Raw genomic sequence first — 55,834 nt, forward strand, 5'->3', positions numbered from 1 at the left:
GAGGCGCCGCGCGACCGACGCGAGCGTTTCGTGGTGGGCGTCGGCGAGGGATCCGGCCATCTCGCCGGTCGGGCCGACGGCGGCGTGACTGGCTTCTGCGGCCCGCTGGACCTTGTCCAGGGTGGCGGCGGCGGGCGCTTCCGCGGACGCGAACAGTGAGTCGGCGCGCTGCAACACGTCGACGACGCGTTCGATGGTGTCTCGCGGCGACATAGCAGCAGTGTCCCCCTAGTGCTGATCAGTGTGCAACTAGAGCGTTCACCTGCAGTTTTACATCACGGCGCATCACGCCAGTTACCTGTAACTATGGCCAAATTGTGGCCACAGTGTGGCCACGCACGTCAGTTTCGTCGACCGTCGCGGATCTGGTAGACGCGGGAGAGCGATAGGCCCGCTGCTGCGGCCAGCTGCTCGCCAGAGAGCCCCTGGTCGAATCCCTCACGGATGAGTCGGCGCAGCTCCGTGTCGGCCGTATCGAACGCGACGCGTCGAGACTCGCGCTGCTTCGCTGCTCGCTTGATCAGCGCGAGGTGGTCCATAAGCAGCGGAGTCTAGCCACAAAGACACGGGAGGCCATTCTCCTTCACATGACATTTCCAGCGCGCTACAGTCCAGAGTTACAGCGCGCTGGAATTAGAGCGCACCAGTCGAGCTGACGAGTCGAGGGGGGTGATGGAAGCTAGGGCGAAAAACACAACTGGGAGCATTTGAGCCCCAACGCATTTCATCGGGCCAATTTTGAGGCTGAGAAATATCGAAGGCGGCTTCCCTGCCAGGAAACCGCCTCCACAAGCCCCCTGCCAGGGGCTCAGTACCGAAACCAAAAGGAGCGTACCTCCATGCACGAAAGCAGCGCAACCGTTCTCGCCGGAGCCGCGAACCCCCTAACGCCCGCGGACGTCCAACCGCCAGTGGGTGCCGAATGGATTAGTGAATGGGTTCATGAAGACCCGCCCTACCAGAGGTATCGATTGATTCGCGGGCGAGTCCGTTCCGTCGGCGAGACCATCACTCACTACGACGGCCACACGACTGGGCTGGCCGAGGTGGAGACGTCGGCAACTCAGCTGGTCGACGGCAACCTGGGCCCGTCTGATCCACCTCAGATTCAGATCAACGTCTATACGGATACCGGCTTGAAACCCGGGGAGGCTCGTGAAATCGCCACCAGTCTCTTCCAGGCCGCAAACGAGGTGGAGCGTTGGATGGTGCCGGTGAGCACTGCCCAGGTGGCCATGACGGGACACGCAGGACAGCCGGTTGTGGAGTGTCAACCTTGGTGCGACACCGGAGACGGTCATCCTGATTACTACGCGCGACGCGACCAAGCCTGCTGGTCACCGTGTGAATACCTCGGAATGTCTCTGGAGGAAAGGATCGAGGAGAACGACGAGCAACACATGCAGCGCATAGGAGTGCACGCTCGACAGCGCCCCGACGAAGCTGGCCATGTGGTGGTCCATCTCGACGGCATCAAGCTCAGCGGGCCAATCCCTCAGCCATACAACGACCTTGACCATTCCCTAGAACTCACGCCAGATGAGGCCCTACGCCTTGCGACCATGCTGGTCGCCGCAACCAAGTTAATGCGAGTCGAGTCGCCCGACATGAGTTGAGCGCGTCGAAATCAATCTCCAGCATCGTGTCCCGGCGTCGAGGACCGGGCGCCGGGACACGATGCTGTTGCCGATTCCCGGTGCGCGGGCTCATAACTGAGGTAGGAGACAGACGATGGACATCCCGGACAAATGGCGCGGGTTGGTGGAGCAGATGCAGCTGCTGCCCGGCGAGCGGGAGGCGGTCGATTCGGTGCTCAGGTTGATCGCGCAATCGCGAGCGCAACGCGTGCCTAGCACCGTCACGCCGCCGAATCCAACTCTGCCACAGCCGAAATTGCTCCTCACGGTCGAGGAGGCCGCCGACGTTCTGCAGATTAGCAAGACGACTCTCTATAGGCTTTTCGCCGATGGTGATCTCAGCTGGGTCCAGGTCGGCGCGCATCGCCGTGTCGCCGCGGCCGAGCTTCAGCGGTTCGTCGACTCGCACACGCAGGTGACTCCGTGATGCGTGGCGACAGGCCCCTGCCCATCACCACGTTCTCCCTCGCCGAAGTGGCCGCGATGGTGCTGCCGCCCGAGTGGAAAGACCCCGAACTATGGCTCATGCGCCGGCTTCGCAAGGGTGCGATCGCGGGTTACAAGGTCGGCCACGAGTGGCGGATGACCGAGCGCCAGGTCGAGGCGCTGATCGAAGCGCACACCAATTCCGAACCCGATGCCGACGACGAGCAGCCGGTCGACAACTCGCGTGACGCGGTGGTGTCGGGACTGTCCGCGCGCGGCGTGCGGCGGTTGCTCTAGCCTGTCGCGTTCTGCGGCCCGCGCGCACAGGGGCAGGTGTGCGATTCGACGGGGATGGCGGCGCGGCGATGGGAGAATGCTTGCCATGGCTGACGAGCACATCCCGTTCGAGAAGCACACCCGCGAATGGTGGAGTCGCCTCTCCGACGAACAACGTGCCACCGTCCGCGCCGCCGCAGCCGCCAGTAGGGTCGACGAACAGATCTTCAAGCTCCTCGCGACCACCCGCTGCCCCGTCGGCCCGATCGGCACCGCGTGGGAGGCAGAGACCGACTATTCGTGGTCCTGGCCGCATGGCATCCGCACGTTCGTGGCTAGCCAGCCGAGCCGCTACCGCCAGGGCGTCATGACCGTTCGGGTGAACGCCGACGATCCACGACCAGAGCTGACCAAGATCACTGAGGCGATCGAGGTCGAGCTTGCAAAGACCGGGGAGCGTCTCGCCCGTCCGCTCATGGGCCACTGGTCTGGCGCGCTGGAAAGCCTCGACAGCCCCTACCGTCTTTACCAGAGCGTCGACTACGAGGCCGAAGCGATCAACTGAGGATATGGACTGGCTCGAAGTCGCGAAGATCGCGCCCACCGCCGCGGTGGTCTCCGCAATCGTAACCCTTGCGATCCGCTGGCTCGACCGCCCCCGCCCCGTGCTGCGCCTCGAAGCTCGCCTCAGTCTCAACCGCGGCGAGGCCAGCGGCGTCGGCGACGGCCCGACACGAGCAACACGGATGGCCCTGCTGAATGTCGGCGACGGAGACGCGTATGACGTCAAGATATTCGGGTCGAAATGCGACCCGGCAATATTCGCCGAGGCGGGCAACTGGGTCTATGCCGCCTCGGCCATCAAGGCCGGGGAGGGCGCCGACGTCGAGGTAGGGGCGAGCTCAGATCCAGCCAAGACGGTCGACGCGGCAGTCATTGTGACCTGGTCGACTCATCCGCAGCGCTGGTTCCGCAAGCGGATGCGGATCAGCCTCGACGAGGTGGGTATCGCCGAGCTGCTCCCACCCGGACTGCTACCCGTGCGCGAAATACCCGAAACGGTGCGGCGCACAAGAGAACTGGAGGCACGATCACCGCGAGCGCAGCGGTATTTGCAACTCCCTGGACACGTTGATCCGTGGTCGGCATTGGAACAGTCGGAGGAATAGCGCTGGCCCGCTGCACTAGCGGCCCTCGCCTGAGAACTCTTCGCGATTTCAAATCGGAGAGCGTCAATCTGCCCCAGGCATGCCCCCCCACTGCCCGGCCGTCGAGATGCGGTGCCGGGGCGCACTGCTGTCGCTTCCGTCAATTACTCTCCGCGGCGCCCCCATGTGCTTTACGGTTAACAGCCAGTCGCCGATGTCCGGGGGGGGTACACGAGCAGATGGGTCAGGGTGGGCAATGCAGCAAAGCTGGGCCTCAAAATCATCGGTTGGATTTCCGCGATTATCGGCATCGTGGTCGGCGTACCCGAACTCGTGCAGATGGGGCGCGCACAGTGGAATGAGCGAACTCCAATAGCGATCACGCGACCGGCGGGAGACATGTTCCGGTGCGCGCTATTCGAGGGGACCGCTGGCCGACGACACGGGCAACAGCTATGGCTCGCCCATCGAGATAACCGCGACCCAATCCACTTTTTCTTTATGAAGCCCTACCTGTGGGGCGAGATGGGCTGGAAAGCAAGAGTTCATCTGGGTCCCCCAGATACCGTGCGATCGAGATACACCGTCTACGTGTTCTATGTGTCCGACGATACGAGCCGCTTCTTGGAAAATCTCACTACATCCTCGGTCAACGGCCCCGCCGGCACCTTCTGGATGGCACAGGACTTGCCCCCAACCGCAAGCGGCACGGTATCGCTCGAAGTCACGAGGAGAGGCGATACCGGAGTCTGTTGAGTCACGCTGCCCGCCCGCATGTTCTGTGGTCGAATCGAGCCCCGAAGCCTCATAGCCTTCGACTGAACTTGGACTTAGCCCGGAGTTGCGGACTCGCCGTCAGGCGGACCAAGAGCAACGTCTCCGGGCCGCAGAAGGCGAAGCACCGGCGTCTTCACCCCCAGTCTTGCTGCGCCATCAGAGATTGCGATGCGCAAATACGGATATACAACCATTATTCCCACACGCTGAATGAAGTCCAACAGCACTGCTTCCGCAATATCGACTTCGTCCGATAGGGAGAAAACGCCGTCTGCTTCTGCAACGTATTCTCCCCCCGCCCCTGCGACTGAAGCCTTGCAGCGCACCACAATCTCGTCTTGCGACAACATTGAACTAACTTCAAGACGGAACGTATCTGGCTCATCCTCGGCGTCCGTTCGCCGCGCAGAAACTTCGTTGAACCTCACTGCCGCTAGGTTCACAAGCGACATCAGATCGTCTACATCGACGACGAGTCGCGAGCTTTCTCCTTCAGGCATTTCTGCAGATCGCCGCGTACTCTGCGTCAAGGTCTGCGGCTCCCGACGGCCCTTCTATCCCATGGTCTTTGACCACGTGATGCAGGAACCCACCCGTAAAAATTTCAGTGGAGACAAAAGCTAGCGGCATGGCCGTGCTGAAGTTGATCTCAGCAAACGTCTTGAAAGCGCTGGACCTAAACACCCCTATTACACGGGCGACGTCTTCAATCGCGTGGCGGCATTTCGCCGTGGCTTCCACGCCGGGTTCAACGGTGCCGCCAATAGGTCGCATGGTTCCACGAGGAGCGCGGCGCGTTTGCAGCTCAGGTAGTCCACTTTCAACAGGGCGCGCCGTTATCGTTGCTTCGTAGCCGAGCGCGCGCAGGTAGCGCGCAAAGGCAGCAATGCGAAGATTGCCGTCACTATTCACTACTTGCGAGACGCGCCCTGGCGAGACACCGAGTTTGGCTGCAAGGTCCTTCTGATCGAGTTCCGAAGCATCCAGAGCGGCTTGCAATACCCGGTTTGCCTGACCGGCAAGGTCAGCGGCGGCCAGTCCTTGCGCTCCCGCGTCGGTCGCCTCAATTTCTTCGATGAGTGTTCGCTCATGTGGTCCGGTCATGTTCTAAATCCTCCTCTCGAACACGCTGCGTGGCATCGAGGTCGTATCGGGGCGTAGCTTGACTTACCTTTGGGAACGCGTGACCTAGGCGGATAGCCGGGTCAAAGTAGGGGATATCCCAATACGCGCTTCCAGCGAGGCGTGGGTCCACGTCAGCAACGTCCTTTGCACGCAACTTTGGATCGTAGTTACCCCGGCCGTCGGTGTCGTAAAAGCTGAGGCGCTTCTTTGCCCTCTTGAACTCCCAGATCCCGTCATCTAAGTCGTTAACGGCACCGGCGTAGACGGGCTCCCCGGTAGTTGCCCAGTGCCTTAAGGCATTCAAGAACCAGTGCCAGTCGCTTATCTGCTCATCGTCTGGCAACTGATCGGCGTCCGGGTCGGGCTCCCACATACCCGTCCTGAGGGCGTCTAGGAAGTCTCCAGCGGGGCAACCATCATCGGCCCTGACCGCGCAGTGAACCTCATGAAACTCTCCCCTCACGATGAGGCGCCGCTCCGGCGACCCTCCTGATTTAGTCAACGCTAAACCCACCCCGAACGTTACGCCAGCACTTTGTGATTTGCGTCATAAATTCGTGACACACTTTTCGAACCCCACCGACGCCACCTTAGAGCCGTCGAGTCGGTCTAGGCCACGCAACGCAAGCATTCAGACGTCCCACCCTGGCGTAGATGTGCGTAGGACGCGCCCAGCAGTCGCAGGGTTAGATAACCACCATGGGTGTGCCTTTGAAATGGAGTGAGTCCGACGAGAATGTGTCCACCGCTGAGCGAGGCAAGCGCCGTTACACAGTGTCGCGAAGGGCAGACGGGCAGTGGGTTTTGACCCTATACAGCCTGTTCACCGGAGAACCGGACAAACTCGGCGACTACCTAAAGTCCGATGCTCAAGACGCGAAGGATGCTGCGCAGAATCTCGCCGATCAATCAACTGACAGCGATTAGGGTCCGTAGGAGCAATCCACCGCAGGTCATCCGTCAATAGCATTCTCCCGCAGCGCGTCATCAGGTACCAGCAGGTGGGCCGTCCGACCGTTTGGGCATGCGGGAGAACACGTCCCGCATGGCTTGAACCCAAACGCTGCCCGACACGCCAGCGTTTCGCAGCCAGAGGTGAGTTCCGCCGGCCAGGGTGGTGACGGCCGCATCGAGTGTCTCCGTAATGAAGCCAACATCGGGCAGTCGCTTGACCCTGAAGTACCCGGGTTCGTACTCCTGTTTCGACATGAGTTCGAATGCCTCTATCCCGAACCAGTTCTGGCCGTGCGCGGCGCCACTTGCGGCGTTCCATAGGTAAGCCCAGCGATCAACGTCCTGGTCCAGGTTCTCGGCGGCGAGGCGCACCAGCTTCTCATAGCCGGGCGGTCTGTCCATTGGACGCAAGCTTGAATCGGTTGCGGTCGAACGATTGACGAGGTCATCAATGCGACCCTGAATGATGGATTGGTCGAGATTGCCCGCTTCCAACGCGCTGCGGTGATACTCGAAATCCCGGTGCATCAACCGGACGTGCCTGCGCACGCAGTCTGTTGCCGACCCTGCTGCGAGAAGCCACAATCCGTGTGCTGCAGCCTCCAAACCGCAACGAGCGAACATGAGGTAGGGCCGGTATGCGATGGTGTTGACCGCGTCGGGTTCGAACTTATATGGCGCGAACTGGTCCGCCCACGAGACGAGAAAGTCCGCTGCAGCTAAAAGATAGTCGCGGCTCCACGCCGACACCTTCTCCCACGGATAGTGTGCATCTGCAAAAGCGAGTGCACTGCCGGGCAGAGGGTCAATGTTGCGCTGCAGAGCAAGTTGGCTGGTGCGTGCGTTGAGTGCAAAGCCCTTCCACTCGGCGATGTGCTCTTCGGGTACCGGCACCCCGTCAACAGCTGGCTCGCTAGTCACAGCCGCCCCATACTGCCGTGCTCAGGCCGAGGTGCTGAAGCGATTTAAGTGAGCAGACCCCTCGCCCCGCTGCGTGATACTGGAGAGCGTGTCGGGGGTCGGTACAGCGGTGACGGCTCGCCCCGATTATCAACGCCGCCAGCAGGGCTCGTATGAGTACATCGCCGCATTCACCATGTCGTCGGCGGCCTTCCATGGATTCACCACACCGTCAGCGGCGGCCTCAACCGACAAGCGTGCGACCATCTCGTTGTAGGACAACTGTTCCTCGTCGATCGTTGCGCAAGCCCTGCGTGCCGTGGCAATGGCCTGCGGTGGGTCGTACAGCGTCCAGCCCTTCGCCTCCAGGTTGGCGAGCAGCGCCGCGTCCATACTCGGCGTCCAGAATGACGACACTGGTGGCCGCAATGGCGTGTTGTCGATCGGCTCGTGGGTCGGTATCGGCTGTATCACCGTCACCGTCGTCGGCGGGGGAGGTGGCGGAATCTCGAACCCCGACGGCCCGACTTCCGGCACGTCAGGCTTCTCGGCCTTGACACTCGGGGCCACCATCGCGACGTCGCCGAGCTGCGGCTGACGTGCGTGGTGCAGGGCCAACCCTGACGCGATTGCGATGGCCACGACGGCACCGGCGACAGCCAGCGCGACGATCGGCCAGGTGCGGCGCTCGGGTTCGACGTACTCCTCCAGCGACCAGGCGGTGTGGGCTTCGGTGTCGTCGACCGGCGCGGCGAGCTCGGTGGGGGCGTAGTTGGTGGGGGTGTCGTCGTCGGTCGCAGCGTCGGCGGACTGCTGATTGCCCTCGCCCATTAGCTCGCCGGCAGAGCCATCTTCACGCCACCGGACAGCATCGAGTCGTGCAGCTGGAGGTAGGTCAGACGCGAGTCCGGCGGCACGTCGAACGCCACCTCACGTGTGATCGAGTTGCCCGGGTTGATGTCGCCCATGATGGATTCGCCAACGTTCATGTACATGTCCGCGCGGGTGTCGGGGTCGTACTGGCGACCGGCGGTGTCGAAGAGCTTCTGATTCTGGCCAAAGAAGTTCTGCGGGCGGTCACCGATGTTTGTGATCTGAAGCTTGACGACGACGAACACACCCTGGGCATCGGTCGTCATGTACGGGTTGCCCGTCGGGTCGGACACCGTCTTGGCGCTCGTGACGCCAAGGATCTTGAATTCGAACTTGCCGTCACGGGCCGTCGAGCCTGCGGGTGTGATCACTGGAGCGGCCTGTGTCGGCGCGACTTCTGCCGGAACTCCGTACGACGAAGGCGTCGACGAAGACATCTCACGGTCTTTCTTCGAATCACCACTGCTGCCAATGACAAGCAACGTGCCACACCCGCCGAAGAACAGCACCACACCGAGCAGGCTGAAGAGCAGAACCTTCCCGGTGTTCGACTTCTTGGGTGGTGGAGCTCCTGGCGCCCGTCGGTACTCGGTCCATTCGGTGCCGTTGAAGTACCGCTGGCCGCCGTTACCACTGGGATCTGGATACCAGCCAGCCGCACTCACGATGACTCCCCCATGCGCCGTGATGGTAGCGGGCTGCAGTGACACTCACTGCCAGATGCAGCGAAATGAATACTGACCGGATTCTCGGTGTCTAGATCTAACTGGACCGTCAGTCGTCCTGCGGCCCGAAGAGGTCTGGCGCATTGGAGATCGCGTCGAGCTGTCCCTCGGCCCACGCGATCGCGCCCTGCTTGCCACCGAACCTCGCTTCAAGCAGGCCGATAGCCAGCCCAGTGATCGATCGCATCCAGTTGTAGCAGCACCCCTCACAACCGGCCAGCTCGCGCTCTATCTCTTGCTGCTTGTCCATGTCGAGGATCAAGGCCGCGATGATCGTCCGCAATGCTTGCGTCTCTGCGTACTTCGTCTCGCGGTCAAGGTCGGCATGCCTACCGCACCGGTTCGGCTCGGTCATCGCGCGGCCGGCCTCAAAGTTGCCCACCTTGGCCGCATTCCAGCGCAAGCCGTTATCGCGCGCATACCTGGCCAGCTCGTCCTGCGTGAGGCCGCATGTTTGGCGATGCCGCCCTAACTCCTTCGCAGCGCGTGTTGCTCGCCTCTGGGCTGACTGAAGAGCGGTTAGCGCGTCGGCTCGGCATTGAGCGCACACGACTGGCCGATGTCTCATACCTGCTGTGGCAGAGCACCTTTAGTCAGGAACGCGATCGCCGGGCTGGAGCTGAGGCGAATCAGCAGAAGAAGGGTCGCATCTCGCGCGAGATGCGAGAGGAGCTAGTGGAGGCGTTGAGTGATGGCGACGATCAGTAAGTATCAGAATGCCACCGGTGCAACGCTTTATCGTGTTAGGTATCGCACTCCTGATCGGGGTCAAACCCAGAAGCGCGGTTTCCGCACGAAGCGCGAGGCAGAGATCTTCGCGGCGTCGGTAGAGGTATCCAAGCTGAAGGGCGAGTACGTATCGCCGTCAAACGCCCGCCTGACAAGTTGGGGAGCTCGGTACACGCTGGCTGGAAAACCAGCGTGGCCACGTAAAGCCTGCGTCGTTTCGGGCGTTCGATATTGCATGGCGAATCCGCGTATGCCCGAGATGGGGCCGCACACCAATGGTGACATTCGGCCCACCGGAGTGCAGTCATGGATCTCCGACATGAGCCTGGGAACTCGCGGCGCCAAGAGGTCAGGAGCGTCAGTGATCATCCACGCTCATCACGTGCTGCTGAGCATTCTCGACGACGCTGTCCGCGACAACATGCTCGCAAAGAATCCCGCACGGGGCATGAGCCTGCCGAAGCCGAATCGTAAGCGTCCGGTGTACCTCACGCACGACGAAGTCGGCGCCGTAGCAGAGGCGTCCGGAGAATTCGAGGCGTTAGTCCTGCTGCTGGCGTATACGGGGCTGCGATGGGGCGAGGCTATCGGGCTGCGCGTCAAGGATCTTGATCTGCTCCGCCACAGAGCGACCGTCGGGGAAAACGCAGTCGAAGTCGGCCGGCAGATCCATGTTGGCACTTCGAAATCTCACAAGAGTCGTACGGTGCCGTTGCCCAAGTTTCTGGTCCCCTACCTTGCGAAGCAGTGCGAAGGTAAGGGCCGCGACATGCTGTTGTTCAGCGACGAGAATGGTGGGCACCTGCATCGGCCGCACTCCAGCTCCGGGTGGTTCAACAAGGCCGTCTCGGCTGCAGGAGTCCCGCGAATTACCCCTCACGACTTGCGTCACAGTGCCGCGAGCCTGGCCGTGTCGGCCGGCGCCAATGTGAAGGCGGTGCAGCGGATGCTCGGCCATGCGTCGGCGGCGATGACGTTGGACGTCTACGCGGATCTCTTCGACGACGACCTTGAGTCCGTCGCGGCCGCCATGGATCGCGCACGCTCGCAGGCTAGGGATCACGCTCGTTCACTGTGAAATGTGGCCAAACTGTGGCCACGCCGAAACACTAGGCCCTCGCCGGAACCCTCTGAACTGCGCATACGCGATGAAATGCGCTGATTCCCCAGGTAGGCGGCGACATAGCAGCATTATCCGCGGCCCAGCGCAGCGATCAACTCTTCGATGCGAGAGCGGACATCGTCTGAAGGCTGCGACCCGTGTTCGACGGCAAGGACGAGGTCGGCGGAAACGCCAAGGGCGGCCCCGATCTCGCTGGGAGTGAGGTTGGCGTGGCGGCGCGCAGCGTAGAGCTGCTGTCCGAGGGTGGCTGCGGTACCTGCGGCGGCCCGGCGCATCAGATCGTCGTAGCGACGCCGTACTGCGGCGAGGGCGGTGATGGCTTCCGTGGATCCATGACTGGTGCGGACCGCGCGGGCGGTCAGGGTTTCCAGCCGGTGCAAGTCGTTCAAGATTGCCTCGGCGTAGTCGGCGAACTTGGGGTGGTCGGCATCAGGCAAGTTGGCGATGGCCGTGCCGATGGTGTGCATGGCGACGTCGACGGCATCGACGATGGACGGCATCCCGGTGTCGTCGACGCGAGTGCGACGCGCAGTACCGGGTGCTTCTGCGCCGTTATATATCGCCGCTAGTGTTCCGGCGGGCCATTGGACGATCTCCTCGAGCACCGTGCGGGTGCGTTCTCGCGGCCAGCTGCGACCCTTCTCAAAAGCAATGAGTGAACTTGCCGTCAGCACGCCTCGACGCGCGAGTTCTCGCTGGCTTATTCCTAATTCGTCGCGACGTTGGGCGAACGCTTCTCCCGCCCTGACGGCGCCCGGAAGTGGCGCGTCGTCAGGCATCGGCTCAGTCTAGCGGCGGGACCAGAGAATCTGAACGCACTTGTGAACGCATTAACCCTAGCTACCGTCGCACAAACACTAGCATCGTCGTTTCATTAGCCGCTTTAACACTTGCACTGCCAGTGTTAGGGCGCTAGCGTTCGGTCATCACCGAATTCTTCTGGGGGTAGCAGTGACCAGACGCCGTGAGCTACGCGTAATGCCGGACCCGGCGTGCTTCGCCGACCCGGACCGATGGGCCGCCGGGGGCGACGACCCGGAGCTGAAAGCACTCTGCCGGAACTGCCCTCGGCGATGGTTATGCGCCAAGGAGGCGATCGAAACTCCCGGCGCGCAAGGGATGTGGTCGGGCATCTATATCCCGAAGCTGGGGCGGGGGCGCTCGTTCGCGCTGAGGCAGCTGCGATCACTGGCCGACTACGGGGGCCATACCATCCGCGAATCCGCATAGCCGCGACGAGCTTCACTCCATGACGACATCAGGCACTCAGCGCACGGCCTGCACGCAGACAGCACTTCCGTGCGTTCACCGGGCAGTGCAGCGGATCGTATGGTCGCCACTGTTGACCGATGAAGCGAGCCGTCGCCCGTTGGCGCGGATCGACCCAGCGTCCCACCACCAGGACGCTGACCGCGGCGGCGCCAGCACGGCGCAAGGTCAGCGCGGCCGACTGGGCATTCGCCCCGGTCGTCCAGACATCATCGACCAGCGCGACGTGGCGACCGTGAACCGCTTCGGAACTCTCGACGGTGAACTTGTCGAGCCGGATCGTCCTGTCGCAGGGCGGGTCGAACGTCGCTGTCAGCATCTGCTCATCCACCCGACACATCGACGAGGCGATGGCCGTCAATGGATGTCGGCCGGGGCGACTGGTGAGCGACGGTATGACGGTATAGGCCGAAATCGGGATGCCCACTGCAGCAACGACACACGGTTCGTGGCGCAGACCGCCCGACAGTACAGCGGCCACAACGTCGGCGTGGCGCTCACGGTCGCGTCGCTGCACACAGTTCTTGTAACCGCTGAGGTGTCGAGCCGAGGCGTCGCCGGCGACGGCGTACACGAGCGGGGCTACGACATCGGCCAACCCGTGGAGGCGACGTCGACGATGACAGCGGAAGCACATGTCGTAGCCGTCCACTGGTGCGGCGCAGACGCGACACGTCCTGCCCGCCTGGTGAATCGCGTTCCGGAGTACCGACATCGGCGAGACCGGCGGCGCGCTGGCGCTATCGCCGGACCAGAGACGTTCCGAGAAATCATTGTTCATGGACGGACGGTAGAAACGCTGACCGACCCTGAGCCGAGCTCGAGACCTGCTTATATACAGGTAGCGCTTCATCCACAGGCGGCGCTGCGATTATCGCGGAACCGCTGTTACTCGTGTGAAAGATGGTGCGGCGTGTCATCGCCGCTCCCGCCGATCGGTACGGCATGCTCACACACAGGCGCGGATATCCGCGCCACACCCTGACCGAGGGATGTTCGTGGGACCCGTGTACCCATGGCGCGGATATCCGCGCCGGAGACAGTCCCACCGAGGAGAGGAGACGCTGGCGGCAGTAATCGCCGCTGACTGAAAACCTGTGCGGCACAACTGAACAACACTTCATGCGAAGCCCCTGAACGGCGAAACCCCCGGCCCGATGGACCGAGGGTCGTCGAGTTCGAGTTGCAGCTCGAACCCGGATGCTTTCGCGCTCTCCCCCTTGCTGAAGGGAATCGTCATGAAAGACGCATTCCACGGTAGCGCACGCCTGCCCGACGGTCTACATGCGGCGCACCGTGAACCCGGCTCTGTCCTGACCCGCCCCTACCACGGCTCCAGCCCGTTGTTGCGGCGCCGGGGCAACGCCCACACCGCCCCCGTCTGGATCCGGCGCGCCAGCAGCCACTGCTTCGACAGACTGCCGCGCATCGCTCTGGACGTCGACGTCCGGTGGGCCGCCATCCCGTGCTGGACGGGGCGAGCCCGCCGCTGGGCGAACGAAACCGTCCCGGCGGCGTACCGCCAGCGGTATGACACCCACGTCCGCCCCGTCATGCCCAACAACCCGGTCAGCCTGAAATCTGTTGTTGCCGTGGCAGAAGCGCGCGCATCCTTCGCCGACCACCGCACCGGCCGCAACTGCCGACCCACCAACGAACGCGTCGCCGCGCTCACGGGACTGTCGGTACGCACGGTGCAGCGCGCCTCCACAGCCCTGCGCCTGCTCGGTGTTGCCACAGAGGTCATGCGGGGGCGGCAGCGCACCCGGGCCGAGCGCTACGCCAGTTGGCGCGTCGGCGATCACGGCCGCGGCTGGGCGTCGGTGTGGGCGTTGCACGACAGCAGAATTCAAACGCTGTCACCCCATCCCGTAGGGTCTTACTTAACTTCTAAAACCTCTTTTAAGAATTTACTCACTACCCGCCCCCGGCCACAGGCCGGTCGCAGCGCCGCTCCGCGACGCACTGCCCCGAACAAACAAGCCCTGACCCTGGCAAACCGGTGGGTCTGCGATCAGCAAAGCCCGCCCTGGGCCCGCCGCTACCGCACCGGCGCCCCATGGGCCGGAGTGCTCGCCGCGGCAGCCGAGCACGGGTGGACACCGCGCGACATCAACCAGCTGATCACCGACTGGATCGGCACCGGGCATTGGATTCCGGACGCCCCGCACAAGCCGATCGGCTTGCTCGGCGCGATCCTCGCCGCCCACGGGAACCCCGCCGAGCGTCCATCGGCCCACGAGGAGGCCCGCGAAGCTGCCGAGTTCGTGTTGACGCGCAAGCGGATTGCCGCCCAGCTCGCCGAACGCGATGCTGATCGACGTGCCCGTGAGGCGGGGCGAGCCGCGCTTACCGGGTCGGGTCGTGAGGCCGCACTGCAGGTCGCCCGACAGGCTGCTGAGCGGGCGCAGCGGCGTCGGGCGGTGGCGGACCGGGTCGCCGTTGAAGTGTTGGGTCGCCACGTCGAGCGAATCCGCGGCAGGGCAGGTGACGAGGCATGACGTCCCCTCGCGCACTGAAACGGGGCAGCTCGGTCGAACCGCTGCCCTGCCACGCCGACCCTGACCGATGGTTCGAGCGTGGTGACCGAACCGGCAGTCTCGCTGGGTGTTTGGAATGCCCCAGTCGGCGAGCTTGCGCCCGACAAGCCCTCGACGTTCAGCCGTCATGGGGTATGTGGGCCGGTATCTGGGTCGACGGGCGGTTTTCGGAAGCTGCGCCGTTGCTGCGTGTCATCGCCGAGGATCGCGCTCCAGCCGTGGCACAGCCGCCATCGATGCCGTCCCCTCCCCCGGTCTCGCCACCGGGGCTCCCCGTCTTCCCCACCGGTGTCCGGTGCTCTGAAGCCGATCGAGTCCCGGCGCGGACACTGGTGTTCGCGCGCTCGGGTGGGTTCTGTGAAGTCATGGTCGCGGATTGCCGCCTCACCGCGGACGCGATCGTGTCCCGCGTTCCGAGCCACGGTGGTGGTGACCCGTCGACGCTGTTCGCCGTCTGCCAGGAATGCGCAATTGCGTTGCAGCGGATGGAGTCTCAGATGGCGCAGCGACTTGGGTACCGCGTCGAGCAGGCTCACACTGCGGCGACGACCCCGTTCTTCTGGCGCTACAAGCACCGCCTGCTCTTCGATGCCGGCGGCGGTCTGCACCATTTATCCGGTTGTCGTTCGGGCAAGCCGTTTGGCGATGAATCGCCGGCACATTCGCCGATGGGATCTACCGCGGTGAATAGGCGGTAGAGGTAGGTTTCGCTCGTGGCCAGCGATCGAACTGGCGCGGCGCGCCGGTTCGATTTACCGCGGTAAATCGAACGCATGCTGCACCCGTTCAGGCCTCGGGGCCCAGCAGCCGGAATTCATAGCGCAGCGCCTGCTCAACGAGAGCACTTCGGGTGCCCGCATCCCACGTCGTGACAAGTTGATCGAGACGTCCCGCGTTGGCTGGGGTGACGCCTGAGAGCACGACGGTCCGCGGAGCGGTTGCGTGGCGGCGTCGTCGGGGAACCGCGTTAGAGGAGGGCCGCTCAAAGAGCATCCCCTCCCCTACCGCCGCAGGTTGTTGCTGTGTCCATGTGGTCGCGAGCTGCGCGGCGTGCGCCTCGATTGCGTCGAGAACGATGGTGCCCATCGTGCGCGCGAGGCCACGCCTCACCTTCTTCTCCGCGATCTGCACTCGGTACAGCTCGTCGTAGACCTCCGAGGACAACAGCACTTCGGGCGGGCGGATCCGCTTGGCCGTCTCCGGTGCTGTCACAGTGACAGAACTCAGCCGACGCCCCGGACCCGGTTTATCCGCGGCTGAAGCTCGTTGTGGCGCCGTTGTTTTGGACGGTGTCGGTGCCACATCAGCACGGGGAGTCGGTTCGGCCGGCGCGGGAGTGTCGACCGGCGCGGCGACAACGGCCGGCTGCTCTGGGGCGGGCCGGGACACTTCGACCGGACGGACCGGTGGTCGCGCTGGCGCAGCCGCGGGCCACATGTCGTCGAGCTCGTCGAGGGCAGACGGGTCGAAGACCGGCTTGGCTTTGGGCCGTGTGGAGCTCATCCGACACGCTCCTGCATCGGCGCCTCGAATCGTCTGAGCCGGGACACGATCTGGCGCACCAGCTCTTGATAGTCGGCAGCCAGACCGCTGGGATCACTGGACCACATGGCTCGCGCCGGACTCTGCTTGTCGCGCAGCTTGGCGAGCCGACTGCGCCGTTCATCCTGCGCCAGCGCCACCAACTCCCCCGCCGTCCTATGCAGCGTCCGCATGTCCACCGCTGCCGCCGGTGCCGAGCGGATGGTGATGTCGAACGGCGTGGTGCCGCTCCCATCGAGCATCTCGTTGACTTGAGCAAAAACCTCTTCGTTGCGTTTGGTGGCGCGCGGGTTGACGTCGAACAGCAGAACGCCGAGCAGCTGGATGGACGATCCCTGCTTCCGGGCGTGCCAGAACCGCCGGGCCAGTCGAGCGACACCACCGAGGCTGGCCTGGTCATCGCGGGTGGGAATCAGCAGATAGTTGGCCACCGACAGGTAGGTGTCGAGCAGCGGGACGTCGCCGGGGCCCGAATCGATGACCACCAGGTCATAACCCTCGGACTCACACAAGATGCTGAGCTGCGCCTCGAGGTTCGCCGCCATATTGATACCGTTCTCGGCCATTACCTGAGCGGTCGCCCCGGCCACGGCCAGGTGCGATCCGCCGGCGATGACGTCCAGGTTCGGCCGGACATCGCGCACCGGCGTCAGCGGCAGCCCGAACTGCAGTGTCTGCGCCAGGGACTGGCCGCCATCCCCCGCCACGCCGAGATCCTCAACGGTGACGTTGGCTTGTGGGTCGCCGTCGACGACGAGGACGCGACGCCCGCGCTTGCCGGCCGCAGCGATCATCTCGGCGATGGCAGCCACCGTCGTTGACTTTCCGACGCCGCCCTTCTGATTTGCCACCAGGACCACGCGCGCCTGTCCGTTCATCGTCATACGGGCAACGGTAAGTCTGGGCGTCGTGCTTACCGGGCTGCCACACCCCCGGTATACCGAACTGTTACACAAGTGTCTGTTGTGACGTGTGTGCTTACTGGTGTGAGTTCGTGAGCACGGACGGGGTGTCGGGGCGCCAGTCGACCGTCAAGGCTGACGGAAAACGGCACTCGCAAACGTCCGTATCCACGCACGTGGCATCGCGGCCTAGCCCGAACGGATCACCATCCCGCGCAACGGAATGCCACCCGGACTGTGCAACGTCCCGGCGTATGGCCTGTTGACCGCTCGGAAATCTGGTCGTCGCGTTGACCGTTGGAACGGAGCACTGTCCGAACTAACCCACGCTCGTGTATCCGTACGTTTGGTCGCGCGGGATTTCGTCGTTCCATTACCCGGTGCTTGTCCGCCAGATGGCTCGTCTAAGCGACGTCAACCAGCCGCCTCTTATCCGGCGGTGACCCCGTCGCTCTCCCGCAATCATCACGGTGCTGAGCCCGTCACTCATCTGCTTACCGCCCGTCACTCATCCCGTTCATAGCTCGTCAAAGACCCGGATATCGCAGGTAACGTGTACTTTTCACACCGGCTCAGGTGGTGTGGAAGGGGAGGGCGCGCGGTCTCTCTATGACAGGATCCCGGCGGGCCGGCTTACCCGCCGAGCCGACGCCGAAGGAGCCTGCGGTAGCCCCTCGTAAATCGCGGCGGTGTGTAGTGAGCCGGAAAAGGGGAGGCGGGACCTCATCCGCCCACTGCAAAGCCGTGCCCTACAGGCAACCTGGGTGCCGCTGCGCGGACGGCTTCTATGGCACGCGGCACCACCGCGGGGCGAGGACCGCCGACGGGGGAGAGGGTCGCTATCCGGACGCGCGCAGAGCCTCGGCCGTGCTGCCGATTCCGGCGAAGCGACTGCGGAGTTCGTCGACGCGACTCAGAGTCGTGTGAACACGGTGGGGCCGGCTGCTGTCGAGGGCTATCACCGCAGCGGCGGTGCGCAATTCGGCGGCTGCGAGCCCGACGAGCACCATGGTCGCCGGCGTCAGAACGCCGTCGCGAAGGTCGATGGCCAGCTCGTCGATCCACTCCCGCTCGACATCCTCGAGGTGGTACCGGTGGGCGTGGTCGATTATGGCGCCGGCCAGCGAACGCACCTGCTCGCCATGCAGCTCAAGCCAATGAAGCTCGGCGGAGCGGCGCTCACCCGCCGTGCGCGCGGCCTGGCGCTCGGCCCGGGTGATCTTCTCGTCGGGCCGGTCAAAGCGCAGCAGAGCCTCGAGGCGATCGATACGGTCAAGCACTCCTTGCTTGCCGACGCCCACCTGCGACCCCAGCTGAGACAGGAACAACCCCCGGTCGCGGCCCGCTTTAAGGAAGTGCAGCTCGCGACGCCGATCTTCCCACCACAGCCAGTTGTTGAGAATTAGAGCGTCACAAATATCGGCTTGCAACACCCACCGGGGGATGTCGGGCCCGCTGTATTTCTGCAGGTAATCGAGCACTTCCCGCGGATCGGAGTCCTCGGAATCGGGGAGAAGTTCACGGTGCCGGTCATCGACTTTGTCGCGCCGTCGCGCGATGACTGTGATGGCTCGAGCCGCCTCGGTTCGATGAACCATAGGGCGCGTCGCCATGCAGTCAGTATTTCACTGACGCATAGGATTTCGCGTCGCAAGGCTGGCGTGTCCGACGGCCCAAGTAGACCCTGAGCGTCTCTGAACTATAGCGCCCACCCGCGCCGCGTATCGAGGCGCTCGGCGAACCGGCCAATGAGAGCCATAGGGGTGCTTCGGGTCGCGGAGGGGACGAGCCCAACCTACCGCCTACGTATCGTCACGTTACGATTTACCGCGGTAAATCCGATTGTGGTTGTCGCGACCGCTGACAACGGCAGCCCTATCAACGGAGTCTCCTCAAGCGGGGGTTCCTACGCCGCAACAAAGAGCGGCGCGGTGGGTCTGATTTACCGCGGTAAATCCAATTGCGCTCAGCGCATCCGCCGACTGCTGCACGGGCAGCGGGTTTAAGTCGTCGTTGGGCAAGGCCGGTGTCGCGGCGGACGTACGGCGTGACGAGGTCTGACTCAACGCGCAGCAGCCCGGTGCATCTAGGTCGGCAATGTCCATCAGCACGATCGACATCCCCGGGGCGTTGCTTCGTTGTTTAGCTGCCCGTAGGGCCCTCCCCAGTCCAGCCGATGCTGTTAGGAATCAGCGCAGTGTCTGCCGAGCGCGTATTACTGGACCGGCGCGGCATCTCACGGTCCGCGGTCCGACAAGGGCCGTCCGCCTCTCCGCGGTCGCGCTGCAAGGGCGTGGTGCAGCTCGACCCGGCGTTCTACGCTGAGCGCTATGGGGAAGTGGGGGGATTCTTTCGCGCGCTGGTACTACGGCCGAGGCAAGGGCCAACAGTTTTTGCTCTGCCTGAGTTTGGTCGTGATGGTGTCTATCGGTCTGGTGCTGTTGGATCCAACGCCTGAGCGGCAGCCGAAAGGAGCGGTAGAGATTCAGTGCGGATCTGAAGGCTTGTCGAGGATCTATCTCAGCGTCGACGATCCGCGGTGGGGCACTAAGGGACTCAGCAATGCCGATCTCGACCGCATATGCGATGAAGAACTTCGATGACCACGGGATAACGAACGACTCGGCACAGACGATCCGGAATGGGCGCCCGAGAGGTCATGCTCACTGCTGATCGTGGACGTCGGCATCGCCCGTTATCACTGCGTTCTTCGCGATTGGGGGGCACCGAGCAGTGCTCCGTCGGACCGAGACCGAATGGCTTCCGCTCCAACGACGCTGTGTACCTTCAGAGCCCCCGGGACCATGCACGAAGAGCCACACAACGATCCAGGTGATCAGTCGACCCGAGGGACGGAATAGAGCTCTGCTGCCGGGGCCTACTTACGACGCCAGGACGATGTCGTTCGGCTCCCGGTCGACGACATCAAGCTCGTAGTTACCGACTACCCGACGAAACGGAGAAGCGCGAACTCCAGCGTTAGCGAGGCCCGCGTCATTCCGAGACGACGGAACTGACGCGCCAGGGCCACTCGACCTCTGGCGGGGGAGTGGAGCCAGCGTGTCGCGCGGCGCCGGTAGCTCCCGCAGGCTAGGTTGATCGCGTCTGATCCGAAGTACTCCGCTGTGCGGGGGAAGCATACGGAAGGGCCATCTGATGGCTATTCATGTCCTGCTCAATCAAAAGGGCGGCGTCGGCAAGAGCACACTCTCGGTCAATCTGGCCGCGGTGACCGCTGACGTCCTGAATCGCGGCGACGATCCCGAGGCGAGTTCGCCGGTGCTCGCGTTGTCGGTCGACCCGCAGGGCTCGGCGGTCTGGTGGGCGTCACGGATGGACGATTTGCCGTTTCACATCGCGCAGGCCCACGACGATCTCGAGAACCTCGCCAAGCTGAAAGACTTGCCCGGCATCCAACATGTCTACGTTGACACCCCGGGCTGGATCGACCTCGACACGAACGGTGATGGCGGTGACCCTCTGGGCCGCGGGCCCGCCGCTGACGTGCTGCGCGCGGTGCTGGACATGGCCGACCAAGTCATCGTGCCCATCGAACCTGAGCCCTTGAGCTTCGACCCGACCGCTCGCACCATCAGCAAGGTCATCCAGCCTCGTGGGCTGCGCTACCTCGTGGTCATCAACAACTGGGATCCCCGCGACGGCGTCTACGACCTCAACCAGACCAAAGAGTTCGTGAAAGCCAACGGCTGGCCCTTGGCCAACACCGTGATCCGGCACTACAAACTGCACGTCCGCGCCAGCGCGGAAGGACAAGTCGTCACCGAATATCCGGCCAACCGGGTGGCACTGCAAGCCCGCGAGGACTTCTACAAATTCGCCCTCGAGCTCAACGTCGGAGCGACCCGCTGATGGCCCGCGGACAGCGCGTCAATCTGGCCGAACTGCACACAGTCGTCGGGGACAAGTCGCCGGTGGAGAAGGGGCAGCCCAAACGCGACGACCCACCGGGGCACGCCGTCGCATTGACGGAGCTCACTGCCAACCCGCGCAATCCGCGCGAGGAGCTCGGTGACCTCGCCGACCTCGCGTCCATCGCGGACATCCAGCTGCAGCCTGCCACCGTGGTGACGCGCGAGGCGTATCTGAAGCTTTATCCCGAGGACACCATCACGACGCGCTATGTCGTCGTGAACGGCTGCCGGCGACTGGCGGCAGCCCACAAGTACGGACGCAGTGACCTGGCGATCGTCGTCAACGACACCGTCGCCCGCGACCGGATCACGCTCATCTCAGCCAGCATCGCCGAGAACGTCGATCGCCAGGACTTCGATGTCATCGAAGAGGCCCGTGCCGTGGAGGCGCTTGTCCAGGAATGCGGTTTCGCGGACGTAGCCGCTGACCGCCTCCGGAAGTCCACGGCCTGGGTCTCGCAGCGGCGTGCGCTGTTGCACCTTGCTCCTGAGCTCCAAACCGCTTTGCGGCGTGGGGAACTCGCCGTCCGGGAAGCACGCCAGCTGGCGCGCGTTCCGTTGGAACAGCAGGTCGCCCGCTGGCAGGCAGCGCTTGACCGCGACAACGCGGGGGAGGGGAGCGAATCCGATAAGCGACCGCCGAGCCGGTCTCGGGTCATATCGTCGGCGATCGCAGACTTCTCGGCCAAACCGGAACTGTTGGTCAATGCGCTGCGCACCTACCTGGGTCCCGAGGGCGCCGAACGCCTGCGGCACCTGCTGGGGGAGAAAGACAAGTAACGGCTACAGGTCGGCCAGGTCGCCGAGGTGGCCGGGAGTCATGAACTGACCTAGTGCGTCCAAGTACCGCTGGGCGACCGCTCGGTACTTTTCGGCTGAGTCGTGGCCGGCCCCGCCAGCGTCGAGCAGATCTTGCTGCGCCGCAATCAGAAGCCGGTTGGCTTCTTGCAGCGACAGCACCTGAGCACGGAGATCCTGCACCACCACGTCGGGGGCGGTCGGCGTCGGCGCGGGTACCGGCGCCACGGGAAGCTCGCTGGTGTAGACGTACCAGCGCAACCGCTCGGGACGCGGCAGCGCACCGCCGCGCAACTGGCCAGCGGTGATCGCCTTGATCAGCGTGCGGGGATCCTTGCCGAGCTTTGTGGCAGCCTCCTGCAACGGAACCACATCTCCCTGTGGTTCCGTCTCGACGCCTGGTGGTGGCTGCTTCGGCTGACTCATCTCGCTTTCGCATGTCGACGCTGCGACGTTAGAAGCATTATGCTCCTAGTTAACGGCATTGGGAACGACACGAGGTATCCGTTGTCGCCAGGATGCTCCAAAATAACGACATCGATGTCGTAAACTAGGGACATCGCGCAGCGTTGCGCTTGGACTTGACGATGACCGGACCGGGAAGGATGCGGCCATGAGCGGTATGAGGGGCAGTGAAACCCGCCAGCTGACCAAGGGCGTCTTCGTGCGGTTCACCCACGCCCAGCTCGAGCTCTTGCAGGAAGCTGCGACCCATGAAGGGGTGAGCTTGCCGCAGTTGCTGCGTGATCGCGTGCTCAGTCCCGATATGGAGCGCGCCGCCTCGTAAGAGCCCGCGCCGCCGGCAGCTCAGCAGGCCGGCAGAATCACCGCTTCGGCGTGAAAGCCGTCGGCCCGTAACCCTTTCCACGATGCGTGACGCAGACCGCCTCGAAACTCCCGGTACTCGACGTCGGCAACGAGGACCGGATCGACCCAATGCACACCTGGACCGAGGACGTCCGGCGCGTCGTCGACAAACGGGCATCGGTCTCGAGTCAGCGGTGCGAGCGCGTCTATCAGCTGGCGGCGGATGCGGGCCGACAGTCCGGCACTGACCGCGCCGCAGTAGGTCAAGCGGCCGTCGGAGTCACAGCCGCCGACGACGACCGCGCCCACCGAATGCCGGTTGACGCCACGGCCGGGCAACCAGCCACAGACGACAAACTCGCTGCGCCGTCGGAGCGGTGTCTTGATCCAGTCTCGCGAACGCGTCGACGGCATGTAGGGCGAGTCGAGACGCTTGTTGACTATCCCCTCGAGGTTTCCCTCGGCAGCTACGGCGAGCACGATCGCTGGGTCGCATGATTGCCAGCTGCTCGTGATGCGGATACGGCTGTCACGTGACGTTTCGCGGAGCTGGTCAAGGATCGCCCGGCGATCGACGAAGGGGAGGTGCATCAGCGTCTTGCCGTCGACGGCGAGGACGTCAAAGACGAAGAACTGCACCGGACAACGACGCAACAGCGCAGGCGTCGGTCGCCGATTCTGCGGCCAGCGCTGCTGGAGACACGAGAACGATGGCGCCCCATCCGGGCCTAGCGCGACGATCTCACCGTCGAGAACGATCTGGCGGTGGGGGAGTGCGCTCGGTAGCGCTGCGGCGATCTCAGGAAAAGTGTGCGTGATGTCAGCGCCATTGCGGCTCAGCAGCCTCGCTGTCCCCGCCTCGACGATCGCGAGGCCGCGCTGGCCGTCGTACTTGGCTTCGACGGCGAAGTTCTCGAAGGCCGCCGGTGGTGGGCCGGCAGTGGCGAGCATTGGGCGGAGGCTGAGCAAATCCATGGCAATCACGGCGATTGTAGGCCGAGTCGCGGGCTCCTCCCGCAGTGTCACCCTAGTAGCGGCAGACCCCCGACCGCTACGCAACTCTGATGCGCGTGCCAACCCGTAGCACGGTGTAGCGTTTGTGCAGCGCATCGGGGAAGGAAATGTAGCGTTGGACAATAGCGATAGCCGCCCGACTGTCGACGGTAAGTCAAGTATTGCTTTGCCCGCCTTGACGATTCGCGTCGGTAGCCAGAGCTTCACCGTTCAAGCCGAGGACGGTCCCATCAGCATCGGGCGCGAATTTCCGGCGCAGATCCAGATCGCCGACCCGCGTATCTCCCGTAATCACCTGCGTCTCGAGGCCCACGGCGACCGGTGGACTGGCAGCGACCACAGCACCAATGGCACCTATCACGCGGGGGTGCGGGAAGAGTCGCTGATCGTGACCGACGGTATGACCGTCCACCTCGGCAACGCCGACGGATTCCCGGTGCACTTCTCATTCGACGAGGCCCATGCTCGCGCCGAAACCGGGTACATGCCTGAGCTCACGGTGGTCCAAGACGACTCTGCAGAGGGGGATGAGACCGATGTCGACTACGACTCCGAAACGACCGACCCTGACGTCGCCCGCGTGGGGGCGGCCGTCGCGGCGCGACGACGGGAGCTCAACATTTCTCAGCGCACCTTGGCGCGCGACAAGATCGTCAACGCCGGCGCTCTCATTCACTTCGAGAAGGGGCGGAGCTGGCCGCACAGCTCCACCCGCGCAAAGCTCGAGAAGGTGTTGAAGTGGCCGCCGGGCACGATCGATCGGATCAAGGAGGATCCCACTTTCACGCCCGGTACCCACCGGGTCACCGACAGCGACCCCACTGAAATCATCGTGCCCACGTTGCAATTGCCGCTCATGGCGGATGCGGTGGAGCTGGCGCTGCGCAACATCATTACGACGTTCGAGAACCTGCCCAGCACCACTGATAGCTCCTTCGGTCCGCGAATTATGGCTGTACTTAACGACCTTCGGCGGCTCGAAGCGTTGACCGCCGATGTCGCACAGAACATGAAAGGTGGACCCGAAGCGATTCTGCTGACAGGAAGGGTTCGCAAGTCCTATCGGGACGCAATGCTGAAAGCGGCAGAGGCGCCTAATGCGACGATCGGGCAGAGGCTGTTCGCAGCCCGCCACCGAGCGCAGCTGAGCATCGCCGAAGTAGCAAGTGCTGCAGACGTTTCCACGGATGCCGTCACCGCGGCGGAGGCGGACCAGATCCTGCGGCCCGCCGACACCGAGGCGCTCGAGGACCTGCTGGAGTCCCTCGACGAGCTCTGACATACGTCGCTGAGATGGAGGCGCGGCGCGTGGGTGCCTAGCGCGTCGCGGCTACGCCTGCAGAATATGCGTTCCCTTGGTGACCTCGTCTGCACACGGGTGCCGCGGCTGCCGCGGACCACGGTGAGTTTGCGTATCTCTGCCAGGCCTCGCCGCACCAGGCGGTTTAGAATGCCGGCGGCCGAGTCTGAGCAATGTGTGGCAATTCTTCGAGGCTGCGCGTGACAGGGCCTATGCGCAATCGTGCTCGGGTAGGGCAAATATTACGGTTTCAACTAACGCCGCCGAAAGTGGGCTTGCTCACGGTTAGGCGTGCTCTACTTCTGTTGCTGACATCGCGCAGGAGATGCTCAGCGGTCACCGCTGGGCACCAGGGGTGGGCATTTAATGGGGGGTCACTGTGGGGTACGCAAAATACGTCGGGCGCGTGGGTGCACTTGCTATCGCTTTGGGGATCGGTAGTGCGATCACCCAGCCGCAGGTCGCGTCGGCGACTACAGGTGACGGCGGGAGCTCGTCGAGCGCAGAGTCCGGTTCCAGCTCGAAAAGTTCGCCGTCAGCCCATCACGGGCCGACGTCTGCGGGATCGGAAAGCACCGGGACATCCGACTCGGTGTCCGTTGGCAACGATCCGGATAAGGCCGGCGATCCGCCGGCGGGAGATACCACCGACGCTGACGATCTAGGCGCGGGCTCGGCGCCGGGTGCCGACAAATCCAAGAATGACCTGTCGGATGATGAGCTCAGCCCCAGCGAGGGAGAGCAAGAGCAAGACCTCGAACCTGGCGATGGCACTGTTGCTGCCAACCGTGAACTCTTGGCGCCGAAGAAGCGCAAGGCAAGCGAATTGGTTCACGATGTCGTTCCCGGCTCTCTACCCGCAGCAGAATCAGCGTCCGCGGTCGACCTGGTCGCCGTCGACGAAGCCTCGGGCCCGGTCAGTGCCGTCAACGCGCCGAGCACGAGCTCTCTTCAGGGGGTGCCCGTCACCACGGGTCGGGTGCTCGAATCATCGTCTTTACCAACAGAATCCGCGGCCAGCGTTGGGACTGAAGTGGTGACCGTGGCGATGTCGCTGGTCGACGCCCTGCTGGATACGGGCAACTCCGGCGGGGTGCCCATCGGCGCGCCCGCCGAATGGGTGCTGCTGGCTGCCGCGCGACGCAAGCTCGCCGACCCGGAGACCGCCGATCCAACGCTTGCCGGTAACGCATCGACGGCGTCGGTCAGCGACCTCCTGATGGCCGACGAGGACGGCAACAGGGCGCCCATCGTGAACCTGTCCTATGTCGGGCGGCCCGGCTGGATCACCGGGTCAGTGTCCGGGGACGTCAACACATGGGATCCGGACTGGGACCGCTACACCTACGCCACCTCGGCCCCGACCAAGGGCAGTGTGCGGATCAACCGGCTCGGCCAGTTCACCTACACCCCGACCGCGACCGCCCGCCACGCCGCGGCCGCCACGGGTGCAACAGAAGCCGACAAGACCGATTCGTTCACGGTCACGGTGACCGACAGCCACGGTGCGGCAACGATTTTGACCGTCTCGGTCGACGTCGGTCCCGCCAATAGAACTCCCAGCGCCCGAGTGATCACCGTGACCGATCCAGCGCCCTCCACGGGAACGGTCACCGGTGTGGTCGCCGCCACCGACCGGGATGGGGACACTCTGACCTTCACCGGTCCCACGTCAACACGCAGGGGCACCGTCGTGGTGAACACTGACGGCACCTTCGCCTACACCCCGACAACCGAAGCGCGCCAAGCGGCGCGGTCGTTCTGGAATCGGTCGGACTCATTCCGTGTCGCGGTCACCGACGGCCACGGGGGCACTGACAGCGTGCTCGTCCGCGTCGCGATCGCCCCGGCGCCCGCCAACACTGCGCCCGGTAACGGGCAAGTGACGCGTAATCCCGCTGGCGCCAATGGTGTTGTCACGGGGTCTGTGAGTGCCACGGACCCCGACGGCGACGCCCTGAGCTACACCGGAAGCACCACGACCGCTAAAGGCGCGGCGACGGTCAATGCCGACGGCTCGTTCACCTACACACCCACCGGCGCAGCCCGTCACGCCGCGGCCGCCACCAATGCCGCGACCACCGGCGCGAATAGGGACAGCTTCACCGTTACCGTCAGCGATGGCCGCGGCGGAACCCTGAGTGTTGCGGTCAGCGTTGACATTTCGCCCCAGAACACCGCGCCAACCGGCGCGACCGCCACCGCGGGCACAGCGGCGGCGGACGGCGCAGTGTCCGGCACTGTTACGGCCACCGATTCGGACAAGGACACCCTGACCTATGCGTTGGGAGCGACCGCTCCCGTGCGCGGGGAGGTGACCGTCAACGCGAACGGCACCTTCACCTACCGTCCCACCGCAGTGGCTCGCCATGCCGCGGCGGCCGACGGCGCACCGGAAGCCGTCAAGAATGACGCGTTCTCCGTCATCATCAGGGATGGACACGGCGGCGTCACCACATTGACTGTGCCCGTCTCAGTTTCACCGCACAACGCGAATCCCGAGATCACCGGCCAGAACCCCAGCGCGCCGGACGCCGGCGGTCTCGTCACCGGAACGGTCACCGCAACCGACAGAGACGGCGACTCCTTGGTGTTCAGCGGGCCAACCACGTCTGCGCGCGGCGGCACGGTCACGGTCATGGCCAACGGCTCCTTCAGCTACCGGCCCAGCGACCAAGCCCGCCTGGATGCTGCCCAGACCGCCGGGACCGACACCGACTCGTTCACCGTCACCGTCGTTGATGGTCACGGCGGCACCGCTGCCGCGCTGGTGACCGTGACCGTCGCCCCGGCAGAGGCCACCCCCAACAGAGCCCCAACTGCATCCCCCACGGTGGGTGTCGCGGATCCTGATTCGTGGATCGTGCGCGGATCTCTTGGCGCTGTCGACCCAGACGGTGACGCGCTCACCTACCAGCTGCAACTGCCTCCCCGCCGAGGCCAGGTCTACCTCGACGCGTTGGGGAATTTCGAGTACAAGCCCTCCGCGATGCAGGCGATCGAGGCCTACCGGCAAGGCTCGGCGCAACCTGAATCCTTCACGGTGTCGATATCCGACGGTGTTAACGCGCCGATCGTCGTCACGGTGTCCGGACTGCCGATTGAACCCGCGGAAGCGGCGGTTACCCGGGTCGCGACCCTTCCGGGCACGCAAATCACTATCAGCTCTGACGGGCAGCTGCTCTTCAGCGTCCGCGGAAACGGCGTCGATGTCTACAACGCGCGGACCCTCGAGGGGTATGGGGGCTGGTCTGTCGGCGGGTTCGTCACCGGCACCGCGGTGGCACCAAACCGCACCGCCTACACCATTTCCGCAGTGGATAACGATGTCCGCGTGTACAACGCTGTGACGGCCGAGCGCCTCACGACGATCACGGTGCCCGGTGGGGAATGGAACACCATTTGGGCGCGAGGCAACCGCGTGTACGTCAGTGACGGCGTTGCCGTCAGCGCCATCGACATCAGCACGAATACCGTGGTGCCCGTGACGGGGCCTGTCATCCAGCCGTCGGGTCAGCGACCATACGCCATGGGCACGCTGCGGGCCTACGTCGCTGATAGCGCAGGCGGAGAACACTTCATCTCGATCGTCGACCGGTCCACCGGAATCGTCACCGACAAGGTCTTCTTTAGGAGCGGTGGTTTTTCGGTTATCGATTTGGATCTCAACCCCAGTGGCGACCTTCTTTACGCCACCACCATGGGCGGGTTGGAGATCATCACGCTGGCAGTGCCAGACCGCCTCGACCCCAACCCGCTCGCCGCACCGCCGCCGTCACCAACAGATCCAGACGCAACCCCACCGAAACCAACGCCCCTCAAGCCCGTGTCGCCGCTAAAGGTGACCCAGATCGATTACTCGACAGGAACACTGCGCGGCACCATCACCGCGCCCGGCGAGCAACCAGGTTCCAGAACCCGATACGAAGGATCGACATCCGGGGCGCTCGGCAACCTGACGGTCAGCCCCGACGGGAGCTTCTCCTTTGCTCCCAGCACGCTGGCACGCCAGTACGCCGCAGACTCAGGACGCATCGGGCGCGTGGCCTTCATCATCAAGGCCATTCGTGCAGACGGTAGCCACACCTGGTTGCCCGTCAATGTGCCTTTGGTCCCGGCGGGCTTGCCCACCGAAGACGTCTACCCACCCGTGCCGCTCATCAACATCGGCGGGAACGAAGGCCTCGTTTCATATCCCTACCGAGCCTTCGATGCGCGTTTTTCCATCGACGTCACATGGGCCAACGGCGACCCCTACGAGAAGGCCTTTAAGGCAGACCGGGACGCCTATCCGGACAACCTGCCGAAATACGCTGCAGAGAATTGGAAGTACTCGAAAGCCCTTCTCGTGAAGGATGATACGGGTCTGCCCGTCGCCCAGGAGATCTACATCGTCTCCGTACTCAACGTCAAGGCGCCTGGTACCTCAATTCTCGGTTCCGTAGGCGAACGCTACGTACTCGGTTATCGAAAGATGGAACAGATAGGACAATTCGTCACCATCAGCAATCCGACGACATCTCCGAAGTTCGATGACGATCTGACGTACATCTCCCATGTTGCTCTGGCTTTCGCGCCGGGCACCTTCCCGCACCAACGTTTCAAGCAGCGCATTCCCGGCGTCGTCGGCGGCAACATCTTCGACAACGAAATCACGGCGCTGCAATGGGATTTCCTGCAGTACGCGACAGGAGATGCTGCGCTTTCAGAGCAGATCGATGACATCACATTGAACACAGAGCTTTTCGGAAAGCAATTAGGCGTGGCGGGAGATACGGCAGGAGAAGCGGCGAAGGGACTCTACGGAGGTCTTGGCCGACCAGACAGGGGCGACGTAGCAGTCCTTGGCGTCGGCGTGGCAAACGGCGCCATCGAAATCTTCGACCTGGAGGATCAACAGAAGGTCGACGAGTCATACGGCGCGGGCGCGTCCGGCCTCTACTACGTAATGGGTCCTGAGTCCAATAAGGGACAGGCACCACCCATCGGTCTCCCAGACTAAATCCGTCGTCCCGTTCAGCCTTGCCATTCGCACGAGAAGGCTAACGGCCGGGTTTGCAAAGGGCACGCGTTGCGTGGCCTCTTGCGCTTTGCGCGATTCGAAAAGAGCTCTGGCACTGTGCTTTTCGCGCCGGTGAGAACGGCCCGCGGCCACATCTGATCGCGCCGCGCCGCATAAGCAGCACATCGATGGCATATGGCGTGTGCACGACGCCCGGGTGCCCAACGGCGGCCGTGCGATCTTCTTCTGGCGGGCTGGGTGGCGCCGGCATGGGTTACGCGCTGGGCGCGAAGTACAAGACCGACACCCGCGCCGACCGGGAAACCTCCGCTCAGAACAGAAATTCTTCACCGCAACTCAGGGGAAGGAAATGTAGCGTTGGACAAGAGTGAAAGCCGCCCGACAGCCGACGGTAAGTCAGGTATTGGGTTGCCCGCCTTGCGATTCGTGTCGGTAGCCAGAGCTTCACCGTTCAAGCCGAGGACGATCCCATCAGCATTGGCCGCGAATTTACGGCGCAGATCCAGATCGCCGACCCGCGCATCTCCCGTAATCACCTGCCTCGAGGCGCTGACCGCCGATGTCGCGCAGAACGCGAAAGGTGGTCCGCAGGCGATCTTTGTTGACAGGAAGGGTTCGCTGAACCTATCGCGACGCAATGCTGAAAGCGGCCGAGGCGCCTAGCGCGACGGCGGGCCAGAGGCTGTTCGCCGCCGCCACCGAGCGCAGTTAAACATCTCCGAAGTGGCAAGTGCAGCAGAAGTTTCCACGGATGCCGTCACCGCGGCGGAAGCAGACCAGATCCTGCGCCCCGCCGATGCTGCAGCGCTCGAGGACCTGCTGAAAACTCTCAACGACCTCTGAACCGCTGGTTCGCCGACACCTGGGCGCTCGTCGACTCACCGGACGGCGACGATGCGACCTGCCCGTGAACTGCTTGATGACGTCTTGCGTGCCGACACGAAATCATGGAGACGCGCGCATCAGAGTCTCATCGACGGTAGGTTGTCGCCGATTTGATCGACGGCTGGCCCGGCTGCACGTGCGGCCGCAACATCGTGACGTCCGTCGAAGACAGACGAAGGACTTCCACCGCCCGAGAAGGTACTTCGCTGGCCGCTGGGACGAACGAGCTGCCCCGAGATGGCCGCAGGAAGCTCGTACTGAGCAGACTGATCTGGCGCGCAGAGAAGTCTGCAACGCGGCAGCCCCGCAACGTCGGGACGTCGCCCAGCGTGACGGGTCGAAGTAGCGAGACCATCCCGGAACGGGTTTTGCCACAGCCTGTCAGCCGAAGGGATGACACGACAGCGTTTGCTGGCGCAATTATTTGCGGGCGTGATATGAATACCGAAATCTTGCTTGTAGAAACGTATCGGGCTTGTAGGGGGATTCGTGGCTAGCGTTCACCGCGGGGTCAATCAGTTGAAACGCCAAGCGAGAACGGCAGGGAAGCACCGCGCACCCGCAGCCCGTCCCCAGGTCGTGACGTGGCTGGGAGCGGGTGCGTTCACCGTCGGTGTTGGCGCCGCACTGGTCGCCGGGGCTGGTACGGCGGCCGCGGACCCGGGATCGGGAGACTCCTCGGCGTCGTCGTCCAAGTCGACTGAATCGGCGCCGCCAAACGAACGACGTTCTAATACGGCCAACGATCCGGGCCCTGAGGATCGCGCAGCCACGTCGTCGGTGGACGACCGAGGCGATGAGCAGAAGGACGACGGGAAGGACGAAAAGTCTGAGAACGTGCCGGACGATGACGCTGAGGGTCATGATTCCGATGACGAGGCCACCGGCGCCATGTCCGACACGCTAAACCCGGCGGTGACGAAGTCTGATAACCTGGATACGGCGGAAACAGCGTCTGCCGACGTCGAGGAGCCGACGGCCGCAACCGCAGAATCGTTGCCCGTCAGTATGTTTCGGAAACACGAGAAGCGTCTGGCGGCCGCCTCGCAGTCCTTGGCGGTGGCTGAATTCCCCGAAGCAGGAGGCAGCGGCCAGCTGATTGCCGGTGCGGATATTCAAGTAAGCGTTGCTTCGGCCGCTACTGCCGAACCCGCCTCAGATACCGACACCGTGCCGACTCCCGTAATCGCCACCATTGGAACTGGCGCCTTTCCGTTCGGCGTCGCAGTACTTCCCAACGGCACCCGCGTCTACGTAGCCAACTCGGACTACGACGATGTATCCGTCATCGACACAGCGACGAACAGCGTTGTCGGCCAGGTCCCGATGGGTGGGTACGCCGTTCGCCGCTTAATCATGAATCCGAATGGCAGCCGGCTTTATGCGCTCGGGTCCAGCAATGTGTTCGTAATCGACACCGCCACAGACACGCTCATCGGCAAACCGATATCCGTCTACGCAAAAGACGCGGCAATCACCCCCGACGGCTCCCGTCTCTACATCACCGACGGCAACTGGAACGGATCGGTGTCGATTTTCGACACCGCGACCAATACCATTATCGGCGAACCTATTTCGGTCGCACGATACCCCTACGGTGTGGCAATCAGCCCAGACGGCCGCCGTGTCTACGTCGCTAACGAAACGTTGAACCCCGACATCGCCGGCAGCGTGTCGGTGATCGACACAGCCACCAACACCGTGATCGGCAGCCCCATTCGGGTCGGGGCCGACCCTGTGAGTGTGGCGATAAGCCCAGACGGCAAGAGGGTCTATGTGGGCAACAGCCGTTCGGGAACGATATCGGTGATTGACACCACCACGAACAAGGTTGTGGGCAAACCGATTCAGACGGGCGATGATCCGGCGTTTCTGGCGGTCAGTCCGGACGGCGCTCGTGTCTACGTCACCAGACCGTCGGACAACGCGGTGGTGACGGTCGATACCGCAACTAGTGCGGTGGTCGGTGCTCCCGTCAGGGTTGGTGCAAGTCCAGTGAGCATTGCAGTCAGCCTCGACGGCAAACGCATCTATGTCACCAACGCCTCCGACGGCACAGTGTCGGTGATTGACGCAGCAGAGATCGACGTCGACCCGATACCGACCATCACGGCGTCCCAGCGAATCAGGCTGGCTGTTCAAAGCTCGGTGCAACAGTTCCAGTTGTTCATCCGAGCCTTCGTCGACAACCTTGTCAATGCCTCAAAACCGAAACCGGCGGAGGTCGAACGTGCCGCCCCAGCGTCTACAGCTCAGCTGTACAGCCGACTACGGCAAGTGACGAATGGCGATGATGACGGCATCTACATCGAAGCTGTTCGCACGACCGACCAAGCGAAAACGGTGAAGTACATCGTCTATATCGGCGGTACCACTGGAGCCAACTTCAGCGGGAATCAACCGAAGATTAAGAATCTGCCGTCCTATGCCGGTGTCATCGACTTCCGCCAAGTCGACAAAATCGCCGCAGCACTCGACGCCGAGGACAACCGGAACGCCGAAGTGATGCTCGTCGGCTATAGCCAGGGCGGTATGGATGCTCAGAACATCGCAGCGGCAAGAATGTTCAATGTCAGCACTGTGGTGACCTTCGGATCTCCAATCATCAGAAGCGCGCCCACGAGCGGCTACCAGATTGTGCACCTACACGCCGACCTCGATCCGGTTGTCGGCTTGAGCAAACGCGGGGCGGCATCGTTGATTTTTCAACGCCGTCCCTCGAACGCGACCTTCTGGACCTTGTTGTTCGACCCCACCGGGTTCGGTCTACACGAGAATGTCGCGACCTACGAGTCCATCGGCAAGATGTTCGATGCGGACAGCACGTCGGGCTACAACTCTGTCAAGGCAAAGATCAAAGCCTTCCGGGGCGATGTCATCCACCACTACTGAGCAAGCGCACGGGTGGGCTTCCGCACGCCACGGTGAGCCTCAAGCTGTTTGCTGCGGGTCCCTGAGCCAGCTGGGCATTCCCGCGGTACTAGATGGAACAGACGTTTCGATCGACGCCGTGGTTGCGGCGGAGGCGGACCATAATCTGCGCATCGTTGGCACCCTAGGCGGAGAGGCCCCAACGCTCATCAAGCGTACGGATGAGCGCCGCACTCAGCTGCTGCGGGATACTGTGCAAGGTTACTTGGGACAGCGGCGGGGGAGTAGCGATGCGGAATAGCTGGTGGACTGCTGCGATGGCAGCCAGCGTTGTTCTTACCTGTGGGTGTGGGAACGGACACGTTGACTCTGCGACGGACACCTCTCTGGGAACGGCGCGGGCGCCGTCGCAGACAACAATGTCTCTCCAGGAGTCGGACTGTGTTGATGCGAATATCAGCGACATGTCTGCTCCGGACGTGTTCGTCCTGATGTCTACGGTGGCGGAGAAGATGCCGGACGCTGCGGCTAATCCAGAGGCTGCTCAAGCGGCCAAGAATAGCTATCTCGAAAGAGCAACGACGACACCACGATTCCCCTGGGGAGACGTCCCTCCAAACGGGTGGGCTCAGTACATCAGGGACATCTGCCAGTACATTCCTGACGCCTACCCTGACCGTTATCAATGGGCGCAGCAGACTAGCGGCGCGATGTTCCTTGACGCGGTGTTCAACTGTGAAGTGTGGGCAGTACAGAACGAAAGATCCCCGGAGCCTGCTGGGGCCCGATACGAAAAGATCGGCCAGGAAGCCCTGGACAGCCCAAAGGCGAAAGTACTCCTGGGAGTGCTCACCAACATTTGTCCACAGTTAAAGTAGCCCGCCGACCAAGCCTTTGGGTCCGCACTCGCAGTCGGGCGGGATCAGCTCACCCGGTTCCACCAGCCCGTCTACAGACGGACCTCGCGGTTCGGCTTCACTGCTCCGGTCGGCCTATGACTTCCGCACTCTTGTTGGACATTAATGCTGTACCGCTGAGTCGTCGCAACTGAACTCTGCCGCCTTTCTCGTCGCTTAACCCAGCCTTTCTGCGATAGGAGTCGTCCTGCATATCAGCGACCCTGGTAGCTGCCACTGGCGATATTTCGTCACAGTGACGTTATATTGCCGCTTCTGGACGAAGGTGAGGTTCGGTTGATGCGAGCGCTCCCGGCCCCCGTCGTCCTTTAGCGCGTTGGCCGAATGCGACGGGGCGTGCACAAACGATGTACACGCAGTGTCATGCTCGGCTAAAAGCTTTTGTATGACAACAGGTTTCACGTGCGGATAACATGGATTACGTCAGGCGGATGCGAACCGGCAGTCCCTCAACATATTCGGCGGTTATGCGATGAACTGGTCCGCTGCCGGATCATGCCGAATATGGTTCCGCGGCGTCTACAACACTCGGCTTTACGTGCACCCCATCCTAACGAGGTGAGACATGTCAGGCGGAAGGTGCATTGCTTGCTCAACTTGGCCGAAAGCCAAGATGCTGCAGTATGAGTGACCAACTCTGCGTCCCGTGAGTGAGTGTACGGGTGGCGCACCAGAGGGCCATACCGTACTGCGCGGGAGACTGCAGCTTTACCAATCCGAGGTGCACTGGTGAAGTGACCACCCGAGATTCCTGGCGCTCCAGCACCTGCGGCAGGTCTGGGTCATCTCGGCTGGCTCGGTTGAAAACGTTCTCGCGATTCCGGTGGTCTGCGCCGGACAGCCTCATCTGATCACCGAAATACTCTCGAAGAGAGGGACATCGCCGAAAGCGTGCACCCCGCCATCGAGGATGGTGCCGGTCGTGAGGGACCGCATCATTCGTTCATCTCGGTGTCGACTGTCACCTTCACCAAAGTCGGCATAGGCGAGGATTTGCGGCGGTGGGACATGTCCTTCTGTCGAGGACCTACGGTGGCTCGGCCGAATGTCCACGGTGTTTCTGCTCCTGGGCGCGCGCGAGGGCCTGCACGGATACTTGGTTGCCCCCGCTGCGTTTAGCGTGGTACATCGCAGTGTCGGCGGCTTTGACGAGCGTCTCCACCGCGGCGTCCGGGTCACGGATGGCGTTCCAGGGGGTCACGGCCGCGCCGACGCTAGCAGTGACCGGGTGGGGGAGTTCGGCGATGGCCCTGCATAGCTTTTCGGGTAGGGGGTGTTTCGTCTCGGCGTTCTGACGATCGATGACCAGGAACTCGTCACCGCCAGCTCTGCCAATCAGTGCGGAGTCTGCGCAGTTGTGGCGCAGCGCCCACCCGACCGCGGTGAGCGCTTGATCGCCGGCGCTGTGGCCATATGTGTCGTTGACGCGCTTGAAGTGGTCCAGGTCGATCATGACGACGACGAGTTGGGTATCGGGTCCGGGAATGGTCAGTAGCGTTCGCGCGCGGTCGTAGAACGCGCGGCGGTTGAGGACACCGGTGAGGGCGTCCTGGTGGGAGCGCACTACGTCGGCACCTAGGGTGTGTACGGCCATTTGAATTGCCAGGGGGACAGCAATATTGAGTTCAACGACCATCCACAGGCCGGCAGTCGCCACTAGCGCATGATCGGGTAGTGCGGCAACCCGCGCCGCGCAGATGGTTCCGGCGACACAGGCTGTGACGATGTTGCAGATGATGGCTTTCGAGCTGTGGAAGAAGGCCAGGTAGCCTCCGATGATCACCAGGGCGCAGCAGCCCATGAGCGCGACGATCGGTTGGCTTTGCAACACGGTGCACACAGCTATCAACGCGGCGCCGAGGAAGCCCATCGTCAATGATTGCGTTCTGGTGGGCCAGCGATGAAGCCATAAGGACGCGTAGAACACACCGGTGAGGACGGCGACGCCGCTCAGTACCACTGACAGCGCAAGGAATCGAGAGCTGATTGTTCCGAGAGGCGCAAGGACGAGCGCGCCGGAGAGCACTGCCATCAGGAACCGAGTAGGCCGCGATAACCCGCGGGCGTTCAAATAGGCGCAAAGCCAATCGAACTGGCCGGGCTGGTTCCACCACCTCCTCAACCATCCAGCGTGGGCTTGCTGTGCCCCATCCGTCTGCCACAGTCGGGGAGAACTGTTCACAACCCACTCCGTTCGTCCGTGGCGCCAATCTCGAGCATCCATCCGCGCGGCGAACTCTCAATCCGAGACTGTGAGGCGACATGACATAGAGCCCGCTCTGCCACGCGCGGCCGGTTTAGTCGTCTTGTGGTGAGCGTGAACACCGGCGCTGCCCCAAGTCGTGGCCGGTCCAGAAGACCGACGAATCCGCATGCGCAATCCTGCAGGCTCGTGCCATCTCGAAATCCTGCGTCAAGGTGCCAGCCCGATTCCTGAGAATTCATCATTGGTCACAATTGGGAAGTGTCAAGTCTGCTGATCGCCTGGGGTGCATCGTGAACCGACGTTGACCTTACATAGCGGTAGTCCCGCACTCGCGCCGCAGGCGCAGCGCATGAGCTTGACCGTCGAGGTTCAGAACGACTCAAGCTCAAGCCAAGAAAGGTGTCAGTTGAGCTCGCACCGATGTGTTCGAAGCGACGCTTCTGTACCGGTGGTGGTGACTGCATACGAGGTCCGTGTCGTACCGGTCAGCAAGCGAGGCGCGGTGGAAACTACGAGACGACGGCCAGACGCGATTTGCGAGGCAGAGGCGTAACGCTGGACTCCTCTTGTTGTTCAAGAGAATCAGTAGGTCGGCAATCTGACGTCGCTGTCGCGAGTGACGGGCGCGCCGCCGCGCATCCGTGCTGAAGCGCGGCCGGCGCAGCAGATCGTCCGACGATTGGTTGATAGTTGAAGAACTCAGCGCCCGCGAAATCGAAGAGCGCCGACAGGACCCTGTCGAATAAGGTTTGATCGCGAGGCGCCAGAGGCAGCACAACCGCTGTGGCAGCACCGTCTGCGGTCGGAACTTCGATCCGCTCGCCGGGATCCCCGTACCGGCCCTCCCGCGTTCCGGCGAAGAGGTCGTTGATCCACCCCACGGTGATGTCTTTGGCTGCCTCGATGTTGCGGGTGTGCGAAAAGCCGCCGACAAGGTAGCTCGCGAACTGCAGCAGAGGGCTTGGTCCCTCCATATAGTCCATGTGTGTTCCGTCAATGAGTCCGAACCCGGTGAATCGGTCGGGGCGAGCGGCCTGGAGTACGTCGGCTGCGTTGCCGCTTCGGCTGAGCCAATACCGCTCGGACGACACGAGATACACCGGACGGTCATTCCCGCCGACGAGCTTGGCAAGACCGTCCGGAAGCGCTGTGGAGCCATTCGGGTTCACCGCGTCGAGGAGCACCACTCCGGCAAGTTGGTCAACCGAACCGTTGTCGACCATATGGCCAGCCGCGGCGGTGACCAGGGTGCCGCCGGCGCTGTGTCCGACAAGAACGAGGCTGGTGGGCAGAGTCACCGGCCGCCCCGCCGCGTCGCTGGCACTTTGCGTGAGGGAGCCGCGGTCACCGGTGAAGAGGTCGGCGATACCGCGTTGCATCGGATAGCCGCCAACCCACACGGCATCGGGGTCGAAGAAGTTCGACGACAGGGAAGGAGCGACGACGATGCTGCCAGTCTTTTCGGCAAGGTTGGCAATGGTGTAGCTATACATCGGGCCGCTGGCAAGAAAGCCGTGCTGGAAGTAGATCAGCCGATTTGCCGTGTCGGCGTTGTCCGGGAAGTACCAGTCGGCCTGGACGGTGCGGCCTCCAGCCACAGGAACCGTCAGTCTCGACGTGCGGACGGTCACGCTGCTGCCGGCCGGAACCGCCGGAGGGCCGTCGAGCAGGTGAATCGCGCCGACAAGCAGATTGAGGGCGATCGATCCGATGACATCGACGAGAGTGGGCTTTCGTGGAGCGTCAGACTCTGACGTGCTCGTGGCTGCAGGAACCGCTGTCAACGACGCAAGAGTGGGGCGTGGTCCGGACGAGGGGGAGGGGGGCCTCAACGCCGTCGGAACGTCCTGAATTGTGGAACCTGAAGGCGGACTGGCGTTCTCGGATGCAACGACGGCGCCTGGCACCGTGATGGGGTTGGCTGAGGTGTCCGGCGGCGACGCCGCCTTCGGCTCGTCGGCGTTCGGTGGGGTGCTCGTGACCGTTCCGTGTGAGGAAGCTGGCGTTTCAAGCGACGCAGGAGAGCGCCCTTTAGTTCGTTGACGCTCAACGCTCTTGGGGTTTTCGACAGTTGCCGCCGGGGCCGAAGCGACATCAGGTGCGGGCTCATCGGGTCCGCGCTCGCTGTCGTCGGTGGGCGCGACGGCTGGAGTTTCGCCAGCGGCTAGGTCGGTCGGGACACTGCCACTCTCGGCGGGCGTGCTGTCGACAGGTTTCCCGGTTGACGGTGCATCGTCGGCGCTCTTTTGGTCTTTGCGAGGAAAATCGCGGTCCTGTTCGGTACTGCTTTTGTCGGTGGTATCGGGCGGGCCCGCCGACGGCGAATCGTCAGTTTGAGAATCCGCGGCGACGCTCTTGGCTGCGCCCGACTCGCCACCAATGTCGGCCGCGGCACTGGCGGCCCCGGTCAATAGCAGCGCCCACGTGGCCGTCGTCACCACACCCAGCGCGAACAACCCTGTGCCATTCCTCGTCACCGTTTGCCCCCACTCGTTCCCGGCCCGCGCGCTCAATGCCGGACGGATTAATGAAACATACTTCACCACATGTTTCATTTTTGCGAAAGGGGCACAGCTGAGCGGGCGACATCACTACGCAATACTGGATGACGAGTCCGCGACCGCGGCTCGTGCCGCATCGCCGAGGACCGTCTATGCCCGCTGCACCGCAGAAGCGCCGCCGCGGCCGGCCACCTGGCGGCGGCCACAGCGGCGAACAGTCGCGACAACATCTGATGGATGCCGCCGAGAGATCGTTCCTCGACTTCGGTTATCGGGCCTCGACGATGGAGACCATTGCTGCGGCAGCGGGCTATTCACGGGCCAGTATCTACCGTCAGTTCCCCAACCGCCGGGCGCTGTTGGATGCGCTAGTCGAGCGTGCCACACATCGGCACTTGGGCGGAATCTTGGACCGCTTACCTCCTGGCGCCGGCGTCCACGACATGTTGACTGAGAGTCTCGTAATCGTTGCAACAGAACTGAGCCGTGACCCGATACTGCGCACGGTGTCCCAAGAGTCCGAGGACGGTTCGGTAGCGCATGCGGTGGCCGCCAGCGGTGGCCTCGCCGCGGTTGTCGAGAGTGCCGTAGGGGCAGTGATGAAATCGGACGATGGGGGAGCGTTCCGCCCAGGTCTTTGCACGCGCGACGTAACTCAGTTTCTCATCACGACATGCGTCGGCTTCCTACTGGGGCTCAATCCCGATCTCGTCGATGCGGGAGCTGCCCGCCGCTACGTGCACACATTCGTGTTGCCCGCCCTATTGGTTGAGCATCCGGCACCGCAAAAAGTTCATCGCGAGAAGTCTTCGAGCCCCCGCGGTCGATAGATCGAACGTCGCTGTCTTACCCAGCACCTCGATCGACCGTAACTGTTTGTGGCCTAGGAATAGAACCCGGAAAGTTCTGGCGGCACGCGTCTCAGGCGGCGACACGATGATGGGCGGCAGGCAGTCGCACTTCACGCCCTTGATCGTTGCGAGAGCCTTGCTAAAGCAAAGCAAGACAACCCTGCTGCTGGACACCCCCTCGACAACTGTTGCGGTGCAACGTTCGTCGCTGAGATCGTGCGACTTGGCACCGCCCACCGCGCTGGACCATTCGCTACCAGAAACGATATCTGCATCGACATCGTGATGGGCGGAGCCCAGTGCGGCTATCGACGAAGGTTCCGAACCCCGCGCCGAACCGATCATCGTCTGTGACACCAATACCATTGTGTCACTGAGAATTTAACCATGACGCGACGCCGTAGCGTTAAGGACAGCAACCCGACTAGTTGTCACGTGCATAGCCGCGCGAGATGACATCCGTCGTCGGAGCGAATGGCCCCAACAAGAGCAGGGCTGGAGAGGTGGCAGACGGTGTTCTCGCGCCGCTTCGGTGCGACTTCACCCGGTTGCAGTGCCAGCTCCCCAGCCCTGCTTGTCGACGTCTAGGAGGCGAGTTCGGCGATGGGCCGCGGGCGGCCGAAGTGGAATCCCTGACCATAGCGAACGCCTAGTTGGTGCAATACGATCCGCTGTCCGTCGGTCTCGACGCCCTCAGCCGTCGTTACCGCCCCGAGTTCGTCGGCTAAGAGGACCAGGGCGGTGGTTAAGGCTTGCCGAGCGGGATCTTCGTCCACGCCAGCGACAATGTCCGCATCGATCTTGATCACGTCAGGTCGCAACCGCAGAATCTCGGCGAAATTCGCGAACCCTGAGCCGGCATCGTCGATTGCGACGTCAATCCCTAGTCGTCGCAGGGGTTTCAAGCGTGTTGCGAGTTCGGCCGGAAACGGTTCGTGCTCGGTGAGTTCGACGACAACGGGACGGCTTATGGACTCGAGCAATCGGTGCGCTTGCGGATTCAAGGCGACAGCGGGGCTGAGGTTGACCGCCAGCGGCAGTTCCGGCGCGAGATCTGTGGCAGCGATCAGCGCGGTTTTCAGCGCCAGTAGTTCGAGCTCGACGCCGCGGCCAAGTCTGCGCGCAATGGCAAACCATTGCGCGGGATCGCGATGCGCCGCGTGCGGGAATCGTGACAGCGCTTCCACAGCAACCACGGTGCAAGTGCTGATGTCGACGATGGGTTGGAAGACAGCCTGAATCCCGTCAGGCTCGAGCAGTGTGTCGATGCCTTCCTGCAATTCCAAGAGTTCAAATTCGTCTGGATTGAGTAGCCCGGTGAGAAAGCGCGCCCGCGGCAACGTCGAACCTACTGTCGGAGTGCCGAATAGGTCGGCCAGCATCTGAGAGATATTCGTCGTGGATTCCAGCACGGCCGACAGAATTCGACTGAGCGAATCGATGGCTTCGACATCGGCCTCGGAGAAAGCATCCGGAGCCGCAGCCAGAACGGAAAGCACGCCAAGAGGTTCCTTGCGATGGATGAGGGGTACCGCCAGCCATGACCGGAGTCCAAGGATCCAGGCTAATCCCCGTGCTGCAGGGGTAATGCGCGTATCGATGTAAATATCACCTGCGACTTCGCCTCGACCAGACTTCAATGCGTGCAATTGGAAGTCGCTATCGAGTTCGATAATTCGCCCGACCTCGGAAACTGTTGTCCCGCAAGTGGCCACGATTGCGAGATGATCGCCAGGAGCATACAAACTGATCCCTGCGCCGCGCGCGCAGGGGGCAAGGAGGCAGCTCTGCTTTGCGATCCGCCGCATCAGCTCGGCGGGATCCATCAACGCAGTCAGTGCCTGCTCGAAGCGTTCCATTCCGCCGACCCCAGCTCGTCAAGACCTGGACATCTTTTCGGTGAGCGCAACAGCCCACGTCCTAACATTATGTCACCACTTCAATTAGCCTGTCCTCGTGAGTATTACAAAAATGTGACGCCAATTATATTATCGTGCTAAATAATTCGAGGTCGGAACCGTCGGCCTAGCGCACAGTGTTGAGTCCCACGTCTGAAAATTTCAGTACGACCACCGCGAAGGCGGTGACGTTCACGAGTACTCACACCGCTTCTGCATCTGCGTTATCGCCGGTGGCCGGACCCCGTTAATTGGTCCAAGTCGGCTAAGAGCCGCTGGATGCGGTGCTCTCGAAGACATAGTGCCGGCACGGCTGTTCGACAGAAACGACGGGCTTTTATCCCCGCGCCGGCCTGAGAATCTGCTACTCGAGTGAATCTAGGAGTGAAACCTTCTCCGACGATGTCGTGGCCGCAGCGATGATCGACCGACTCGTTGACCACGCCGAAGTGCTCACCCTGACCGGGGACTCCTATCGCACCCCCCAGCGCCGACAATTCCTGGCCAAAGACCCTGTGAGCGAACGAATGTGAGCAATTGGTGCGAGCGTAATCGCGCGCCCACTGAACCATTCAGGCCAGCTCTGCAACCACCAGCCGGTAGCCTGCGTCGAAGGTTGTCTGGTCAAGCAGTGATGCGTACCTTTCCTCCCAAGCACCATCAGCGAGATCGTCACTAAGTTGTCGCAGCCCATCTGCTATCTGAGCTCGCGGAGTGAGGGCCAGCATCGACATACCTGCCTGAACGGTAGCGTCGAGGTAGGCATGCGGACGTCGCCAAAAGGCGCGCCGAAACCGTCCACGCAGTCATGCGGGACCGATACCGCAGTTATCGACACTTCGCCGAACACCTCGCCGAATAGCTTCATCGGCACGGCCAGGCGATTATCGGTTCGCGCCGCGGCGGGCAGGTAATCGCGCACCAGCCAGAAATCGGAGAAGATGTCATTGTCCCAGGTGAGGATGACTACGCGCCGACGAGCGATACGGACCATCTCCTCCAAACCCCGCCGCACATCCCCCCCAATGATGAACCGTCAGAACCGCCAACGCGTCATCAACGGCCTTCGACCGAAGGGGTAGGTGCTCGGCGGCGGCCTGAATTGCCGGAGCAGCGCGAGGCCCGCGCTGCGCAATCATCACCTTGCTCGGCTCTATGGCCACGACCGTTTGGGGCGGCTCATACGAGCCAGTACCAGCCCCAATGTTGGCAACCGAGTCACTTTCGCCCAGTGCGTGCTTAATGGCCACAGCCACCCGCGGATCGGTGCGACGGCTCACCGAGTACGTGACCCCCGACCAGTCGTACCTCGTCATCAGCTGAATCTAAGCCTCGCTAATAATCGACACCACTCCCGGGGCAGTAATGCCTGGGGTCAATTCCAGTTCGTCGATAGGGGGTCAGTTTTAACTGGCCGTTGACAGTCGATGGTCGTGCAGTGTTCCGTGAGCAGCCAGGTCAGGAACTTTCCCGCTTCGGTGATCTCCTTAGCCGTGAAGCCAGCCGTCAACGATGTACTCGCGGTGCACGTAGCCCTCAATTCTTTTGCCGCTGGCCGCAATCGTCGTCACGATTAGAATGGTTCGCTCAAAGTGGTCGGCGCCTACCTGGTTGCGCTCCGCCAGGGCCCTGACGTCATCGTGCTGTCCAGGATCGGCGAGCGCCATCGCCGCCAGCTCAAATGTGTAGGGCCGGTTTAGGGTCATGGTTGGCGACCTTCTGATCTCGTCGTTGCGCGGTTCCGGGTGTACCGGTATCAAGTCAGGTCGGGACGGACTTTCTACGGCATTACCGGGTGGTCCCCCCAACCCGCGCAGCGCTGCGCGTGCTTCGTCTTCGGCGGCCCTGACGTCGGGGTAGCGGCTCACCGGCTTCTCGTCGTACACGAAGAACCGGCCCATGCCGGCGCGTACCGCCTCAACGGCGAAGTCCCGCCCGTCTGCGAGGTTTACGTAAGCAAGGGTGCGGCCGTAGCGGTCGTGGGTGTCCTGAGTAAGGTCGGCAGTTGAGGAAATGCGTTGTCCGGTCAGGGTTTCGGTGGCGAAGCGTTCCGCTTCGGGGCCCCAGCAGCCGACCGACCATCCTGCCCCCGGTGAACCTCGGGTGTGTCGATGCCGAGCAGTCGGACGCGAAGACGGCCGCGTATATCGTCGCGGACGTCGATGGTGTCACCGTCGACCACCTGGAGCACTGTGGCGGTTGCTGGAGCTGGAGCTTCGTCCGCCGCCGGGGGTCAAGAGGGGGCGCACGCGCCGACAACGGCAATGAGCGTGCAGGCGATTCCAAGGCGAATACACGCTGCGCGATTACGCAGTGCCGCTGGCGGTTTCGACTCAGAAGCTGCAGTCATGGTCTCCTCCATGCGCACGGTCTCAGGCTTTCAGCGTCGGGATCAGCGCCGCGGCAAGGATTCTCGCGTCGCGGGTGGCCAGTGTGAGGTTGCGACGCAGTGCCTGGGCGACAATCACCCGGTCGAATGGATCCCGATGTTCCCAGGGGAGCCGCCCGGCGAGGATCGCATCGTCGGAATCGATCGACAGGTCATCCACGCGCATCGCCTCTAGCTGGCTCGGCCAGGTCGCCAGCAGTGTCGAGCCGTCGAGTCGGCCGAGGCGGGTCTTGGTCGCGATCTCCCATGCTGACGCGGCGCTGACCGACACCGATGCTGCGGGGTCGGCCAGGTGTGCGAGCACTTCGGGATCGAGCGTGGTCGGCTCGCGGAGCAGCCACAGCAGGGTGTGGGTGTCCAAGAGGATGTTCACGAGGACTCGTCGCCCTCCCACCGCGCCAGCTCGGTATCCGGTAACGGCGCGTCGAAGTCCTTCGGTATCGACAGGTTCGGCATTTGGCCGAACTGCCGCGGGGTGGGGGTAGCGGGCACCAGACGTGCGACATCGCGACCGTGGTTGGTGATAATCACGGTCTTTCCGGTGCGCTCGACGTCAGCGAGGAGCGCATTGAGCCGGTTCTTGGCGTCGGTACTGGAAACCTTCTCCACGGTCATGACACCAGCGTACCGTCGACACGCGTGTCGCGCTAGCGTTACTAGCTCGTTCTTGGTTGTCGCCAATCACTGCCTGTCGTGGGCGCAGCGACAATGGGCGATGAGCGACGACAGCATTGGCCTGCGCGTGCGGCATGCCCCCAACGTTCGCCACAGTCGCGTCGAGAACTGGGCCGAACTCCGCCATCTACCAAATGCATAGAGGCCAGAAAGAGGGGAGGTTCATTCAAATATACTGCGAAACAATGTAATTCGATCGTTAATGACATAACGTAGATTATCGGCATCGATTGATCGTGAGCGTAACCAATGAAAGTGGTTGAATAGCAGGGTAATTGGCTTACGGTTTGGCTTCACTGCTCCGGTCGGCCTATGACTTCCGCACTCTCGCTGGACATTAATGCTGTACCGCTGAGTCGTCGCAACTGAACTCTGCCGCCTTCTCGTCGCTATACCCAGCCTTTCAGCGATAGGAGTCGTCCTGCATATCAGCGACCCTGATAGACGCCCACTGGCGATATTTCGTCACAGTGACGTTATATCGCCCTTCTGGACGAAGGTGAGGTTCGGTTGATGCGAGCGCTCCCGGCCCCCGTCGTCCTATAGCGCGTTGGCCGAGTGCGACGGGGCGGGAGTTGCCGTCCCCCGACCGGTCACGCCGGTCGGGGGCGTGCACAAACGATGTACACGCAGTGTAATGCCCGGCTGAAATATTGTGTATAACAACAGATTTGACGTGCCAATAACATAGATTATGTCATGTAAAGCTCAAAGTTATTGTATTTTAGTAGATTACGTACTGCGATAATTTTGACCACGGGCACCGGCCGCCGTGTCTTTCCGTCACGCGGGCGAGAATGGCCGACGAGTGGCTGCGACATACGCACCGTTGAGTGCGCCGCAGACATCCGGGGCGGTGAGTTTTCGGTCGCCCCGCAGGGGCCGGCGCCGGATGGAGCCGGACCGGGCGGCGGTGCTGCCATTGGGTCGACGGGTCACTCGGCGAGGCTAACTGGCAATGGCCGGACCTGAATCGCTCGACGCCATGACGCCAGTGTGATTGAACGTTGCCGCCGTGACGACTGTCACCGAGTTGCGGGAAGGCGAGGCCATTTGACTTAGTCGTTAGGCACCTTACATAGTGGTAAGGTGCCTAACGAATACATGAATCCGCAGCATGACTCGGCGGGAGCGTGGGCGAAGCGGTATCACCTAGCGTCGCGACAGATGATGGAGTCGCTACTTCGTCGCTACGATCTCGGGGTCACCCAGTGGTATGTGCTGTATCAACTCGCAACGGCAGGACCGACGGCACAGCGCGAACTGGTGCGAATCCTAGGAGTCGAGCGTGCGACCCTCACGGGTGTCGTTGCGGCGCTCGTGCGCAAAGGATTTGTCGAGCAGGCTCCCGACATACGTGATCAGCGCCAGAAGATTCTGACCATCACTGCGTCCGGCGCATCGCTGTGGCGCGATCTGCCCGACCCGATCGATCACATCCTGGACGTTGCATTCGCCGACGTCCCTGAAGCCGACCTCGATACGACCGTCCAGGTCCTGCGGCAGGCCACCGATCGACTTCATCAACATCTGTCCAAAGGAAACGCACAATGACTGTTCTCATCACCGGGGCAACGGGCCTTGTCGGCTCGCGATTACTGCCACGTCTCATCGATGCCGGGATCGACTGCCGTGCGATGGTGAGGGTTGGCAAGAGTCTCCCGCCAGGCGTGACCGCAGTCGAGGGTGACCTCCTCGCCCCCGGATCTCTTCGCCAGGCCGTCGACGGCATCTCGGCCGTGGTACACCTCGCAGCGGTCCTGCGCACCCCTGACACCGATCAGATTCGTCACGTGAACCTCGATGGCACAGCGAATCTCGTTGAGTCGGTGCGAACGCACGCACCCCACGCCCGTGTCATCATGGCCAGCACAGGTTTGGTCTATGGCCCCGACCTGCCAAGGCCGGCGCGCGAAGACGATCGTGTCAATCCGACGATGCCCTATCCCGCCAGCAAGCTCGAAGCAGAACGCGTGCTGCGCCGCAGTGGACTGACGTGGTCGATCCTTCGCCTCGGTTTCGTCTACGGCGACGGAGATGGGCACCTTCACTCCGCACCGCAGCTCCTGGGTTCCTGGCAGTGGCATCCCGCGCAGACACTGAGTCTCGTCCACCATCGCGACGTCGCGACTGCGGTCCTGCTGGCTCTTACCGGCGCCACTGACGGTCGCGTCGTGAACATCGTCGATGACGGTCCCGCATCCGTCTACGACATCGCACGTCTCGTCGGTGCCGACTACCTCGAAACGGCGGAACCGCTGACCAATCCATGGAACGGACACCTGGACGGTTCGCTCGCACGCAGTCTCGGGTTTAGGCCTTCCGTAGCGACGATGTACCAGGCCAGCGCCGACGACGCGGTGTAACCGACCTTACGACAAGGCGTGCGAGCGAAATGGACTGGCGGGGATCGCGCGCAACCCCGCATGGAACCCACCGGTGGTGACATCGTCGCCGATCTCAGCCTCGGGTCTGGGGTGTCGCTGATCGGCGAGGGCCTCCCCCGCCAGCAGGCGAACATCTACGACTACTTCCAAAAGCTCTGGCGGCCTTTCTATTACCAAATTTTCCCGCATTACGAACCCGGCCTGAGGTCGGCTGGCCCAGGGCCTGCTGAGCAGGATGCGGGACACTCTGCGGCCTGGCGGGATCCTCGTCTGCGCGAACCTCGCCCTCGCCGACGAACCCGTCAAACAACTTCTCGGCAGTCCGCGGGCTTGGACGCCCCTAGGCGCCATCGAACACGACCAGACCCTCGTGCTGCGAAAGACCAACCCAGCAGGGAATTGACCACGCCCGGATGCAGCTCGGCCTGAACCGAACGTTCAGTCGTGTCCCACCAGTTGTCGCGGCGTCGCTCGACCACAAGCCGATCGTTTGGGCTCACCGCGGGTCCAAGAGGAAGGAGCAGCTATGTCTGAGACGTCTACAGGGGCCCGGCCGCTGGAAGATGAGATCCGGGACCGCATGCTCGCGTGGCGGGACGCCTTCGTCTCCAAGGATGTCGACGTGATCATGTCGTTCTGTGCACCCGAGGGTTTCACAGCCTTCGACCTGATCCCGCCGTTGGAGTTCAGTGGTGGCCCGATGTGGCGGCGCAATTGGGAAACGTTCTACGCCGCCTTCGACGGGCCAATCGGACTGCAGATCGCCGATCTGATCATTCACGCCAGTGGCGAGCTTGCGGTTGCCCGGTGTGCGGTCCGGATGTCGGGCGTCATGTTCGGCAGCCCGATCGACGCGTGGACGCGCACGACCAACTGCTTCGGGCTCATCGAAGGGCGTTGGCTGATGATCCACGACCATGTCTCCTGGCCGATCGACTTCGCCACCGGCGGGGGCGAGCCCCGAAAGGCTCTGTATCGCAGAAAATCTCACGCTCGTATACCGCGCAGGTTCAGTTAGTCGGTGCAACGCTCCTGATCGAGGACAGCTCGTCGCACATCAGTTCCGCAGGGCCTCGACCCCTTTTGGGGCGATCGACCGACGCGGCCACCGCGTGGACAATCGCTCGGAGCGAGCGCATCAACGTGATCGGCCATCGTGCCGAGCACCTTGCCGTCGGGCGCGACAGGACGGCTCACCGCTGAATGGTCGTCTTACGTAGACGACGATGTGGGCGCGTCACCCGGTGTGTGTGCCCTTCGCTGGCCCGACGCGCAGGGAGTCACCATGGACCCGAGCAGCGCCAGCCGTTCCGCCGATTCAGTCCCGGGCTGAGCGTGGTAGAGAACGAGCATGATGCCGTCAGTGCCCGCGACGGCCAACTTCTCGCGGTCGAGGAGGAGTTGGCCGACGGTGGGATGTTCGAACTTGACTTGGGCGCCAGCGCGTTCGGCGATGTCGTGGCGGGCCCACAAGCGGCGGAACTGCGGGCTGGCCAGAGACAGCTCGCCGACAAGTTCGACGACGCGGGGGTCGTCGATATTGTTGCCGACCGTTCTGCGGAACCCGGCAAGGAGAGCCGCGGCTGCGCGTTCCCAGTCCTCGAAGAGGTCTTGCTCGGCCTCGTCGAGGAACACGTCCCGGAGCCGGTTGCCACCGGCGACCAGCCTTGGGGAGATTGCCGCAGCTAGGGGGTTTGCCGTGAGGACATCAAGGTAGCGGCCTTCGGCGAAGGCCGCGAACGGGAGCTCGTTGACGAGGCGCGCGGTGCTGGCGGGGAGCACTTCGCGCCGGGGTCGCGGGTGTTTCCGTCGAGGACGTTTCGTAGCGAGGCTGAGAAGGTAGGAGTCGTCGTCGAGTTGGAGAACGCGCGCAATCGCTTCGAGTACCTGGGCGGAGGGGTGCCGGTCTCGCCCTTGTTCAAGGCGGAGGTAGTACTCGGCGCTGATGCCGGAGAGCATCGCGACTTCTTCTCGGCGCAGGCCAGGCACGCGGCGGACACCGAGGACGGGGATCCCAACCTGTTCGGGGGCGACGAGCTCACGTCGGGCTCGGAGGTACTCACCCAAGGTGTTCGGCTCATCGGCCATATCCGCCACGGTAACCGGACGCTCCGGGCGGTGGCTAGGCCCTGCCACTACCAGTGTCAGCAGGGGTCTGGGTAGCAGCCTGCCGGGCGCCGAAGATCGAGGTATCGCTCGGACTTCACGCTTCGAAAGGCCTCTAATGTCACACGTTCTAGTCACGGGCGGGTCCGGGTTTATCGCCGGACATGTCATCGTTCAGCTCCTGGAACAAGGCCATTCGGTGCGCTCCACCATTCGTTCCCTGAGCAAGGAAGCCACCGTCCGCAACGTGTTGCGGGATGCCGGGGCGGCCCGCATCGAGGCGCTAACCTTCGTAGAGGCAGACCTGATGAAGGAAGCCGGCTGGGTGGATGCGGTCGTCGGTATGGATTACGTCATCCATCTCGCCTCGCCCATCCACACCGGCAAGGTCAAGGATGAGAATGAGGTCATAGCCCCAGCGCGTGACGGGGCATTGCGTGTGCTGCGCGCCGCCCACAGTGCTGGAGTGAAACGCGTCGTGTTGACCTCGGCGTTTCACGCTGTCGGGTTCGGCCACGGGCGCATCGACCATGTCTTCACCGAGGACGACTGGTCGCCGCTCAACGGCCCCGGCGTGGACGTGTACGGGCGCAGCAAGATTCTTGCGGAGAAGGCCGCATGGGACTTCGTTGCGCAGCCTGACACAAAGATCGAGCTGGTGACCATCTTGCCGGTCGCGGTTATGGGACCTGTCATGGGTAACGAAGTCTCCGGCGCAAACCACATCGTGCAGAACAGCCTGAGCGGCCGCATGCCCGGTTACCCGAATATGTTCGTGCCCATCGTCGATGTGCGGGATGTCGCGGCGGCCCACGTCGCGGCAATGACCGCGCCGGGCGCGGAGGGGCAGCGTTTCCTCGTCGGAACCGGCGAGCCGGCGATCGCGATGAAGAAGATCGGCGCGACTCTGAGGGCCGAGCTCGGCGAGAAGGCGTCGAAGGTCCCGACTCGGTCGATACCGGATTTTGTCGTCCGGCTGACCGCACTTTTTCGGGACGAGTACAAATCCGTCGCTGCGGACCTCGGGTACACCAAGCGCGTCTCCAACACCAAGACCCGCACGGTGTTGGGGGTTACACCGCGGCCGGCCCGTGAGGCGATCATCGCCGCCGGCCGCAGCATGGTCATTCGCGGGCTCGACAGGTAGCCCCCCATCCAACCGACAGTTCAGGACAGATTTGTGATGACCGCCGTCCTCACCCCAGGCGCCGACAAGGGCATCGGTTTCGAGACCGCGCGACAGTTCACCGACCGCGTGCACAGCGGGTGGATCGGCGCCCGCCGTGGCCGGTTCGCTGCGGACACAATCGGAGGGGCCGACAACGGTGGCCTCTCCCCGCATGAACCATTCGGCGACGACCGGTTGGACAGGTGCAGCACCGGCACCGTCGGTGTCATGCGGGCCACCCGGGCGGTGCTCCCGCTGCAGCGCGCGTCAAACAAACCCGGCGCAGCGATCCTCGGATCGTTCGGTTGGGTGACCAACTTGGACAAGACCGAACTGAACTCCGCATCCGGAATCCACGGCACCTCGAAGGCGGCCGTGCCGATGCTCACCTTGGAATACTCGACGACCGAGCCCGCGATCAAGCTGACCGCCGTCGAGCCCGGCCGCACCAACACCGATTTCAACGCCGCGATGCCAACCAGCCGCTCCGGTACAGATAGCGATCGCGGCGTCGTCGGGAGGGTGCCGCTCCCCACCGGCACCCATGTTGATGACAGTGAGACCTTCCCATGGTGACCGGCAGCCTCGCCCACACTGACGCCGCGCATCTTGCGGTTGGGTTCATCGGTCTCGGCGACCAGGGATTGCCGATGGCCAGCGCCATCGCCCAGGCCGGTCTTGACCTGCATGTGTGGGCGCGCCGACCAGCCTCGCTTGACGCCCTCGGCGACACTCCGCGAATCGAGCACGCGCAGGTCAACACCCTCGCGCAGACAGTGGACATCGTCATCCTCTGCGTCCCCACCGAAGCGGACGTCCTCACCCTCCTCACCGAGGAGCTGCTGCCCGCCGCGCAGCCGGGAACGATCATCGTCAACGCCGGCACCGGCACCCCCGGCAACGCCACCCGAGCAGCCGAACTTTGCGCGGAGGCAGACATCGTCTTCCTCGACGCCCCGGTTAGCGGCGGCAGGCAGGGGGCCGAGGCGCGTAACCTCACCACGATGGTCGGCGGCCCGGCCGCAGCGTTCGAAACCGCGAGCGTGGTGTTCCACAGCTACTCCTCCCACGTCCTGCACTGCGGTGGACACGGAGCCGGACAGCTGGTGAAGCTGTTCAACAACACCCTGCTGATGATGAACCAGGCCAGTATCGCCGAGATCATCGACCTCGCCATGCAATTGGGCATCGACCCCATCGCCCTCGCCGAAGCCATCAAGCTCAGCAGCGGCGCCTCCGAAGCACTCGTGCGGACACCCACGAACAGTCCCGTCAGCCTCACCCAGACCGCCGCGCACCTGGCACAGGTCGAGCTGCTGGACATGGACCTGTTCCAACAGGCCATGACCGAGGCCGGCATCGACGCCGCGAAAACCACGGCGCGCGGGATCGCGGGAGCCGCAAGCCTCACCACCGTCGTCGCACTCCTCAACCCCGAACCCCTACCAGCACAAGGAGAAGAGCAGTGAGTGATGTCAGTGCGGTCATTCAGCTGATCCTGCGGGAACGGCAGGGCCGCGATCGTGGCTGGTGGGAGCAGATGCGCGACGCCTACGCTGCGGACTCGGTCGTCGACATGAGCTGGTTTCAGGGCTCGGGACACGAGTTCGTGCGCCGGTCACAGTTCATGGCCGAGTCCCCGGACGGGTGGAACGGGCACAGTGTGCACCGCATCACCGTGCCCGCCGTGCACATCCACGGTGACCGCGCCTGGGCGGAGGTGCCCGTCACAATTGAGTTCCGCATCATGATCGGCGGTGTCGAAGCCGACCTCGTTTCCTACTGCCGCAACCAGTACCGCGCCGCCCGCGAGGCGAGCCGTGTGTGGCGGATCGTCCGGTTGACCTCAATCTACGAGCGTGACGCCCTCACCCCAGTTCTTCCCGGAGCCGCCCTTCCGGTGACTGCGGCGGAGTTGGTCGGCCGGCGCCCCTCATACCGGTACCTCGCCTGGTACCACGCCCTCCTGGGACTCCCCCTTCGCGAGAACCTGCTCGGGGATGACCGGCCTGCTGCCGTCGCCCGTCAGTACGACGCCGAACACGAATGGCTGAAGAACGCATGACCGACGGCGGCACCTACCAGGAGATTCTCAATCTCGAGCACACGTTCATTGAGTATCTCGACAACAACGACCTCGACCAGCTGGCGGCGCTCTTCCAGCACGGTGCTCTCGAGCTCGTCATCAACGGTACTGAGGTCGCTGCCTCCGGCGCCGGCGTCGCCGGTGCGAGGGATGTGCTGAGCGCGGTGTCCCGCCCCCGCCCAGAGGGAAGCTTCGGGCGGCACTTCGTCGCCAACCCCATCGTCGACATCCACGAGGACACAAGGACGGCCACGGTCCGGTTTCGCACGATTCTTTACTATGTCTCCCCCGGCGAGCCCCTGCACGTCCTCGGCCTTGGCCGTCATGAAGACGAACTCTGCCACCTCGACGGCACTTGGCGCATCACCCGCAAACGCATCATCGGCGACGTGCGCTACTCGCCACCCGCCGGAACCTGACACCACCATTGCGCTGCGCCCCGCAGGTGCACTGATCGAAAGGACTCACGCCCATGCGCGACACCCGTGCCACCCCCTGGACAGCAGCATGAGCGCCCTCGCCGTGGTCACCGGAGCATCGTCCGGTATTGGGAAGGCGTTCACCGAACGTCTCGCGGCGGACGGCTACGAGCTAATCACCGTGGGCCGCGACCTCGACCGCCTACAGCGGCTCGCCGACACCCTCCCTGTCGATGTGACACCCGTCGCCGCCGACCTCGCCACCCACGACGGCATCGCCACTGTGATTGAGGGCGTTGCCGACCGCGCTGTCGACCTGCTGGTCAACAATGCCGGCGTTGCCCATTACATGCCCTTCAGCCAGCTGCCCGAAGAGAGGGCAAACGAACTCCTATTCGTCAAGGTCATCGCGCCCACCCTCCTCGCTCGCGCCGTCGCCCCGGGCATGGTCGACCGGCGTGCGGGAACGATCATCAACGTCGCCGGGATGCTCGCCTACAGCGGTCCCGCGCCCCTGGAGCAATTGCCCCTGCGCCGCGCGGTTTACGTCGGCGCGAACGCCCACCTCGTCGCGTTCTCCGAAACCCTCGCCGCAGAACTCGCCGCCGACGGAATTGCCGTTCAGGCACTTTGTCCAGGGGTTGTCGCAACTGAGTTCCATCAGCGGCAAGGCATCGATATGAGCGGCGCCCCCCGCATGTCGCCGCACGACGTGGTCACCGCAAGCCTGCGTGCGCTGGAGCTCGGAGAAGTGATCTGCGCACCCAGCGTCGAGGACCACGACCTCCTCGAAGCGGTCGCGGACGCCGACCTCGCCGCCTTCGGCGCACAATCAGTTCAGCTCGCCACCCGCTACAGGCCCTGACTATCCACACCGCCAGTGCCAGATCATTCCACTGCGCACGTCGGGTGCTCGGGCGCTGGACCGTAACCAGACAGCGGAGGAACACTATGCCTCGCATTCTCATCACCGGCGCTACCGACGGAATAGGCCTGGCTACGGCAGCGGAGGCTCTCCGACGCGGGCACGAGGTCATTCTTCATGCCCGCAACGCCAGCCGTGAGGCAGATGCACGGAACACCCTCCGTGAGGCCGGGGTAAACATCCGGGCGGCAAGATTCGTCCACGCCGATTTCCTCGACCTCGACCAAGTTCGTCTTATGGCGGAGAAGATCGAGGATCTCTCCGCGCTGGTGCACAACGCCGGTATTTACGTGCGTCAGTCCGTTCCCGATAGCGTCCAGGGCTTCGAACCGACCCTCGCCGTCAATGTTCTCGCCCCTCACCTGCTCACGACCCTTCTCCATGACCGCGCCGACCGGGTCGTTTTCGTTGCCAGCGACCTCGCGCTTCGAGTCAGCGTCAATCCGAAACGACTCCCCACAGACCGCGACCCAGCACACGCCTACGGGCAGGCAAAAGCCTTCAGTATCCTGTCCGCTCTCGGATGGGCCGCCCGTAAACCGGACTGGCGCGTCGGCGCAGTCCACCCCGGCTGGATCCCCACCAAGCTCGCCTCTCCACACGCGACTGGCGAAATTCACCAAGCTGTCCAGGTGCTCCTCAACGCCGCCATCGACCCCACTTGGGCCGGCGGCAACCAGGTGGGTCCACTAGTAGGTATCGCAGACGAGAACGCAGCAGGCACCTATGCCCTAGCCACCCTCGATCAAGCAATTTGAACCGACACAACTCGTTTCAGCCGTTGCTATGCGGAGAGCGGTTGCGGGTCAGGGCCAGGCAGTGTGGTTGGTCGAAATTGTTCGGGCTGGCCATGCCGTGGTTTAGCGTTCAGCCTGGGTGGCTGCATCAGTCACCCTCGGCGCGCAGATTTCGACAACAACTGCTGGCGGCGTTGTCGAGCCTCGAAACACAACACCCGAAGATTCAGCTCGGCTGGCGCCCGGCGCGGCAATTCGGCTTTGCTCAGGTAGTTGGCGCCGACCTTGCAATCCGACGCTCCCCCGCACTTGTCGGTGTGACGAAGCATCGTCGTACAGGAAGTCGCCGCGCTGAACGACACCAAAGCAACTATGAAGGGAATGAATGCTGTTGCCGCTGTAGATGTAACGACAGCGCCGCCTCCATCGCCTACCTGCATCCAGGCTTCAGTCATCCGCCACTCGACGAGGATGATTCGCGCGTTGACCCACCTGTTGGGCACAAGGAATCCCGCGAGAGAAAGATGCGAGATGGTCCATTCTGATGGCTAGGAGCATCACCCCGAGGAGTTCATGCGCGGCGCTGTGGAGCGGTAATGGGGATACCGAGGTTGCCACGATCACCGAGATCGCCGAAGAACTCGGCATCAGGGGTGTGACGTTGACCCCAGGAAGTCCGAGTCTGGCGGTGGTAGACGACGCGGAAACAGGCTCGCACCGTCGGGCGAGACGGTTCCCCGGCGATCAGATTGGCTGGGTTGAGATGGCCTGGCGCAGTACGGCGCTCACAATCATGCGGATGTTCCAATGGCGATGTTCATCTGGGTTCCCCGCAGTGAAAACGCTTGGCCCCAGGGAGTGTAACGTTGGGTGCCGCCGAGGGTCTGCCTCATTGAGGATGGTGACCAAGTCGCCGATGCTTTGTTCGCCGGTGGTGGACCGGTGACTCCATTCGACGGCACACGCGGTGGCATGTTGCAGCAGTAGATCCAC

Annotated in this window: 58 protein-coding genes and 1 pseudogene (2 of these 59 only partly in view); 33 read left to right on the forward strand and 26 right to left on the reverse strand. The window is 63.2% G+C overall.

Annotated features, from left to right (window positions below; translation table 11 throughout):
- Window positions 1-213, reverse strand: the 5' portion of a protein-coding gene (locus P9A17_RS25545) for a hypothetical protein (RefSeq protein ID WP_278041553.1). Its footprint begins 273 nt before the window's first position; only the first 213 of its 486 coding nucleotides appear in the window; it begins with the start codon at window positions 211-213; the stop codon falls past the left edge of the window.
- Between the two features lie 128 nt (window positions 214-341).
- Window positions 342-539, reverse strand: a complete 198-nt coding sequence (locus P9A17_RS25550) for a hypothetical protein (protein ID WP_278041554.1) — start codon at window positions 537-539, stop codon at window positions 342-344.
- A 300-nt stretch (window positions 540-839) separates the two neighbouring features.
- On the opposite strand from P9A17_RS25550, the gene P9A17_RS25555 reads away from it, so the two are divergent.
- The 6 genes from P9A17_RS25555 (at window position 840) to P9A17_RS25580 (ending at window position 4,243) form a co-directional block, all read left to right on the forward strand.
- On the forward strand, window positions 840-1,616 hold the full coding sequence (locus P9A17_RS25555; protein WP_278041555.1) for a hypothetical protein: 777 nt from the start codon (window positions 840-842) through the stop codon (window positions 1,614-1,616).
- Between the two features lie 115 nt (window positions 1,617-1,731).
- Window positions 1,732-2,064, forward strand: coding sequence for a helix-turn-helix domain-containing protein (locus tag P9A17_RS25560; RefSeq protein WP_278041556.1), 333 nt, complete (start codon window positions 1,732-1,734; stop codon window positions 2,062-2,064).
- On the forward strand, window positions 2,064-2,360 hold the full coding sequence (locus P9A17_RS25565) for a DNA-binding protein (protein ID WP_278041557.1): 297 nt from the start codon (window positions 2,064-2,066) through the stop codon (window positions 2,358-2,360). Before P9A17_RS25560 ends, P9A17_RS25565 begins: the two co-directional genes overlap by 1 nt.
- 85 nt (window positions 2,361-2,445) lie before the next feature.
- Window positions 2,446-2,904 (forward strand): hypothetical protein, encoded by a 459-nt coding sequence (locus tag P9A17_RS25570; RefSeq protein WP_278041558.1) that lies wholly within the window; start codon window positions 2,446-2,448, stop codon window positions 2,902-2,904.
- Between the two features lie 4 nt (window positions 2,905-2,908).
- On the forward strand, window positions 2,909-3,508 hold the full coding sequence (locus P9A17_RS25575) for a hypothetical protein (protein ID WP_278041559.1): 600 nt from the start codon (window positions 2,909-2,911) through the stop codon (window positions 3,506-3,508).
- A gap of 228 nt (window positions 3,509-3,736) precedes the next feature.
- Window positions 3,737-4,243, forward strand: a complete 507-nt coding sequence (locus tag P9A17_RS25580; protein WP_278041560.1) for a hypothetical protein — start codon at window positions 3,737-3,739, stop codon at window positions 4,241-4,243.
- 74 nt (window positions 4,244-4,317) lie between these two features.
- Here the strand turns inward: P9A17_RS25580 and P9A17_RS25585 are convergent, their stop codons facing one another.
- The 3 genes from P9A17_RS25585 to P9A17_RS25595 are packed head-to-tail and all read right to left on the reverse strand — an operon-like array spanning window position 4,318 to window position 5,852.
- Window positions 4,318-4,764 (reverse strand): hypothetical protein, encoded by a 447-nt coding sequence (locus P9A17_RS25585; protein ID WP_278041561.1) that lies wholly within the window; start codon window positions 4,762-4,764, stop codon window positions 4,318-4,320.
- Window positions 4,757-5,368 (reverse strand): helix-turn-helix transcriptional regulator, encoded by a 612-nt coding sequence (locus P9A17_RS25590; protein WP_278041562.1) that lies wholly within the window; start codon window positions 5,366-5,368, stop codon window positions 4,757-4,759. Before P9A17_RS25590 ends, P9A17_RS25585 begins: the two co-directional genes overlap by 8 nt.
- Window positions 5,352-5,852 (reverse strand): hypothetical protein, encoded by a 501-nt coding sequence (locus tag P9A17_RS25595; protein WP_278041563.1) that lies wholly within the window; start codon window positions 5,850-5,852, stop codon window positions 5,352-5,354. Before P9A17_RS25595 ends, P9A17_RS25590 begins: the two co-directional genes overlap by 17 nt.
- A 236-nt stretch (window positions 5,853-6,088) precedes the next feature.
- On the opposite strand from P9A17_RS25595, the gene P9A17_RS25600 reads away from it, so the two are divergent.
- Window positions 6,089-6,316, forward strand: coding sequence for a hypothetical protein (locus P9A17_RS25600; RefSeq protein ID WP_278041564.1), 228 nt, complete (start codon window positions 6,089-6,091; stop codon window positions 6,314-6,316).
- A gap of 60 nt (window positions 6,317-6,376) precedes the next feature.
- Here the strand turns inward: P9A17_RS25600 and P9A17_RS25605 are convergent, their stop codons facing one another.
- From P9A17_RS25605 to P9A17_RS25620, 4 genes are all read right to left on the reverse strand, one after another.
- Complete coding sequence (locus P9A17_RS25605) at window positions 6,377-7,237, reverse strand: hypothetical protein (protein ID WP_278041565.1); 861 nt, start codon at window positions 7,235-7,237, stop codon at window positions 6,377-6,379.
- 156 nt (window positions 7,238-7,393) lie between these two features.
- Window positions 7,394-8,074 carry a DUF732 domain-containing protein gene (locus P9A17_RS25610; protein ID WP_278041566.1) on the reverse strand — a complete coding sequence of 227 codons (681 nt, stop codon included), beginning with the start codon at window positions 8,072-8,074 and terminating at the stop codon, window positions 7,394-7,396.
- Window positions 8,074-8,781: a DUF4352 domain-containing protein gene (locus P9A17_RS25615; RefSeq protein ID WP_278041567.1), complete on the reverse strand. Its 708-nt coding sequence runs from the start codon at window positions 8,779-8,781 to the stop codon at window positions 8,074-8,076. The genes P9A17_RS25610 and P9A17_RS25615 overlap by 1 nt, the downstream gene beginning before the upstream one ends.
- A 109-nt stretch (window positions 8,782-8,890) precedes the next feature.
- The gene (locus P9A17_RS25620; protein WP_278041568.1) at window positions 8,891-9,244 is read right to left on the reverse strand and encodes a hypothetical protein; all 354 of its coding nucleotides are present in this window, start codon (window positions 9,242-9,244) and stop codon (window positions 8,891-8,893) included.
- Window positions 9,245-9,291: 47 nt separating this feature from the next.
- Here P9A17_RS25620 and P9A17_RS25625 point away from each other — a divergent pair, with 47 nt between their 5' ends.
- Together P9A17_RS25625 and P9A17_RS25630 are read left to right on the forward strand one after the other, a co-directional pair.
- The gene (locus tag P9A17_RS25625) at window positions 9,292-9,549 is read left to right on the forward strand and encodes a hypothetical protein (RefSeq protein WP_278041569.1); all 258 of its coding nucleotides are present in this window, start codon (window positions 9,292-9,294) and stop codon (window positions 9,547-9,549) included.
- Window positions 9,533-10,648 carry a tyrosine-type recombinase/integrase gene (locus P9A17_RS25630; RefSeq protein WP_347403857.1) on the forward strand — a complete coding sequence of 372 codons (1,116 nt, stop codon included), beginning with the start codon at window positions 9,533-9,535 and terminating at the stop codon, window positions 10,646-10,648. Before P9A17_RS25625 ends, P9A17_RS25630 begins: the two co-directional genes overlap by 17 nt.
- A gap of 113 nt (window positions 10,649-10,761) precedes the next feature.
- Here the strand turns inward: P9A17_RS25630 and P9A17_RS25635 are convergent, their stop codons facing one another.
- Entirely contained in the window at window positions 10,762-11,472 is a 711-nt protein-coding gene (locus P9A17_RS25635; protein ID WP_278041570.1) for a helix-turn-helix transcriptional regulator, read from the reverse strand.
- A gap of 199 nt (window positions 11,473-11,671) precedes the next feature.
- On the opposite strand from P9A17_RS25635, the gene P9A17_RS25640 reads away from it, so the two are divergent.
- Window positions 11,672-11,923, forward strand: coding sequence for a WhiB family transcriptional regulator (locus P9A17_RS25640; protein ID WP_278041754.1), 252 nt, complete (start codon window positions 11,672-11,674; stop codon window positions 11,921-11,923).
- A gap of 28 nt (window positions 11,924-11,951) precedes the next feature.
- On the opposite strand, the gene P9A17_RS25645 is transcribed toward P9A17_RS25640, so the two are convergent.
- The gene (locus P9A17_RS25645; RefSeq protein ID WP_278041571.1) at window positions 11,952-12,536 is read right to left on the reverse strand and encodes an amidophosphoribosyltransferase; all 585 of its coding nucleotides are present in this window, start codon (window positions 12,534-12,536) and stop codon (window positions 11,952-11,954) included.
- A gap of 664 nt (window positions 12,537-13,200) precedes the next feature.
- Here P9A17_RS25645 and P9A17_RS25650 point away from each other — a divergent pair.
- Both P9A17_RS25650 and P9A17_RS25655 read left to right on the forward strand, forming a co-directional pair.
- Window positions 13,201-14,463: a helix-turn-helix domain-containing protein gene (locus tag P9A17_RS25650; protein ID WP_278041572.1), complete on the forward strand. Its 1,263-nt coding sequence runs from the start codon at window positions 13,201-13,203 to the stop codon at window positions 14,461-14,463.
- A 404-nt stretch (window positions 14,464-14,867) separates the two neighbouring features.
- Window positions 14,868-15,200: a hypothetical protein gene (locus P9A17_RS25655; protein ID WP_278041573.1), complete on the forward strand. Its 333-nt coding sequence runs from the start codon at window positions 14,868-14,870 to the stop codon at window positions 15,198-15,200.
- Between the two features lie 88 nt (window positions 15,201-15,288).
- On the opposite strand, the gene P9A17_RS25660 is transcribed toward P9A17_RS25655, so the two are convergent.
- The 3 genes from P9A17_RS25660 to P9A17_RS25670 form a co-directional block, all read right to left on the reverse strand.
- The gene (locus P9A17_RS25660) at window positions 15,289-16,005 is read right to left on the reverse strand and encodes a hypothetical protein (RefSeq protein WP_278041574.1); all 717 of its coding nucleotides are present in this window, start codon (window positions 16,003-16,005) and stop codon (window positions 15,289-15,291) included.
- On the reverse strand, window positions 16,002-16,928 hold the full coding sequence (locus P9A17_RS25665; protein ID WP_278041575.1) for a ParA family protein: 927 nt from the start codon (window positions 16,926-16,928) through the stop codon (window positions 16,002-16,004). The genes P9A17_RS25660 and P9A17_RS25665 overlap by 4 nt, the downstream gene beginning before the upstream one ends.
- Window positions 16,929-17,785: 857 nt before the next feature.
- Window positions 17,786-18,559 (reverse strand): hypothetical protein, encoded by a 774-nt coding sequence (locus P9A17_RS25670; protein WP_278041576.1) that lies wholly within the window; start codon window positions 18,557-18,559, stop codon window positions 17,786-17,788.
- A gap of 717 nt (window positions 18,560-19,276) precedes the next feature.
- Between P9A17_RS25670 and P9A17_RS25675 the strand changes: the two genes are divergently transcribed.
- The 3 genes from P9A17_RS25675 (at window position 19,277) to P9A17_RS25685 (ending at window position 21,658) form a co-directional block, all read left to right on the forward strand.
- Entirely contained in the window at window positions 19,277-19,549 is a 273-nt protein-coding gene (locus P9A17_RS25675) for a hypothetical protein (protein ID WP_278041577.1), read from the forward strand.
- A 553-nt stretch (window positions 19,550-20,102) separates the two neighbouring features.
- A complete protein-coding gene (locus tag P9A17_RS25680; RefSeq protein ID WP_278041578.1) occupies window positions 20,103-20,816 on the forward strand; it encodes a ParA family protein in 714 nt (237 codons plus the stop codon).
- Entirely contained in the window at window positions 20,816-21,658 is an 843-nt protein-coding gene (locus P9A17_RS25685; protein ID WP_278041579.1) for a ParB/RepB/Spo0J family partition protein, read from the forward strand. The genes P9A17_RS25680 and P9A17_RS25685 overlap by 1 nt, the downstream gene beginning before the upstream one ends.
- A 3-nt stretch (window positions 21,659-21,661) precedes the next feature.
- Here the strand turns inward: P9A17_RS25685 and P9A17_RS25690 are convergent, their stop codons facing one another.
- Window positions 21,662-22,102 (reverse strand): hypothetical protein, encoded by a 441-nt coding sequence (locus P9A17_RS25690; protein WP_278041580.1) that lies wholly within the window; start codon window positions 22,100-22,102, stop codon window positions 21,662-21,664.
- 187 nt (window positions 22,103-22,289) lie between these two features.
- Here P9A17_RS25690 and P9A17_RS25695 point away from each other — a divergent pair, with 187 nt between their 5' ends.
- Window positions 22,290-22,463 carry a hypothetical protein gene (locus tag P9A17_RS25695; protein WP_278041581.1) on the forward strand — a complete coding sequence of 58 codons (174 nt, stop codon included), beginning with the start codon at window positions 22,290-22,292 and terminating at the stop codon, window positions 22,461-22,463.
- 20 nt (window positions 22,464-22,483) lie between these two features.
- Here the strand turns inward: P9A17_RS25695 and ligD are convergent, their stop codons facing one another.
- On the reverse strand, window positions 22,484-23,434 hold the full coding sequence (ligD, locus tag P9A17_RS25700) for a non-homologous end-joining DNA ligase (RefSeq protein ID WP_278041582.1): 951 nt from the start codon (window positions 23,432-23,434) through the stop codon (window positions 22,484-22,486).
- A gap of 148 nt (window positions 23,435-23,582) precedes the next feature.
- Between ligD and P9A17_RS25705 the strand changes: the two genes are divergently transcribed.
- The 4 genes from P9A17_RS25705 (at window position 23,583) to P9A17_RS25720 (ending at window position 34,454) form a co-directional block, all read left to right on the forward strand.
- Entirely contained in the window at window positions 23,583-24,776 is a 1,194-nt protein-coding gene (locus P9A17_RS25705) for an FHA domain-containing protein (RefSeq protein ID WP_278041583.1), read from the forward strand.
- 613 nt (window positions 24,777-25,389) lie between these two features.
- Window positions 25,390-29,799 carry an Ig-like domain-containing protein gene (locus P9A17_RS25710; RefSeq protein ID WP_278041584.1) on the forward strand — a complete coding sequence of 1,470 codons (4,410 nt, stop codon included), beginning with the start codon at window positions 25,390-25,392 and terminating at the stop codon, window positions 29,797-29,799.
- A 1,485-nt stretch (window positions 29,800-31,284) separates the two neighbouring features.
- Window positions 31,285-33,597 carry a beta-propeller fold lactonase family protein gene (locus P9A17_RS25715; protein ID WP_278041585.1) on the forward strand — a complete coding sequence of 771 codons (2,313 nt, stop codon included), beginning with the start codon at window positions 31,285-31,287 and terminating at the stop codon, window positions 33,595-33,597.
- 443 nt (window positions 33,598-34,040) lie between these two features.
- Window positions 34,041-34,454: a hypothetical protein gene (locus P9A17_RS25720; protein WP_278041586.1), complete on the forward strand. Its 414-nt coding sequence runs from the start codon at window positions 34,041-34,043 to the stop codon at window positions 34,452-34,454.
- Window positions 34,455-35,520: 1,066 nt separating this feature from the next.
- On the opposite strand, the gene P9A17_RS25725 is transcribed toward P9A17_RS25720, so the two are convergent.
- Entirely contained in the window at window positions 35,521-36,525 is a 1,005-nt protein-coding gene (locus tag P9A17_RS25725; RefSeq protein ID WP_278041587.1) for a GGDEF domain-containing protein, read from the reverse strand.
- Window positions 36,526-37,208: 683 nt separating this feature from the next.
- Complete coding sequence (locus P9A17_RS25730) at window positions 37,209-39,254, reverse strand: alpha/beta fold hydrolase (RefSeq protein ID WP_278041588.1); 2,046 nt, start codon at window positions 39,252-39,254, stop codon at window positions 37,209-37,211.
- Between the two features lie 98 nt (window positions 39,255-39,352).
- Between P9A17_RS25730 and P9A17_RS25735 the strand changes: the two genes are divergently transcribed.
- On the forward strand, window positions 39,353-40,030 hold the full coding sequence (locus P9A17_RS25735; RefSeq protein WP_278041589.1) for a TetR/AcrR family transcriptional regulator: 678 nt from the start codon (window positions 39,353-39,355) through the stop codon (window positions 40,028-40,030).
- Between the two features lie 605 nt (window positions 40,031-40,635).
- Here P9A17_RS25735 and P9A17_RS25740 read toward each other — a convergent pair.
- Window positions 40,636-41,910 (reverse strand): EAL domain-containing protein, encoded by a 1,275-nt coding sequence (locus tag P9A17_RS25740; RefSeq protein ID WP_278041590.1) that lies wholly within the window; start codon window positions 41,908-41,910, stop codon window positions 40,636-40,638.
- A gap of 425 nt (window positions 41,911-42,335) precedes the next feature.
- Here P9A17_RS25740 and P9A17_RS25745 point away from each other — a divergent pair.
- Window positions 42,336-42,482, forward strand: a pseudogene (locus tag P9A17_RS25745) (ATP-binding protein); the annotation flags it as partial.
- Between the two features lie 164 nt (window positions 42,483-42,646).
- Here P9A17_RS25745 and P9A17_RS25750 read toward each other — a convergent pair.
- From P9A17_RS25750 to P9A17_RS25765, 5 genes are all read right to left on the reverse strand, one after another.
- Window positions 42,647-42,943: a hypothetical protein gene (locus P9A17_RS25750; RefSeq protein ID WP_278041591.1), complete on the reverse strand. Its 297-nt coding sequence runs from the start codon at window positions 42,941-42,943 to the stop codon at window positions 42,647-42,649.
- Window positions 42,894-43,265 carry a methyltransferase domain-containing protein gene (locus tag P9A17_RS33260; RefSeq protein ID WP_347403858.1) on the reverse strand — a complete coding sequence of 124 codons (372 nt, stop codon included), beginning with the start codon at window positions 43,263-43,265 and terminating at the stop codon, window positions 42,894-42,896. Before P9A17_RS33260 ends, P9A17_RS25750 begins: the two co-directional genes overlap by 50 nt.
- 171 nt (window positions 43,266-43,436) lie before the next feature.
- Window positions 43,437-43,979, reverse strand: coding sequence for a thermonuclease family protein (locus P9A17_RS25755; protein ID WP_347403862.1), 543 nt, complete (start codon window positions 43,977-43,979; stop codon window positions 43,437-43,439).
- Between the two features lie 342 nt (window positions 43,980-44,321).
- Complete coding sequence (locus tag P9A17_RS25760; RefSeq protein WP_278041592.1) at window positions 44,322-44,711, reverse strand: type II toxin-antitoxin system VapC family toxin; 390 nt, start codon at window positions 44,709-44,711, stop codon at window positions 44,322-44,324.
- Complete coding sequence (locus P9A17_RS25765) at window positions 44,708-44,953, reverse strand: type II toxin-antitoxin system Phd/YefM family antitoxin (protein WP_278041593.1); 246 nt, start codon at window positions 44,951-44,953, stop codon at window positions 44,708-44,710. Before P9A17_RS25765 ends, P9A17_RS25760 begins: the two co-directional genes overlap by 4 nt.
- 1,149 nt (window positions 44,954-46,102) lie before the next feature.
- Here P9A17_RS25765 and P9A17_RS25770 point away from each other — a divergent pair.
- From P9A17_RS25770 to P9A17_RS25785, 4 genes are all read left to right on the forward strand, one after another.
- Window positions 46,103-46,567, forward strand: coding sequence for a MarR family transcriptional regulator (locus tag P9A17_RS25770; RefSeq protein WP_278041594.1), 465 nt, complete (start codon window positions 46,103-46,105; stop codon window positions 46,565-46,567).
- The gene (locus P9A17_RS25775; RefSeq protein WP_278041595.1) at window positions 46,564-47,379 is read left to right on the forward strand and encodes an NAD(P)-dependent oxidoreductase; all 816 of its coding nucleotides are present in this window, start codon (window positions 46,564-46,566) and stop codon (window positions 47,377-47,379) included. Before P9A17_RS25770 ends, P9A17_RS25775 begins: the two co-directional genes overlap by 4 nt.
- A gap of 256 nt (window positions 47,380-47,635) precedes the next feature.
- Window positions 47,636-47,803: a hypothetical protein gene (locus P9A17_RS25780; RefSeq protein ID WP_278041596.1), complete on the forward strand. Its 168-nt coding sequence runs from the start codon at window positions 47,636-47,638 to the stop codon at window positions 47,801-47,803.
- 123 nt (window positions 47,804-47,926) lie between these two features.
- The gene (locus P9A17_RS25785; RefSeq protein ID WP_278041597.1) at window positions 47,927-48,418 is read left to right on the forward strand and encodes a nuclear transport factor 2 family protein; all 492 of its coding nucleotides are present in this window, start codon (window positions 47,927-47,929) and stop codon (window positions 48,416-48,418) included.
- Window positions 48,419-48,612: 194 nt separating this feature from the next.
- Here the strand turns inward: P9A17_RS25785 and P9A17_RS25790 are convergent, their stop codons facing one another.
- Complete coding sequence (locus P9A17_RS25790; RefSeq protein ID WP_278041598.1) at window positions 48,613-49,488, reverse strand: helix-turn-helix transcriptional regulator; 876 nt, start codon at window positions 49,486-49,488, stop codon at window positions 48,613-48,615.
- A gap of 136 nt (window positions 49,489-49,624) precedes the next feature.
- Between P9A17_RS25790 and P9A17_RS25795 the strand changes: the two genes are divergently transcribed.
- From P9A17_RS25795 to P9A17_RS25825, 7 genes are all read left to right on the forward strand, one after another.
- Complete coding sequence (locus P9A17_RS25795) at window positions 49,625-50,653, forward strand: NAD-dependent epimerase/dehydratase family protein (RefSeq protein WP_278041756.1); 1,029 nt, start codon at window positions 49,625-49,627, stop codon at window positions 50,651-50,653.
- Between the two features lie 36 nt (window positions 50,654-50,689).
- Complete coding sequence (locus P9A17_RS25800) at window positions 50,690-51,250, forward strand: hypothetical protein (RefSeq protein WP_278041599.1); 561 nt, start codon at window positions 50,690-50,692, stop codon at window positions 51,248-51,250.
- On the forward strand, window positions 51,247-52,143 hold the full coding sequence (locus P9A17_RS25805; RefSeq protein WP_278041600.1) for an NAD(P)-dependent oxidoreductase: 897 nt from the start codon (window positions 51,247-51,249) through the stop codon (window positions 52,141-52,143). The genes P9A17_RS25800 and P9A17_RS25805 overlap by 4 nt, the downstream gene beginning before the upstream one ends.
- A complete protein-coding gene (locus P9A17_RS25810) occupies window positions 52,140-52,739 on the forward strand; it encodes a nuclear transport factor 2 family protein (protein WP_278041601.1) in 600 nt (199 codons plus the stop codon). The genes P9A17_RS25805 and P9A17_RS25810 overlap by 4 nt, the downstream gene beginning before the upstream one ends.
- Window positions 52,721-53,179: a nuclear transport factor 2 family protein gene (locus P9A17_RS25815; protein ID WP_278041602.1), complete on the forward strand. Its 459-nt coding sequence runs from the start codon at window positions 52,721-52,723 to the stop codon at window positions 53,177-53,179. The genes P9A17_RS25810 and P9A17_RS25815 overlap by 19 nt, the downstream gene beginning before the upstream one ends.
- Window positions 53,180-53,267: 88 nt before the next feature.
- Window positions 53,268-54,044: an SDR family NAD(P)-dependent oxidoreductase gene (locus P9A17_RS25820; RefSeq protein ID WP_278041603.1), complete on the forward strand. Its 777-nt coding sequence runs from the start codon at window positions 53,268-53,270 to the stop codon at window positions 54,042-54,044.
- 86 nt (window positions 54,045-54,130) lie between these two features.
- Window positions 54,131-54,862, forward strand: coding sequence for an SDR family NAD(P)-dependent oxidoreductase (locus P9A17_RS25825; protein ID WP_278041604.1), 732 nt, complete (start codon window positions 54,131-54,133; stop codon window positions 54,860-54,862).
- Between the two features lie 723 nt (window positions 54,863-55,585).
- On the opposite strand, the gene P9A17_RS25830 is transcribed toward P9A17_RS25825, so the two are convergent.
- Window positions 55,586-55,834: the 3' portion of a TetR/AcrR family transcriptional regulator gene (locus P9A17_RS25830; RefSeq protein ID WP_278041605.1), read on the reverse strand. Its footprint extends 459 nt past the window's final position; the window shows 249 of its 708 coding nt (coding positions 460-708); its start codon lies beyond the right edge, outside the window; the stop codon is at window positions 55,586-55,588.

This window comes from Mycobacterium sp. 236(2023), assembly GCF_029623955.1.
Taxonomy (GTDB): Bacteria; Actinomycetota; Actinomycetes; order Mycobacteriales; family Mycobacteriaceae; genus Mycobacterium.

Coding starts and splice junctions, on each gene's coding strand:
- P9A17_RS25550 (WP_278041554.1), bottom strand. CDS start 539: ATGGACCACCTCGCGCTGATCAAGCGAGCAGCGAAGCAGCGCGAGTCT.
- P9A17_RS25555 (WP_278041555.1), top strand. CDS start 840: ATGCACGAAAGCAGCGCAACCGTTCTCGCCGGAGCCGCGAACCCCCTA.
- P9A17_RS25560 (WP_278041556.1), top strand. CDS start 1,732: ATGGACATCCCGGACAAATGGCGCGGGTTGGTGGAGCAGATGCAGCTG.
- P9A17_RS25565 (WP_278041557.1), top strand. CDS start 2,064: ATGCGTGGCGACAGGCCCCTGCCCATCACCACGTTCTCCCTCGCCGAA.
- P9A17_RS25570 (WP_278041558.1), top strand. CDS start 2,446: ATGGCTGACGAGCACATCCCGTTCGAGAAGCACACCCGCGAATGGTGG.
- P9A17_RS25575 (WP_278041559.1), top strand. CDS start 2,909: ATGGACTGGCTCGAAGTCGCGAAGATCGCGCCCACCGCCGCGGTGGTC.
- P9A17_RS25585 (WP_278041561.1), bottom strand. CDS start 4,764: ATGCCTGAAGGAGAAAGCTCGCGACTCGTCGTCGATGTAGACGATCTG.
- P9A17_RS25590 (WP_278041562.1), bottom strand. CDS start 5,368: ATGACCGGACCACATGAGCGAACACTCATCGAAGAAATTGAGGCGACC.
- P9A17_RS25600 (WP_278041564.1), top strand. CDS start 6,089: ATGGGTGTGCCTTTGAAATGGAGTGAGTCCGACGAGAATGTGTCCACC.
- P9A17_RS25610 (WP_278041566.1), bottom strand. CDS start 8,074: ATGGGCGAGGGCAATCAGCAGTCCGCCGACGCTGCGACCGACGACGAC.
- P9A17_RS25625 (WP_278041569.1), top strand. CDS start 9,292: ATGTTTGGCGATGCCGCCCTAACTCCTTCGCAGCGCGTGTTGCTCGCC.
- P9A17_RS25630 (WP_347403857.1), top strand. CDS start 9,533: ATGGCGACGATCAGTAAGTATCAGAATGCCACCGGTGCAACGCTTTAT.
- P9A17_RS25635 (WP_278041570.1), bottom strand. CDS start 11,472: ATGCCTGACGACGCGCCACTTCCGGGCGCCGTCAGGGCGGGAGAAGCG.
- P9A17_RS25640 (WP_278041754.1), top strand. CDS start 11,672: ATGCCGGACCCGGCGTGCTTCGCCGACCCGGACCGATGGGCCGCCGGG.
- P9A17_RS25650 (WP_278041572.1), top strand. CDS start 13,201: ATGAAAGACGCATTCCACGGTAGCGCACGCCTGCCCGACGGTCTACAT.
- P9A17_RS25655 (WP_278041573.1), top strand. CDS start 14,868: ATGGTCGCGGATTGCCGCCTCACCGCGGACGCGATCGTGTCCCGCGTT.
- P9A17_RS25660 (WP_278041574.1), bottom strand. CDS start 16,005: ATGAGCTCCACACGGCCCAAAGCCAAGCCGGTCTTCGACCCGTCTGCC.
- P9A17_RS25665 (WP_278041575.1), bottom strand. CDS start 16,928: ATGACGATGAACGGACAGGCGCGCGTGGTCCTGGTGGCAAATCAGAAG.
- P9A17_RS25670 (WP_278041576.1), bottom strand. CDS start 18,559: ATGGCGACGCGCCCTATGGTTCATCGAACCGAGGCGGCTCGAGCCATC.
- P9A17_RS25675 (WP_278041577.1), top strand. CDS start 19,277: ATGGGGAAGTGGGGGGATTCTTTCGCGCGCTGGTACTACGGCCGAGGC.
- P9A17_RS25680 (WP_278041578.1), top strand. CDS start 20,103: ATGGCTATTCATGTCCTGCTCAATCAAAAGGGCGGCGTCGGCAAGAGC.
- P9A17_RS25685 (WP_278041579.1), top strand. CDS start 20,816: ATGGCCCGCGGACAGCGCGTCAATCTGGCCGAACTGCACACAGTCGTC.
- P9A17_RS25690 (WP_278041580.1), bottom strand. CDS start 22,102: ATGAGTCAGCCGAAGCAGCCACCACCAGGCGTCGAGACGGAACCACAG.
- P9A17_RS25695 (WP_278041581.1), top strand. CDS start 22,290: ATGAGCGGTATGAGGGGCAGTGAAACCCGCCAGCTGACCAAGGGCGTC.
- ligD (WP_278041582.1), bottom strand. CDS start 23,434: ATGCTCGCCACTGCCGGCCCACCACCGGCGGCCTTCGAGAACTTCGCC.
- P9A17_RS25720 (WP_278041586.1), top strand. CDS start 34,041: ATGTCTGCTCCGGACGTGTTCGTCCTGATGTCTACGGTGGCGGAGAAG.
- P9A17_RS25725 (WP_278041587.1), bottom strand. CDS start 36,525: ATGGCAGTGCTCTCCGGCGCGCTCGTCCTTGCGCCTCTCGGAACAATC.
- P9A17_RS25730 (WP_278041588.1), bottom strand. CDS start 39,254: ATGAAACATGTGGTGAAGTATGTTTCATTAATCCGTCCGGCATTGAGC.
- P9A17_RS25735 (WP_278041589.1), top strand. CDS start 39,353: ATGCCCGCTGCACCGCAGAAGCGCCGCCGCGGCCGGCCACCTGGCGGC.
- P9A17_RS25740 (WP_278041590.1), bottom strand. CDS start 41,910: ATGGAACGCTTCGAGCAGGCACTGACTGCGTTGATGGATCCCGCCGAG.
- P9A17_RS25750 (WP_278041591.1), bottom strand. CDS start 42,943: ATGGTCCGTATCGCTCGTCGGCGCGTAGTCATCCTCACCTGGGACAAT.
- P9A17_RS33260 (WP_347403858.1), bottom strand. CDS start 43,265: ATGACGAGGTACGACTGGTCGGGGGTCACGTACTCGGTGAGCCGTCGC.
- P9A17_RS25765 (WP_278041593.1), bottom strand. CDS start 44,953: ATGACCGTGGAGAAGGTTTCCAGTACCGACGCCAAGAACCGGCTCAAT.
- P9A17_RS25775 (WP_278041595.1), top strand. CDS start 46,564: ATGACTGTTCTCATCACCGGGGCAACGGGCCTTGTCGGCTCGCGATTA.
- P9A17_RS25780 (WP_278041596.1), top strand. CDS start 47,636: ATGCGGGACACTCTGCGGCCTGGCGGGATCCTCGTCTGCGCGAACCTC.
- P9A17_RS25785 (WP_278041597.1), top strand. CDS start 47,927: ATGTCTGAGACGTCTACAGGGGCCCGGCCGCTGGAAGATGAGATCCGG.
- P9A17_RS25790 (WP_278041598.1), bottom strand. CDS start 49,488: ATGGCCGATGAGCCGAACACCTTGGGTGAGTACCTCCGAGCCCGACGT.
- P9A17_RS25795 (WP_278041756.1), top strand. CDS start 49,625: ATGTCACACGTTCTAGTCACGGGCGGGTCCGGGTTTATCGCCGGACAT.
- P9A17_RS25800 (WP_278041599.1), top strand. CDS start 50,690: ATGACCGCCGTCCTCACCCCAGGCGCCGACAAGGGCATCGGTTTCGAG.
- P9A17_RS25815 (WP_278041602.1), top strand. CDS start 52,721: ATGGCTGAAGAACGCATGACCGACGGCGGCACCTACCAGGAGATTCTC.
- P9A17_RS25820 (WP_278041603.1), top strand. CDS start 53,268: ATGAGCGCCCTCGCCGTGGTCACCGGAGCATCGTCCGGTATTGGGAAG.
- P9A17_RS25825 (WP_278041604.1), top strand. CDS start 54,131: ATGCCTCGCATTCTCATCACCGGCGCTACCGACGGAATAGGCCTGGCT.